This window comes from Dermabacter sp. Marseille-Q3180, assembly GCF_940792985.1.
Taxonomy (GTDB): Bacteria; Actinomycetota; Actinomycetes; order Actinomycetales; family Dermabacteraceae; genus Dermabacter; species Dermabacter vaginalis.
The window spans coordinates 115,344-173,014 of record NZ_CALNWU010000004.1; the positions used below are offsets into that span (position 1 = coordinate 115,344).

The window sequence follows — 57,671 nt, forward strand, 5'->3', positions numbered from 1 at the left end:
CCGGAAGCGGATCCTTCGGGGTCGTGCCCGAGGCGTTCACGGATGCCTGGCGCGAGGCGCGCGACCCGGGGCGCACGGCGGCGCGATCATCGAAGCCGCGGCCGAAGTAGCGCTCGATGTAGTACTGGCCCACCATGAGCACGCTCGTCACGGCGAGGTACCACAGCGCCGCAACGATGAGCATGGGCACGGGTTTGAACAGGAGGTTCGCGATCGAGTTCGAGGCGTAGGTGAGGTCGAGCGTGAACGGCACGGCGAGCACGAGCGAGGTCGTCTTGAGCATGCCGATCGTTTCGTTGCCGAGCGGCGGGATGATGACGCGCATAGCCTGAGGGATCACGATCCTGCGCAGAATGAGCGAGTTCTTCATGCCGAGAGATTTTGCGGCTTCGCTCTGGCCGCGCTCCACGCTCGTGAGCCCCGCACGCATGATCTCCGCGAGGTAGGCACCTTCGTTGAGGCCGAGCGCTACGGTTGCCGCCCAGAATGCCGTGAAGTACTCACGGGTCGAGAAGCTCACGAACTCGGGGCCGAAGGGCACGCCGATCACGATCTTGGGAACGATCACGGTGATGAGACCCCAGAACACGAGCTGCGTGTAGACGGGGACACCGCGGAACACGAAGATGTAGGCCCATGAGACACCGCGCAGAACGGGGTTGGAGCTGAGCCGCATGATCGCGGCAGTCAGGGCGATCACCGTGCCAATCACCATCGACACGAGCGTGAGAAGCAGAGTCCAGCCGACGCCCTTGATGACCTTGACGTCGAACAGATAGGTTCCCACGACACCCCATTCGAAAACCTCGTTGCCCGCGGCGAAGGCGATGAGCCACACGCTGAAAAGTGCGACGATGACCGCCGCGATCCACGTTCCTGGCCTCGGGGCCCGCTTCGCGCGGATCCGGTTGGGGATCGGGGTGTCGATACTCGTACTCATGCCTTTTTGACCTCTGCTTTCTCGATCAGCCCTGCGTCGTTACCCCACGCGCTCATGATGGTGCGCAGGGCGCCGGTGTCGATGAGATGCTGCACAGCGGCGCACAGCGCTTCGGCGAGTTGGTCCTCGCCTTTCTTGACCACGATCCCGTTGAGTGCCGATTCCTCGACGTCGCCGACCTGTTCGAGGCTTCCACGCGAACGCGCGATCGCGTAGCTCGTGACGGGCGAGTCGGCAATGAGCACGTCAGCCTTACCGCCTGCAACGTTCGTGACGGCATCGGAGTTGTTGGCGTAGGCGAGGACGTCTACGGAGCGCCTTCCTTCGGCGCGGCACTGTTCATTGGCGGCGAGGGCGATCTCTTCCTGGTAGGAGCCAACCTGCACCGCGGGGCGTTTGCCGCACAGGTCGTGCGGGTCGATCCCATAGGGATTGCCTTTCTTGACCGCATAAGAGATACCGGCCTCGAAGTAACTCACCATGGTCACGGTTTCTAGTCGCTCGTCGTTGATCGTGAAGCCTGAGATTCCCACGTCGTATTTGCTGCCCACGGCAGGGATGATTTGGGAAAACACGGCCGATTCGGTGCGAGTGTCGAGCCCGAGCACAATGCCGAGCGCGGTGAGGAGATCGATGTCGTAGCCCACCGCTTTACCGTTGTTGAGGAACTCGCCGGGCGCGTAGCTCAGCTCGGCCCCATTCACGAGTTCGCCTCGCGCGCGGATTTCTTCGGGCAGGAGTGCGGCAATGTCGTCCTGGTACTCGATCCCGCTGAAATCGACCTCGGGGATGAGACTCGCCTCGGCTGCGAGGGTTTCGGAGGCGCGGGTGCACGCCCCAAGGCTGGGGGCGAGAGCGCCTGCCGCGAGGGCGGCGGGGATCGCGCGGAGGAACGCGCGCCTGGGGGTTCCGACGGCTGCCTGGCGAGCGTCGGACCGACATTCACTAACGTGCATCATTTTGCAATCGTATGCATGATTATTCCTGCGGCGCAAGGCGCCGCACTGTGACCTGCCCCGAGGCCAAAAGACTTGGTGATGAGCATTACACTGGGATTACAGGCATTACCCGGCAAGGAGGCCACCATGAACGAGAGCACCCCCACAAGCCGCGCAACCATGGATGAGGCGAGCTACTCACACTTCCGCCGTCTTGGAACCTCGGGGCTCTTGCTCCCGCCAATTTCCCTTGGCTTTTGGCACAACTTCGGGCGTGAACGCTTCGAGGGTGGCTTCGAGCATGAGGTTCGTGAACGCCCCAAGGCCGATTTCTCGCGCCAGCGCGAAATCGTGCATTACGCCTTCGATCACGGCATCACCCACTTCGACCTCGCCAACAACTACGGCCCGCCAGCCGGCAGCGCCGAAGAGACCTTCGGGGAAATCTTCCGCAAGGACCTTGCTGGACACCGCGACGAGATCCTCGTGACCACGAAGGCGGGCTTTCGCATGTGGCCCGGGCCGTACGGCGACGGCGGCAGCAGGAAATACTTGCTCGCCTCGCTCGACCAGTCACTCACGCGCCTCGGCCTCGACTACGTCGACATCTTCTACCACCATCGCCAGGACGACTCGACTCCGCTCGAGGAGTCGATGGGGGCACTCGCGCACGCCGTCAAGAGCGGCAAGGCGCTCTACGCAGGCATCTCGAACTACTCCCCCGAGAAGACCCGCGAGGCCGCAACGATGCTGCGCACCATGGGTGTGCCGCTCGTCGTGAATCAGGCGAGCTATTCAATGCTGACGCGAACGCCCGAACAGAGCCCAAGCGGGCATGTGGAGGATTCGCTCCTTGGTGTGTGCGAGCGGCTCGGCATCGGTGTCGTCGCGTTCTCTCCGCTCTCGCAAGGGCTGCTCACGAACCGCTACCTCACGGGCATTCCCGAGAGATCACGCGCCGCCCAAAACGTGTTCCTCGGGGAGGACGTCGCGAAGGACCCTCGCTACCTCGAGAAGGTTCGCGCGCTCAGCCGCGTCGCCGAGGAGCGCGGGCAGAGCCTCGCGCAAATGGCCCTCGCATGGGTGCTGCGCAAGCCCGTCGTGACGTCCGCGATCGTGGGAGCGTCGAGCGTGCAGCAGCTGCGCGCGAACATTGCCGCCGCACGAACCATCGTGCGCGCGGGCGAGAGCGTTCCGGCCACACACTTCAGCGACGAGGAGATCTCGAGGATCGAGGCGATCCTCGCCGATCCCGTCCTTGAGGACTGAGCATCTAGCCGTCCTGGGCGGAAGCCTGCAGCTCCTGCCCGGGACTGCTCTCACACTCGCTGCTCGCCCCCTCGAACTGCGAGCGATACAGCCGCGCGTAGGCGCCGCCTGCCGCGAGAAGCTCGTCGTGGGTGCCCTGCTCGACGATGTCGCCGTGTTCCATCACGAGAATCAGATCGGCGTCGCGGATCGTCGAAAGCCTGTGGGCAATCACAAATGACGTGCGCCCCTCGCGCAGGGTATTCATCGCGTTCTGCACGAGCACCTCGGTGCGCGTATCCACGCTCGAGGTCGCCTCGTCGAGAATGAGCAGTTCGGGCCGCGCGAGGAAGGCACGCGCGATTGTGAGAAGCTGCTTTTCGCCCGCCGACACGCTCGAGCCTTCGTCGTCGATGATCGTGTCGTACCCCTCGGGAAGGTGCTGCACGAAGTCGTGCACGTGGGTCGCCTTCGCCGCCTCGAGAACCTCCTCGTCGCTCGCATCGAGGCGACCGTAGCGAATGTTCTCGCGGATCGTGCCTTTGAAAAGCCACGTATCCTGCAGCACCATCCCGGTGCGGCTGCGCAGCTCATCGCGCGTCATCTCGCGCGTATCCACGCCATCAATCGTGATCGTGCCACCGTCAATCTCGTAAAAGCGCATGATGAGGTTGACGAGCGTCGTTTTACCCGCCCCCGTGGGGCCCACGATCGCGACCGTCATCCCGGGGCTCGCCACGAGCGACAAATCCGAAATGAGAGGCTTCTCGGGCGAGTAGGAAAAGCGCACGTGGTCGAATCGCACCTCGCCACGACCGGGCGATGTGGCCTCGGCTTTGGTGCGGCAAGCGTCGGACCCCTGCCCCGAGCTCTCCCGGGCCTGCTCTTCGGCATCCAAAAACTCGAAAATGCGCTCCGCTGAAGCGACACCCGACTGAAGCTGCGTGACCATCGAGGCCAGGTGCGAAACAGGCTGCGTAAACTGGCGCGAATACTGAATAAAGGCCTGCACATCACCGAGCGTGAGCTGACCCGACACAACTTTGAGCCCACCCACGAGGGCCACCGCCGCATAGGAAATATTCCCCGCAAACATCATGAACGGCATGATGAGCGAGCTGACAAATTGCGCACCGAAGCTCGCGCGATACATCTCGGCATTCTTCTTCTCGAAATTCGCGCGCGCATCCTTCTCACGCCCGAAAACCGTCACGATCTCGTGTCCGGAGAATGCCTCCTCGACCTCGGAGTTCACCTCGCCCGTCGCGTCCCACTGCTCTCCAAAGAGCTTCTGGGCGCGCTTACCGATCACCGCGGTAATCACGAGCGCAAGCGGGATCACGATCAATGCGACGAGAGTGAGAATCGGCGAAATCACGAGCATCATGATGATCGTGCCGACAACGGTCAGGGCATCGCTGATGATGCCGCCGAGCGTGTTGTTGAGGGTGTTTTGCAGGTTATCCACGTCGTTTGTCACGCGCGAGAGGAGGTCGCCGCGCCGCCGAGAATCGAAGTAACTGAGAGGCACGCGGTGCAGTTTCTCCTCGACATCGCGGCGGAGCCGGTAGATGCTGCGGTACACCACGCGCAAGAGCATCCGGGTTTGCAGCCACGCGAAAAATGCCGCGACCACATACAGCACCGTGACGGTGAGCAGAACCGTGTTGAGCGCACCGAAGTCGATCCCGTGACCGGGATTCAGCTCCATGCCCGAGATCATATCCGCAAGCTGCTCTTGGCCACTCGCGCGCATTCCCGCAACAACCTGGTCCTTCGTGACGCCCGCGGGCATGCGTTTCGAGACGACACCGTTGAAGATGATGTCGGTCGCGCGACCGAGAATCTTCGGTCCGATCACGCTCAGAATGACCGAAATAATCCCGATTCCGAGGGCGCTGAAAAGCAGGGTGCGCTCAGCCATGAGGAAGCCCATGAGCCGTGTGAAGGACGGCCCGAAGTTTTGGGCTTTCTGCCCGGGACGCACGCCTCGCTCGCTATGCTTCTTTTCCTCGCTCATCGCGCCGCTCCTTCCTCATATTCTTCCGCCGTGCCTTGCGAAGCCACGATCTCCTGATACGTCTCATTCGACTGCAAGAGCTCCTCGTGGGTGCCGCGCCCGACGACTCGGCCGTGATCGAGCACGAGGATCAGATCGGCGCTCGTGATGGTCGAGATTCGCTGCGCGACGATCACCACGAGCGCGTCACGAGTTTCGGGAGCAAGAGCCGCGCGCAACCGCGCATCGGTCTGCAGGTCGAGCGCGCTAAAGGAGTCGTCGAAAAGGTAGATGTCGGGCTTCGCCAAAAGCGCCCGCGCGATCGAGAGGCGCTGGCGTTGACCGCCCGACACGTTCGTGCCGCCCTGAGCGATAGGCGACTCGAGCCCGTCGGGCATCTCGGCAACAAAATCGCGCGCCTGCGCAATCGTGAGGGCATGCCACGCCTCCGTTTCACTCGCCTCGGGCCTTCCGAACTTCACGTTCGAGGCAACCGTGCCGCTAAACAGATAGGGGCGCTGCGGCACGTAACCGAGGGTGCCGTGAAGCATCTCCGGGGCCGCCTCGCGTACGTCCACACCGTTGACCTTGACCGCGCCCTCCGTGACGTCGAACTGGCGCGAGATAAGCCCAAGGAGCGTAGTTTTGCCGGAACCCGTGCCGCCGATGATCGCGACTGTGTGGCCCGCGTGGGCCTTGAATGAAATGCCTTCGAGCACGGGGCGTTCCGCTCCCGGATACGCGAACGTGACGTCATCAAATTCGAGCTCGGCGCGCTCACTGACACGCGGATCCCCCGGCCGAACGGCGACCTCAGGAGAAGGAAGCACCACCGAACTGTGCGTATCGAGCACCTCCGTAATGCGCTCTGCGGAAACCATCGCGCGCGGAATCATCATCGTCATGAACGTCGCCATCATGACCGCGATGAGGATCTGGATGAGGTAGGCGATAAATGCCGTAATCGACCCCACTTGCATCTCGCCACGGTCAATCGGCCCCGCGGCTACGAGCAGCACGAGCACGGAACTGAACGAAAGAAGGAACATCACGATCGGATTGAGAAAAGCAATGAGGTGCCCAATGCTGCGGTTAATGCTCGTGAGACGCCTATTTGACGTATCAAAACGATCCCGCTCAAAGGGCTCGCGCACGAAAGCCCTGACCACGCGAATGCCCGTGATTTGTTCTCGAAGCACGAGGTTCAGATCATCGATCCGCTCCTGCATCTCGCGAAAAAGCGGGGACGCCTTCCATATGACGAGCGCGATCGCCACGAGCATGAGCGGCACCATGACCGCGATGAGCCATGCGAGCTGCGCCTCTTGCTTGAGCGCAAGCACCACTCCTCCGATGCCCGTAATTGGCGCTGACACAAGGAACATGAGCCCAAAGAACGAGAGGTTCTGAAGCTGCTGCACATCGTTCGTGTTGCGCGTGATAAGCGAGGCGGGCGTGAAGTGGCTGATCTCTTTCGCACTAAAGGACTGCACTCGATCGAACACATCGGAGCGCACGTCCCGCGCAAGCCTCATGGCAACGCGTCCCGAAAAATAATTCGCAGCCACAAGGGCGGCGATATTCGCGAGGCTCACAAGGAGCATCCAACCGGCAAGGCGCCAAATCGCGTCGATATCCCCCTGCGCGATGCCGTCGTCAATCATGTCGGCATTAAGCGTGGGGAGGTAAAGCGCGGCGAGCTGCGCCGCGACTTGGAACACCACGACGAGCACGAGCGAGAACCACGATGGTTTCGCGTAATTCCACAGGAGTCTCAGGAGGGTCACGGGAGAAAAGAGCCTTTCGTGCTCGTGTGCGCGAGGGGAGGCCGACGCCTGCCACGCCCGGGGGGACGACGACATCAGAATATCGCTGCTCGCCACCCCGCAAAAACGACCCAGGCACGATCGACACTGCCTCCCATCACGCGCTGTATTAGCCTTGAGCGGTGAGTAAAACGACCCAGCGCATCGTCGTCCTGATCTTCGCTCTTGCCCTCATCATTCCCGCGGGGCTCGTGGGGATCGGGCAATTCACGCAGAACAATCAGGGCGATCGGCAGGTGGCCGACTCCGCGCAAGATACCCGCAAGAAGGTCGATCCGGCGAGCCAGCCGAAGCCGACGAACACCACGGAACCTTCGCGCGCGGACTTCCCGGGTATCGACGAGGAGACCGAAACGGGAGCAAAGGCGAGCGCCCGGTATCTCTTCGCGGTCTACGCCTACATGATCGGCACGGGTGACACGAGCGCGTGGCGCGAGCTCATGGACCCGTCGTGCGAGGAATGCATGCGCTTCGCCGACAACGCCGAGCAGCTTCACGCCGCGGGAGGCTGGATCGTGGGCGGCGACATCACCCTTAGCGACGAGAAGGTGACGCTCACGAAGGGCAACGGCGCGAGTGATGGCGCCTCGACGACCTCGAAGGTCGAGGCAACGTTCCACGAGGCACCCGCGAAGCTCATCGACGACCCCACACGCGAACCCGCGACGCGCGGGGCCTCACAGGGGAAGTTTTCCGTAGGCCTCCGTTTCGTTGACGGCCACTGGCGCGTGACATCGATGGCGGTCGGTTAAGACAGCCGGCTAGGCGGGCCTGTACAGAAAGAGGTCCGTGCGATACGGCATCGAGATTCTGCTGCCGGGCGCGTGCCCGAGGTGCTCGTGGAGGTACCAGTCGAGATTGTCGAGGACCTTCGCGCGGGTTTTTTCCACAGCCGTGAGATAGTAGCTGCGGGTTGTCGCAAGGCGCACAAAATCCCAGGTGGAGCGCTCATCCTCCCAGTGCTCGACGTGCCGCGTCACAAGCTCGAGCCCCTCGCCTACATCGGGCTTAAATCCCTCGCGCTGCACGTCGCCCGCGTGGGCAATCCGCGAATACCTGTGCACCCACGGCACGCTCACATCGAGCGTGTTCCACACGAGAGCGAGCACACCGCCTGGCGCGAGAATCCTGCGAACTTCGGCGCTGACCGCATCCCGCTCGAACCAGTGCCACGCTTGCGCGGCAGTCACGAGATCCGCGCTTCCCGCCTCAAGAGTGGTGGCCTCTGCCGGCGCCACGCATGCCTCGAACCGCTGCGCCATGTGGCCCGCGACCGCTTGCGTGCGCGCCACTTCGAGCATCGACTCGCTCGTATCAAGCGCCGTCACGTGGCAACCGCAACCGGCAAGGGCAAGCGCGAGTTTCCCGGTTCCGGCGCCGAGGTCCACCACGCGGGGGGAGGTATCGGGTCCGACGGCCGCCAGTATCACGTCGAGCACTCCGTTTGGGTAACCAGGCCGCACTTCGTCATAGCCGGCGCCCTCGCCTAAAAATCCCTTCGCGAGTTCTTCTTTGCGCTCCCGCGAACCATAGCGCGGTTCATCGCGACCCGAAATATTGGGGATCGGGCCTGGGGCGCTGCGCCTATCGTTCATGGTCACGAAAGACCACCCTAGCGGCAGCTCTCGACGCTTCACGTTATGGTTTGCAGGTTTAGCAAAGCGAACGGAACCTCTTCCACGAGGCGACGAGCTTGTGCCCGCCGCCGAAGGGGCTTCCATTCGGGCTAGTCGACGGGGCTGACCCGCACGAGGTTATGGTCGGGGTCGGCTATCACGAAGGTGCGGCCAAATACGTCGTCGTGCGGTTCCTCGATCACGTGCACTCCTTTCGCGACCCATTCCTCGTAGACGTCGTCGATGGCAGAGGCGGGACCGGGAATCATGAGCCCGATTTCGTTCGTGCGCGGTGTTGCTGATGCGAGATTTTCGTCGTGACCGGTCCAGATTGCGAAAAGCACGCCGGGCGCGACCTCAAAAGCGACGTACCGCGGGCTAGTGAAGTTGGGTTCGATGTCGAACAGACGACTATAGAAATCAGTGGACCGCTCGACGTCGCTGACGTAGGTCAGAAACAGATTCGGGGCCGGCATGGGTCTCTCCTTAAGTCAGTGGATCAGGGAGCCTCATATAATCAGGCAAAGACGACACCTACTGTCATATTTTCTAAAAGGATTGGGAATGAAGTCGTCCCGCTTGTTGTCGATCCTGCTTCTACTGCAAACCCATGAACGAATGACCAGTCAAGAACTGGCTCGCCGCCTCGAGGTATCTTCACGCACGATCTTGCGTGATATCACGGCGTTGTCGGCTGCTGGGGTGCCGATTTACACCGAGCGGGGCCGGGGTGGAGCCATCGTGCTGGATCACCGGGCCCGGCTCGACGTCTCACGCCTCGATCCAAATGAACTGCAGCTGCTTTCCGTCGCAGGACTAGATGAGGGTCTTCTTGAGCAGATCGGGCTCCATGCTGTACATGTCAGAACCCAGCAGAAGCTGACCGCCGTTGCGGCGCGTAAGCAAACCTCTGCCGCTCTGCCCTTGCCCGAGGTGCTCCACGTCGACCCCTCTGGATGGTTTACGGCCGAGCAGGAACTCGACGTGGCCGACCTTCTCACCGCTGCTCGAAATAGACAACGCATCCGCCTCCGATATCGACGCAGCGGCGAGAGCAGCGGGCAGTGGGTTGTCGCGGACCCTTACGGTCTCGTGAACAAAGCCGGGTCCTGGTACCTCGTGGCTGACGTCGCCTCACAACCCCGCATGTTTAACACCAGCCGCATTGAGACCCGCGAGCTGCTTACGGATTCCGCAGTGCTACGACCGGGCTGCGATCTGCGCTCAGTGTGGCAAGAATTGCTGACCAGTTTTCAGTCGGCGCCTGGTATCGAGGTGCACGCACAGCTGCGCTCGACCCGCCTAGATCTGGCCCGACGAATCCTTAGAGGGCGAATGATCCGTATCGACCGCTCCGAGGACGAGTGGACTCATATCGTCGTCCACTATCCAGACGTTGAATCGGTTCGACAGCTCCTCCAATTCGGAGACCACATTCGGATCTTAAGACCAGCCGCAGCGGTGGTTCGATTCCGCGAGATCGCGGCCCAGATCGTGCAGTTTCACTCAGCACAAAGCACTGCCGATCATCGCCGCCGCGATCGCTAACCAGCCCTCGAGAAGAGGTGGATGCCAAGCGCAACGATGAACACTGTTCCGCTCGCCATAGCGAGCAGGAGTTCTACGAGAATGCCAATCCCGAGGGTTTTCAAGGTGGAGAGCGTCGAGTTGAGAGCGTCGTGGAACTCGCGCTTGCGGCTCAGCTCAACGAGGAAGAAGCCGAGAATAAACCCGATGAGGAGTCCCGGGCCGGGGATGAGGAACAGGCCGAGGACCGCGCAGCCGATCGCCACGAGGATCGCCCATGTGGGAACTTCGCTCTGTTTAAGCTTTCGCCCTGTGAGCACGTAGCTGCTCGCCATGCCCGCGATTGAAAACATCGCGACCAGCGCGAACGCAACCCAGCCCGTCCAGCCACCGATCCCTATGGCCCATACGAGCATTCCGATAAGGATGAGAAATGACCCGGGAAGCACGGGCAGCACGATGCCCGTGATACCTACCGCGAAGGCGAGCGCGGCGATGATGGTCACGATGATGTCCACGGGCACGGTGTTCTCCTTAATGCGTGGCGGGCAAGGGGCAGTTGGAACGCCGCTGGCGGAGGCAACAGTCTATAGAGATTCGCGCAGGCACCGCCCGCTATACACTCACGCTGATGCGCGAGGTGCCGTCGGACTTTCTTTCCACGTGCACCTTCTCCGCGATCTGTGTTTTGAGTTCGGCGACGTGGGAGATGATTCCCACCGTGCGACCGTGGGCGGCGAGTTGGCGGATCTCGGCGATCACACCCTCGAGTTTTTCCGGGTCGAGCGTGCCGAAGCCTTCGTCGATAAAGAGGGTGTTCATCTGCACCCCGCCGTTTTCTCCGCTCACGACGTCGGCGAGGCCGAGCGCGAGTGCGAGTGACACATAGAAGGCTTCGCCGCCCGAGAGGGTCGAGGGTGAGCGAGAGGAATCATTGCGCAAGTCGAGCATGTCGAGGTCGAGCCCAACGTGCTTGCGGCCCGTTTTCTCGGGTTGAGCAAGGCGGATCTCGTAGATCCCACCCGAGAGAGTCAATAGCCGCGCATTCGCGGCCTCGATGACCTTCTCGAAGCGGCGCATGACCGCGAACGTCGACAGGGTGAGACGTGCTTTCGCATCGCTCGAGTTTCCCGTCGCGATATTCGCGAGGTGAAGTATTTCGCTTTGGCGCGCCGAGCGTTTCTCGTGCGCGGCGGCAAGCGCCGTGAAGTCGATGCGTGCGCGTTTCACGCGCTCGAGCTCTTTCGCGCGAGTCGCGTGGGTTCCCGCGGCTTCCGTGTGCGCATCGCGGGTCTCGCGCACGCGCGCTGCCGCGGTCTCGAGAGCATCGGCTGCATCTCGCTGGGCCTGTTCGCTCGCATCAATGTTCTCGAGGCGGCCGTCCGCGCGGGCATCCTCGATGAGCGCGGTGAGCGAAGAATGCTCCTTCACTGTGTCCTCGAGCGATTGTCTACGGTCGGGGGCAAGGCGCGCCTGAACCACATTTTCTATGGCGTCAAAGCCGCTGCCCTCGAGTGCTTCGTTGAGGTGCGTTTGAGCCCGCTCATGCACGGAGCGAGCCTCCAGGGCTTTGTCGAGCAGTTTTGCGTGTGCACGTGCAGCCTCCCCCTCCGTCAGGAGCGAGAGGCGTAGCGCCGCGATGCTCCCGTGCGAGCCTTCGTGGGCCGAAAGCTCCTGAGAAATGGCCGCGCGGGTCTCGGTTAAAGCTTTCTCGAGGTGCTGGGCTTCGAGTGCGGCACGCTCGGCGGCGAGCGCCTCCTCGTGTGCTTCGCGTTCGAGCGCGGCCGTTCGCTCGTCGAACCGAGTGATCTCGGTTTTCACTCGCTCACGCTCGCCCTCGGCTTCGCGCGCACGCTCCTCCTCGCGGGCAAGCGCAACACCCTCGCTCCTCAAGCGTTTGATGAGTTCAGGAAGCTGCTCCTGGAACTTCGCGAGATCCCCCTCGACGCTCTCCCCCCACGCCCGCTCGAGAGCATCAATGTGGAGTGCCTTGGTGGCGGCAGCCGATGCTCGTGCCTCGCTCAAGTCCTGTTCGGCCTCTACTCGCGTGCGCTCTGCCTCCGCAATGCGTTCTTGGCTCACGAGCTCATCGTCGGTGTGCGCGGGGGCCGGATGCTCACACGCCCCGCACACGGGGCATGCCTGGCCGTCCTCGAGGTCCGCTGCGAGCTCGAAGGCGATCGCGTCGAGGCGTTTGCGCCGGAGGCGTGCCTCCTCCTCGCTCGCACGCTTGAGGGCCGCGAGCATGTCGCGTTCATGCTGCGCGCGCGAGAAGTAGGTTTCGAGGGTCGCGCTCGCCTCCTTCGCGGTACGCTCGCGCACGGCGTGGGACTCGCGCTTTTCTTTGAGGATCCCAAGGCTCGAGGCCCTCTCGGTCGCCTCGCGAAGTTTCTCGGCGAGCGCTTCGCGTTCCGACGGCCGCTCGTTCAGCAGCGTCGCCTTTTCTTTCGAGGCATTCGCCGCCCGGTCAGCTTCGCGTGCAGCCTGTTTCGCCTCGGTCATACGTCGAGGTAGAGCCGTTTCCTCCTTTTCGAGGGTCGCGAGCGCAGCGGCCGCGCGCAGTGCGTTTTCGCTTCGCTGATGGGCGCTCTCGCTGAGCGCTCCCCACTGGGCGACCTGCCCGCGTTCGACTTCGGGAAGCGCCGTCGCGGCGGCGTCCAGCGCTTCCGCAGCGCTCTTTTCGTTTGCGTGGGCGTAGAACGGTTTTTCGGCGCGTTCGTGGGCGGCAAGGCTTTCGCGAGCGTCGTGCGCTGCCTCTTCAATCGATGCTCGTTTCTTCTCGTGGGCATCGAGCTGGGCTCTGCGAGCAAGCAAATCGTGACGTTCGGCGACTTTTTTCGCGGCTTCCTGCGCCTCGTTCGAGGCCGCCTTCGCCATGTCCAGGATGCGCATGGCTTCGCGAGCGGCGGCTTCGGAGGAATTCTCGAGCTCCTCGCCAATAGCCCTGGCACGCTCGAGACCCGCCGGGGTGAAATCCCGGGTATCGGCGAGCGCCTGCATGCGTTGCGCATCGCTGACCGATGCCGCCTCGAGGACCCGCTGAAGGGCCGCGCCGAGTTCCGCTTTTGAGGCGTCGACGTCGCGCTGAGCCTCGCGCCTGAGTTCGCCGAATGATTGTTCGATCTGCTCGTACAGCTGGGTCTGGAAGATCCGTTCGAGTACGGTCTTGCGTTCGCTCGTGTCAGCTTTGAGGAAGCGGGCGAACTCCCCCTGAGGGAGCACGACCGTTTGGGTGAACTGCGCATGCGTGAGGCCGAGCAGTTCCTGAATCTCCCGGCCAACGTCGGCCGGTCGGTTGGCGATCGGCTCGATCTCTTCCGCGCGTTCGGTGCCGGCGATCGCCTCAACTAACGCTTCGGGCGAGGCGAGCCGCCAGAGCTTCGCGCTCTGATTCTCATGCACGGGAGCGCCTTTTCCGCGCAGGCGAGCGCGCTCGTAGGCGGGGGTACGCCGAACGCGGTAGATCCCTCGTGGGACCTCGAAAAAGAGGTCCACGACGCTCGGCCGCGTATTGGGCATGAAGTCGCTTCGCACTCGCGCATCGCTCGATCCGCCGCCCGCGACATTGCCGTAGAGGGCAAAGACGATCGCATCGATGACGGTGGACTTTCCCGAACCCGTGGCACCTTCGAGAAGAAAGAGGCCGCTCGCGCCGAGCGCATCGAAATCAAGTTCGACTTTCTCCCTGAACGGCCCGATGCCCTCAAAACTCAAATGGTGAAGTTTCATGGATTCAGGAGGCCTTTCGCTGTGCGTGCGACTCGGTGAGATCGGCACGTGCGCGCGCATCGGCAAGCACCTGCTCGATGATGTCTCGTTGCGCGGGGTTCGGTTCGGCACCCGTGACGTAGTCGAAGAATTCCGAGATGACCTCCGCCGGTGAAGCCTCGCGCGTCACAACCGGCGCGGCACTGGATTCCGTTTCGCGTGTGGAGCGGAACTCCGTAAAAAGGAGATGTGGAAGCGCCGCGCTCAGGACCTGCTGAAGGTGCGCGGGGCGAGTTTCCTCCCGCACGATCGCGTGGACCCAATCCTCCGAATAGTTCGGGGCACTATCGAGAATCTCTTTGAGAGAGCCGTCCAGTTCGATGAGCCGGCGGCGCACGGGAGTGGGAATACGTTCCACCTCGACCGACCCAGAGGAGTCCATCTCGACAAGAAGAACAGCTTTGGTGTGGTGACGCTCCGAGAACGAGAAGGCAAGAGGGCTTCCCGAGTACCACGCGATGGGCCGCTCGCCAGGGACGAGCGCACTCATGTTTTGGCAGCCGTGGAGGTGGCCGAGCGCGACGTAGTCGACTCCCGCAAACACGCTCCCGGGAACAGACGCCACACCACCCACGCTCAGGTCGCGTTCGGAATCCGAGCCGTCCCCGCCCGCAACGAAGGTGTGGGCGAGAACGACGCTTCGCGGATGCCCGAGAGTCTCGAGTTTTGCGCGGACTCGATCCATCGCCTGAACCGTGACATCTTCGTGCGTGCGAGGAAGCGGGTCGCCGCCCTTGGGGGCAAGGCTGTAACGTGCAAGATCCGGATCAAGGAAAGGCAGCCCGAAAAAGAGCACCTCACCGTACTCATCGGCGACCGAAACCGGATGCTCGATTCCTTCAACATCCGCGAGAATGTGGATGCCGGGCCGCATGAGTTTTGCGCCAAAACCGAGCCGCACCGCCGAATCGTGGTTGCCTGGCGTGAGGATCACCGTGGTTTCTTCCGCGAGCGCTGCGAGAGACTCGTGCAGCAGCTCAACCGCCTCGACGGGCGGCACCGAGCGATCGTAGATATCGCCGGCGATCACGAGGGCGTGCGCGCCGGTTTCACGGACTTTCGCCAGAAGGAAATCCTGGAACTCCCGCTGGTATTCGTGCAGGTTCTCACCGTGCAAGGTGCGCCCAAGGTGCCAATCCGACGTGTGAAGAATTTTCATGCTTTCACTCTAAAAGGAGGGTGGGACATTTAAACTCACCCCATGAAATCCGCACCTTTTCTCGCCCTCGTGGCCGCTCTCGCCAACGCCGTGTTCTTTCTGCCCAAAGTTCCCGAGGCAGCCGAGCCGGTCGCCTCCCTCCCCGGCGCGGATAAGCTGGGGCACGTCCTCGTGTTTGCTTTCACGACCTGGGCGTTTTCACGACTTCTCTCGCTCGAAGACTCGGGCGTTCTCTCGTGGTCACCTCGGGCTGAGAGTGGCGCTCACCAGCGTGGGAGCACGAGGCTCGGCACCGTTTTCGGGTTCGTGAAGGTCCGACACTTACTCGGTCTCATTGTCACCCTCCTCCTGTGGGGCGCCGCAATCGAAATCCTGCAGTCGTTCATGCCCGCACGCTCAGCAGATGTCACCGACGTGCTTGCCGACGCATGCGGCATCGCCCTCGGCGTCGGAGCCCTGTGGATCGAACTCGCGCTCGCCCAGCGTTCTCGCGCACGCCTCTCCACAAACTGAGGGGGCGCCCCGCACCCGGGCTCGATGGTCCGGTGCAAGGCGCCCCGCGCTCATGAAGTGCGCACATCTATGCGCGACGGCGATGCACAAGCACGCTCGCACCCGCAATCATGGCAACGGCGGAAAGGCCTACCAGGCTGGTGACTTCTGCACCTGTTCGCGGAAGGCTCGACACAGAAGGTGTGCGAGCGTCGTGCTCCGTCGAAGGCTGCGATTCTGGCGTGCCGGCGTCGGAATCCTCGCCATCGCCCCGGTCACTGCCCTCACCCGAGCCATCTTCGGTGCTGCCACCCTCATCGGTGCCACCCTCGTCAGTGCCACCCTCGGAACAGTTCGCGGGGACGTCACCCGTGCGGGTCACCTTCAGTGGAAGGGTGATGGCTGTGCCGGTCTCGGGAACAGCCGTGACGGTTGCGTCGTACTCGCCAGCCTCAAGACACTCATGCGGGAAGAGGTCCACGGTTGCGGCCCACTCGCCGAGCGTCTCGTCAAACGCGTAGTCGGCCTCGTACGTGTGACCACCGATCGTCACGATTGCTTTCGTAATCTTCGGTGCCCCGAGTGAAGTCGAGTGGAGCTTCGTGATCCGCACACGCAGCGGGTTGTCCTTCGTGCCGGCAGACGCAGGATCCTCGTTGAGGAACTCGATGCCCGCGCCGCGCTGGCTGTAATCGGGTGTGAGGGGGGAATTCTTCGCGATGTAATCCATCCACGTATCGCGATCGAGAAGACCCGTATCAACGTGGTTCTTGCCCTTCTTGAAGACGCTGAACTCGTCACCACCGTCGAGCAGGAAGCTCTGGCCGACAACCGTGTAGAGCTTCTCGGTATCGGCAAGGTCAATCTGCTTTCCATTGAGCCAGATGCCCGTGATGTGCTTGCCCTTTTCGGCGCTCGGATCGAACGTGTAGCTCACGTTCTTCGATAGTCCCAGCTGGAGGTAGGGGCGGTCAGCGTTATCGCGCCACTGCTGTTCAAGCATGGTTTTGAGCTGCGCGCCCGTCAGGTCGACCGTGTGCACGTTGTTAGCGAACGGCATGACGTCGTTTGCGTTCTTGACGCTCACCGTTCCATCCTCGTTGTAATAGAGCTCGGCGCGCATCGAACCGGGGCCCATGACGCCGAGATCGGGCTTCTTACCCGGGTAAGAATCGCGGTTCAGCGCCCACACCTGGGATTCAGCGGCGATATTGGAGATTGCCGAACTGGACGAACGGTCATCGCCCTTCTTGCTCTCATCACCGGCCTTGCGGCTCCACGTATCGTTCTTGTACTCGGCCTTTGAGCCGTCCCACGCGGTCGTAACGTCACCCGTGACCTCGCCGATCTTCTTCGAGCCGAGCTCGTCGCCCTTCGCAATCGCAGCGTCGGCGATCTTCGCAGCCTCGACGTACCGCGGGTAGTTCGCGCAGCCTTCCCCCTCAGACTTACCTTTGGTGGGCACGAGTGTCGGTTCCCCGGCGCTCCAATTGCCCTCGGCATCCTTCGTGAAGGAAACGGCGCCAAGATTCTGCCCGTACTCGCCGGTCTGGATGATCGAACGACCGTTGTGCACGTACAGATAGGACTTGTGGGTGTGGCCGGTGAAGATAGCGTTGACCTTTGGGGAGGTGTCCTCCGCGAGGCGCGCGAGAAGCGCGTCGTCGATCGTCGAACCAGCCTCGGCGCTCTTTGCACCGCCCGCGTGGTACTCAGCCACGAGGAAGTCGTACTCGACGCCCTCGGCCTCCATTTCCTGGACGACCTTATTAACCTCGTCTACGGCATCGGTGAACTCGACACCTTCGATTCCCGCGGGGGACACGAGGTCACGAGTTTGCTCGGTGACAACACCGATCACGGCAACCTTGAAACCGTCGTGCTCCTCAATCGAGTAGGCCGGCAGCGCCCGCTTTCCGTCCTTGTACACGTTCGCACCGAGGATCTCGAAATTCGAGTTCTTCGCAATGCGTCCAGTGAGATCATCAAATCCCTGATCGAACTCGTGGTTACCGACGGCGCTAGCCTCGAGGCCGAGTGCATTGAGGTAGTCGATCGTCGGCTGATCCTGCTGGATGAACGATTCGAACTCGCTCGCGCCGACGTTATCGCCAGCCGAAAGGAAGAACGAAGGGCCGTCGACCTTCGCGCGTTCTTCTTCGAGCGTGCAGGCGAGGTCCTTCGCCGAAGCGTTGATGCGGCCGTGGAAGTCGTTGATATTGAAAAGAGTAAGGGTGTCTTGCTGTTCCTCGGCGAAGGCCGGGGATGCGGCCACCAGCGGGGCCGTCACGAATGCCGCGGCGAGGAGTGCACCGGCGCGGCGCAGGGAGAGAGCCATGTTTTTCCTTGAGGAGTCGTGCGCGGGCACGGGGAAGACCGCGCGGGTCTAAAAGGGTCACCTTTATTGCACACGAGAGAGTTCGCGCGCGTGCGTGAATTTGACGCAACTGGGACGCAAAATTCACGGCGCGTTCATCTTGCGTCGTTCTCGTGCTCCCCCTCTGCGCTACCACAATGTGGAGCTTTCTTTCACGTCACCGTTTTACGGTTATGGACGGCCGTAGCCGAGTTGCATTACCGAAGGAACAGATCGTTCATGCCCTTGCTCCCCGCGTTCTACCGCAAAACCGTGCCCGCCAAAGACGGCGCAAGCTGGCCCCATGTCGTGATCGTTGGCGGCGGATTCGCCGGCGCCCACCTCGTACTCGCCCTTCGCGACGTGCGTGTGCGCGTGACCCTCATCGATCGGAACGTCTACAAGACCTTCCAGCCGCTTCTCTACCAGGTGGCCACCGCCGGCCTGAACTCCGGGGATGTCACGATGTTCCTGCGCGGGCTCTCCCTCCACGCCCCCAACATGCGCTTCCGCCAGGGTGAGGTCACCGGGATCAACACCGACGAGCAGGTCGTGAAACTTTCCGACGGCGGTTCGGTGCGCTATGACCACCTCGTTTTGGCAAGTGGCGCCACCACGAACTATTTCGGTACGCCGGGCGCGGAGGAATTCGCGATGCCGATGTACACCCGCTCGCAGGCCCTTGAGATCCGTGAGCGAATTTTCGCGGAGCTCGAGCGCGCAACTCAGCTCACGGAGATGAGCTTCACCGACCGTCTCGCGATTTCGATCGTGGGTGGCGGCCCCACGGGCGTGGAAATTGCGGGTGCGCTCGCCGATTTCCGCATCAGCGAGCTCGATGTGCTCTACCCGGAGGTGGACCCAGGCACCCTCGAGATCTCCCTCATTCAACGCGGCGATGAACTCCTCAAGGCTTTTGAGCCGCAACACCGTGAATATGCGGCGCGCGAGCTCGAAAAACGTGGCGTGAAGCTACGTCTCGGCCAAGGCGTCGAGGAGGTCGGCTACGACTTCGTGCGCCTCGCCGATGGCTCCTACGTCGAATCAGACATCACGATTTGGGCCGCGGGCGTGAGCGTGTCTACGTCGGTTAACGCGTGGGGCTTCCCGCAGGGGCGCGGGGGGCGAATCGATGTCGATCCCACGCTGCGCGTCAAGGGCTTCGACAACGTGTGGGCCGCGGGCGATATCGCCGGCGGCGATCACCCTCAGCCGCAGCTCGCCCAGCCGGCGGTCCAGATGGGCCAGCACGTCGCGCGCGCCATCAAGGCGCTCGTCGAAGGTGATGAAGCCGCAGCGGAGAAGCCGTTTAAGTACAACGACCTGGGGGCGATGGCCACAATCGGCCGACGTGCCGCTATCGCGGAACTCCCCGGTGGGGTCAATCTACAAGGGTCGATCGGTTGGCTCGCGTGGCTCGGCGTACACGTCTCGAAGCTTCTCGGCACACGCAACCGCCGCTCGGTCGCGGCGAATCTTCTTTACCTCTACAACGGCACGGGGATGTCGCGCGTACCGAACCCGGTCGTGGGCGATGTGGATTCGTTCGAGGCACGACGGGCCTTCCGTGAGAACGCTCCGATCCGACGCTTCGGCTACCAGGCGGGCAAGCGCTTCAAGGATCCGGGCAAGCCGCGCACGCGCCGCTAGGGCATGCCCCGGGTTTTACACGGGTTTTAAGCGCGTTAAACGCTTTACGGTTGTTCCGTCACCTATGGTGAATCGTGCGTGGCAACTTCGTCGCGCCGCTCACTACCGCTCGCCAACCCCGTGAGGACACCGCATGGCACCACACCGGAACACCGCGCTTCGGCGCCGCCTCGGCGGTGCCGTCGTGGGCGCGAGCGTTCTGGCCTCGAGCCTTGCGCTTTCGTCACCGGTCTCGTTTCACCCCGTGGCGGCGTTCGCTGCCGACACTACCTGTACGCCCGGCGCCGCTACCCTTTCCGCGAAGAAGGTGGAAAAGGCCAAGGAGTTCACCGCTCTCGTGTGCGGCCTCAAGGAAGGGCAGCGCGTGCGCGGCGAGTATCGACATGCTTCGCCGTCCGGCTCGGGTGATGCCGTGCCCGCTCCCGTCGAGGGAATTCCCGAGGGCACCGCACCGCTCGGTTATTCGCGCGAGATTGCTGCGGTAGGCGCTGATGGGCGCGCAACGGTGACCTTCGTGATCGCCGAACCCGGAACCTACGCGATTAGCGTGGCACCGCTCGACGAGGGAACCGCCTCGAAGGCGACGGTCGAGATCACCGATCAGGCTCCGCCCCCGACGACGCCGGCTGAACCGTCGGACCCGGCGCCGAGCCCCACGCCAACAAAGGAACCTCCCGAGGACCCCACGGCGAGCCCCTCCCCTACACCTGCGCCGACACCAAAGCCCACCACGGAGCCTTCCCCCGAGCCATCCCGGGAACCGACCACCGAGCCGACACCGAAGCCAACCTCGGAGCCGACACCGAAGCCAACCTCGGAGCCGACACCGAAGCCCACGGCGGAACCCACGGCGGAGCCCACGCCCTCCCCTTCCCCAACGCCAACAACACAGCCCAAGCCAAGCCCCACGGAGTCTCCCTCCGAGGAACCGGAACCCACGGAACACCCCACAGCGGCGCCTTCGGAACCGGCCGCGCCTTCACCATCGGCAGCTCCTTCGCCTCTCCCCAACTCAGGCGAGCCCTCGCACGCACATCCGAGTGAGGCTCCCGCTGACACCGACCAGGCCCCCGGGCTCGACACCGACGGCGAAAGTGGAAACTCCTCAACCGAGGCTGCTGGCTCCGACTTCGTTCGCCCTCGAGCCCCGCACATGTCACGTATCCCCGCGCGAAATGGTCACGGCCGTTCGGCCGATTTCGGCGCTGTAGGAAGCGACTATTCAAAACTCGCGGGCCATGGCAAGGGCAGTGATGGCGTTGACAGGCCCGGTCCCACGCCGGGCAGCTTTCCCGCAAAGCCTGACGACGAGTCGAACGAAGGCTCGACCCAGCTCATTACCGATCCCTCTCGCCAACCGCTCGGGCTCTCGGTCGCATGGCTCATCGGGGGCGTAATTGCGGGCCTTGGCCTTGCGGCAACGGGCGCAATCGTGCTCATGCGCCGCAACTTCGATCGCTAGGCGAGGTACGCCGCGAGAGCCTCGAACTGTTCACGCGGGCGAAAACCCGCTTCGGTGATCTTGCTCAGATCAAGCGCCGAATTGATGGGGCGCAGAGCGACGCCCTTGTGCGCATCGAGGTACTCCGCACTCGACACGCTTTGGACCATGTTGGGATCGTGCCCCGTGAGCTCGAAAACCTTTTGAGCGATGTCAAACCACGACGCGGGATCGCCGGAATTCGACACGTTGTAGGTGCCAAACGGCGCGTGTTCACGCAACACGAAGTCAATCGCACGGGCAATTTCCTCGGTGAAGGTCAAGCGCCCGAACTGGTCGTTCACAACGGAGGGCGATTCGCCGTTTCGTGCGTGCTCGCGCATCGTCGCCACAAAGTTCTTGCCCTCGCCTACAACCCAGCTCGTGCGGAGAATGTAATGCGCCGCGAGGGTCGAGACCGCCGCGTCTCCGGCGGCCTTTGTTTGACCGTAAACGCCAAGCGGCGCAAAGCCCTCTTCTTCGGTATGGAACGCTTCCGAGCCATCGAACACGTAGTCGCTTGAGATATGCACAAGAACGGCGCCCGCTTCGCGCGCGGCCGACACGAGTAGCGCGACGCCCTGGGCGTTCACGGCCCACGCCTCACGGCGGCCCTCGGCGCTCTCCGCGCCATCCTTGTCGGTATATCCCGCAGCGTTGACGATCACCGAGTAGGGCGAAAAATCAAAGGCCTCAATCGAGGCATGCGCGCCAATATCGAGAACCTCGCGCTCGAGGAAATCCACGTCGTCGCGGCCAAGCCACAAACCCTGGAGGGCGCGACCAAGCTGCCCGCCGGCACCCACCACAAGGGTCCGCTCGGGGGTCTCGGTGGCCTGCTGCCATGCACTCTCCACAGGCGAGGTTGCAAAATCGTGGGACACGGGCATTCCTTACTGTTCGTTTTTCGCGTATGTCGCCTCGGTCGCGGCCTTCGAGGCCCGCCACCACTGCTCGTTGTCGCGGTACCAGCGTACGGTCTCACGGATACCGGCTGTGAAGTCGCGGTGGCGCGGGCGCCACCCAAGTTCCTGCTCGAGTTTGCGGGCATCGAGTGCGTAGCGCACGTCGTGCCCGGGCCGGTCGGCCACGAAGTCGATCTCGCCGGCCTCGCGCCCACATACCTCAAGGATAATTTCGGCGACCTCGCGGTTGCTTTTCTCGCACCCGGCGCCAACCAGGTAGGTTTCACCGATGCGTCCGCGCTCGAGAATAGCAAGAACGGCCGACGAATGATCGTCAACGTGGATCCAATCGCGCACGTGCGCGCCATCGCCGAAGACGCGCGGGCGCACGCCGTCGATAAGGTTCGTAATTTGCCGGGGAATGAACTTCTCGACGTGCTGGCGGGGGCCGTAGTTATTCGAGCACGTCGAAATCGTGGCTCTCACGCCGAAGCTGCGCACCCACGCGCCCACGAGGAGATCACTCGACGCTTTCGATGCGCTATAGGGCGAACTGGGCCGGTAGGGAGACCCCTCCGTAAAGCGCTCTTCGGTATCGAGAGCGAGGTCCCCGTACACTTCGTCGGTCGAGACATGATGCAGGCGCACACCATACTCGCGCACCGCCTCCAAGAGCGCGAACGTCCCCACGATGTTGGAGTGCACGAACACGGAGGGATCGGCAAGGGCATTGTCGTTGTGGGATTCGGCGGCGAAGTGCACCACGGCATCACACTCGGGGTCGAGGCTCCCCACGAGCGTACGCGTCACCTCACGATCGGCAACGTCCCCGACAACGAGACGCACGCGGTGCTCGGGAAGATCCGCAAGGTTTTCTTCGCATCCGGCATACGTGAGCTTGTCGAGCACTGTCACCGAATAATCCGCGTGTGTAACGACGTGGCGCACGAAGTTCGAACCAATGAACCCCGCGCCACCCGTCACAATCAACTGAGCTGCACCCATAGCCGCTAGTGTGCCACGGCACGGCACTCGAGACAGCTAGGCGAGCCTCCCGGCCCGATCACCACGACCGAGCGCCATGATCTCGAATCCCGCCTTGCGCCAGCGAGCAAGGTCGAACACGCCACGGCCGTCGATCACCACCCGTTCCGCCACGAGCTCAGCAACGCGCTCGGGATCAAGATCGCGGTAGATCTGCCACTCCGTCGCGAGGATCAGCAGGCGCGCACCGCTCATCGCTTCTTCGAGGTCGTCCACGAGGGTCAGTTCTTCGTAGCGGCCCCGCACAACGTCGAGGGCTTGCGGATCGGTGATGCGCACATCGGCGCCGTGACGCGCGAGCGAGAGCGCAATGTCGATGGCCGGCGAATCGCGTACGTCGTCACTATAGGGCTTGAATGCCGCACCAAGAACGGTGATGGGCACGCCCGCGAGGTTGCCGCCGAAGTGTTCGAGAGCGAGCTGAACGGGGCGTGCACGGCGCTTTTGGTTAATCCGGTCGACGTTGCGGAGAAACTCGAAGGAATCCCCCACGCCGTGCTCCTCGGCGCTCGCGATGAACGCACGCACATCCTTCGGGAGGCACCCGCCGCCGAAACCGATACCGGCCTTGAGGAAGCGGCGTCCAATGCGTTCGTCGAGACCGATGGCCTCGGCGACTTCGACGACATCCGCACCCGTCGCTTCGCACATTTCCGCGACTGCATTGACGAAGCTGATCTTCGTCGCGAGGAACGCGTTTGCGCTCACCTTCACGAGTTCGGCGCTCTCATAGCCATACACGAGTCGGGGCGTACCGGCTTCGAGGATGGGGGCGTACACCGCGTCAAGGTGCGCGATGGAAAACTGCTGATCCTCGTGCACGCCGTATACCAGGCGATCGGGACCGAGCGTGTCCTTCACCGCGTATCCCTCGCGCAGGAATTCCGGATTCCAGGCGAGTTCAATATTTGGCAATTCGGCGAAGGCTTCGCTCAGGCCACGCGCCGTTCCCACTGGCACGGTCGATTTGCCCACCACGAGAACTTTCTCGCGAGTGGAATCAGCGAGGACCTTCTGAAGACCTTCGCGAACGGCGTGAAGCGCACCGAGGTCGGCGGAACCGTCGGACCCCTGCGGCGTGCCCACGCACACGAAGTGCACATCGCACTCGCGTACATCCGAAAGGTCTGCTGAAAACCGGAGTGTTCCGCGCTCAAGTGCAGCGGAGAGCTTTTCGGGGAAATCGGGCTCAAAAAAGGGCGCTTCGCCGCGCTCAAGTTTGGCGATCCTCTCGGTGTCAACATCGATCCCCACGACATCGTGCCCCAGTTCTGCCATGCAGACTGCATGAACCGCGCCAAGATATCCGAGCCCAATCACCGAGATTTTCATATATACCCTCGTGCCGAATCAGTAAACCATTATCCAGTGGCGAAAAAACGCCATTGATTCGACTCTATCGACCGCGCACGTGCGCGCCCGCCGGGGTCACCGAGAGTTCACCGGGTACTTTCGGGCGTTCACGCGCCCGTTAACAACGTCTGATTTTCCGACGGTGGCCGCGGCCCATCGAAGCCTCGGCGGATCAGAACTTCGGGGCGGAGTGCGGATCGACCACGACGGCCGACTCGTAGTAGGAACGCAGTTGTTCTTCTTGCGTGAACGTCAAATGACCAAGCCCGTTAGCGCGGGGGGCAGCCTCGAGTATTTCGCGACAGAGAGAGGTTTTGGGGCCTTCATTATCGAGGTCGATATATTCATAGGGAATATAGACTTCGCGCATCCCAAAAGGGCCGAGTGCGATGGTGACAAACGAGATTTTTTGCGTGCGATCATTGAGGAAAATTTCGCACACCTTTCCGAGGCGCGCGCCTGATGACTCCCGAACGGTAGCGTTGCGGAGCCGGTCGAGCTCAACCTCGGTCGCCATAGGCCCTACTTTCCATCCTTCGGGGGAAACGGGTCAGCTTCGCGCAGGGGGATCACGAACATACGCAGGAAGATCGAGAGGTCATGATCATAGAGGCCATCATCCATGAGTGCATCGCGCATGAACACTCCGGTCCACATCGCGACGATCGATCGGGCGATCCACTCTGGAGCCGCGCCTTCCTCAAGCCACCCTTTTTCCTCGTACATCTCGAAAAGTGCGGTGAGTTTTTCTTCGGCCATCGTTTGCATACCCACGATGGCTTCATGCCCCGGGTGGTCCTTTTCGACAGCCTCGGCCCGCACCACGGCGAACATCACCGACTGATACTGGCGCACGGCATCCCACTCACGGATGGCGGCCGGCTCCTGCGCGGTCGCCACGAAATCGTCAATAAGCTCTTCGAAGTGGCGCGCAACGCGTTCAAGAACGGCCTGAAGCAGGGCTTCCTTCCGGGAGAAATGATGAAGCATGCCGGGGTGGGAAATGCCCACCCGTTCGGAAATGTCGCGAAGCGACGTGCCGCGGTAGCCATACGAGGAGAACAGGAGCGTGGCCTCTTCAAGGATGACCTCGCGCGTGCGTTCACCTCGCGCGCGGGTGAGGTTGACTCGTGCGCCGGGCTCACGGGAGGGTTCGACCGTGAGACGAGAGGTGCGGCGATCGGGGGTCATGTGTCAACACTCCTAGGCTTTTTCAACGGTGCTTTCGAGTGACTGCCGCGTACGTGCGATTCGAACCACACCTTCGAGGCTCGACCTGCGCGTACGGTAAGTTACCGTGATGCTGGTGGGGGAAAATTCACGGACGAATACCAATATTTACAGCAGTTACCACCAGTATTGCACAGCTTGAGAGTTTTCACCTCACGAGGCGCTCACAGATTTGCACCGCGTTGAGGGCCGCGCCTTTGCGCAGGTTATCCGAGGACACGAAGAAGATGAGTCCACGACCGTCAGGGACCGCCTGATCACGGCGGAAGCGCCCCACGAACGTGCCGTCGCGCCCGGCCGCAAGCCGCGACGTGGGCAGATCAACGAGGTTGACGCCTGCCTGGGCTCGCACTGCTTCCTGTGCTTCTTCCACGCTGATTGGCCGCTCGAACTCAGCGTGAATGCTGAGCGAGTGCCCCGTGAACGCACCGATGCGCACGCACGTTCCGGAGACGCGCAGCTCCGGAAGCTCAAGAATGCGCCGTGACTCGTGACGAAGCTTTTGCTCCTCATCTGTCTCAAGAGAGCCATCCTCCACAAGAGCGCCCGCAAACGGCACGGCGTTGAAGGCAATCGGTGCGGGATACACACTCGGGGCCGGCTCGGCCTCGAGGCTACCGTCAAGGGAAAGCTCTTCGAGGGTGGCCGACAGTGCCCGGGCCTGGCTCGCAAGTTCCTCGACGCCCTTGACGCCGCTTCCCGAGACGGCCTGATAGGTCGCCACCGTGAGCCGCTCAAGTCCCGCGCGCTCGTGGAGCGCCTTGAGCGCCGGCATCGCCGCCATGGTCGTACAGTTAGGGTTCGCGATGATCCCCTTCGGGGTGTTCTCCGCGCACTGGCCGTTGACCTCGGCAACGACGAGGGGAACCTCCGGATCTTTGCGCCACGCGGAGCTGTTATCGATCACGGTCGCCCCCGCGGCCGCGAACACGGGCGCGAGTTTCTTGGACGTCGCACCGCCCGCGCTCATCAACGCGATGTCCACACGGTTACCCTCGCCCTCGAGCTCCGCTTTCTCGGCATTCTCCACCACGAGGTCCTCACCGTTCACGCGAAGGCGCGAACCCGCAGAACGCTCGGAGGCGAACACACGAATCCTCGAGTGGCGAACGCGCCGTTCCTCGAGGAGCGCGAGCATCACGCGGCCGACCTGACCCGTGGCTCCCACGACTGCAATGACGGGCCCCGAAGGGTCCTTGTCCATAACCTTCTCGCCCATGGCCTTCTCCTTCCGCCCGCTCTCAGCGGCCCGTTCCGGCGTAAACCTTAGCTTCGCCCTCACCGTCGAGGCCGAAAGCCGTGTGCAATTCGCGTACGGCCTGATCGAGTTGATCGGCGCGCGTCACGATACTGATGCGAATCTCCGAGGTGGAGATCATCGAAATGTTGATTCCTGCGTTGGCGAGCGCACGAAATGCCATCGCTGAAACCCCAGGGTTAGACTTCATGCCCGCACCGATCACCGACACTTTCCCGATCTGGTCCGTGTAGCGAAGCTCGCGGTAGCCAATGTCCTTTTTTGCCGCCTCGAGGGCGCGCGTGGCCGCTTCGGCGTGGGCCTCCGGGATCGTGAACGAGATGGCGACCGTCCCGTCAACAGTCGACACATTTTGCACAATCATGTCGACGTGAGCCCCGACTGAGGCAACGAGCTCGAACACCGCAGCGGCCTTACCAGGGGTATCCGGGACCTCAACGAGGGTCACCTTCCCCTCGCTTCGATCATGGGCAATACCCGTAATCAGCGGAGCCTCGTGGCCCCCCTCTATCTGGAACGCCACGGGGGCCTCCTCATTCGTGGGTGAAACGGCATGGGCGGCCTTGAGGGCGCCGTGCCTCGTCATATCGGGGTCGATGGGAAAATCACGCTCGGAATTCTCGCAAATCACGGTGCCGATCCGGCCGCTGTAGCTCGAGCGCACGTGGAGCGGCACCTCAAAGCGCCGAGCGTACTCCACGCACCGCAGCGCGAGGATCTTGGCACCTCCCGCGGCCATTTCGAGCATTTCCTCCGAGCTGATTTCGGGAATGCGACACGCGCTCGGCACGATGCGCGGATCCGCTGTGAAAACACCGTCCACATCGCTGTAAATCTCGCACACGTCCGACTCAAGCGCTGCCGCGAGGGCAACCGCGGTCGTGTCACTTCCGCCTCGCCCAAGAGTCGTGATCTCCTTCGTGGTTCGCGAAACGCCCTGGAACCCCGCAACGATGGCGACATGGCCGTTATCGAGTGCAGTGCGAATTCGCCCCGGTGTCACATCGATGATGTGGGCGCCGCCGTGAAGCTCATCGGTGATCATCCCGGCCTGCGATCCGGTGTAGGCGCGGGCACTCACGCCATTCGCATTGAGCGCCATCGACAACACGGCCATAGAGATGCGCTCGCCGGCCGTGAGCAGCATGTCGAGTTCGCGGGCAGGCGGCTGAGCCGTGACCTCATGGGCGAGGTCGATGAGCTCGTCGGTCATGTCCCCCATCGCTGAGACGACGACAACGACCTCGTGCCCCGCTTTGGCGTACATCGAGATGCGTGAGGCGACGCGCTTGATCGCAGCGGCATCCTCGACGGACGATCCGCCAAACTTTTGAACGACAAGCGCCATGGGCGAGTTTCCCTTTCATGCGCGGTTTCCCGCGAAGGTGGCATGAATATTAATGCTCATGTCATTGTGGCAGCCCGGCGCGCAGGTGCGAGCGCAGCACGCCCGGCGAGGCTCACAGTGTGAGGCGTCCCGCGTGGAGTTCCTCGAGAGTTTCCGGAATATCGTGTTCGCCTTTCACTTTTGGCGGCTCGATGGTCGCAGGGGCCATCTGTTGCTCACCGAGCCCGAAATCGGGGAGGACCCCAGTGCGCGAGGCAATTTTCGCGATCTGCTCGAGGCTCGCATTTTTTGGTAGGCCAAGGGCCATCGCTTGGCGCTCTCGCAGGGCCGCCCTCACGCGCGGGTCGTCGGCCATGTCTGCTCTGGTTCCTCGCTTTGGAGCGATCGCCGCAAAGGGAACTTCGCGGCGCGCGTACCAGCCCGCGGGGCCGTACACGATCGTGCGCAGGTCAATCGCGATCGCGCGATACGTGGCGATCATGCCGAGCGCACTCGCGCTGAACCCGGCAAACACAAGGGCCATGATGTGCACGCTGCCCGCCCCGCCCGCATCACCGGAAGCGTTCAACACGATCAGGAACACGAGGAGACACGTGGCCTCGATCGCCGCGAGGCCAAGGGTCGTCACCCACACGACTCCGCGTTCCCAGCGGTTCACGGCGAGTCGCTCGGTGATCGTGGGGTACGTGCGCTGATCGCGAACTCCTCGCTTTGACGAGGGAATGAGGTGGAAGAGCGAGAGCACGAGAGGCGGAAGCCACGCGAAGGCACTCCCCCACGCGATCACGAGAAGAACAAAGGCGAGACGCGTCACGAGGGAGAAATCGGTCGCGTCGCTCACCTGCTTCAGATCGTCAATGTTGCTGAAAAGCTGGGCGATATCGGAGAGGAAGTAGAACGGGGCGAGGAGAGCGGCAAAAAGCACGATCTGCCACACGCGATAGCGAAGAATCGTCCAGAACGATTCGAGAAACATGCGCGAGTTCACTACAAGTTTGTTGCGCGGCAAATGCCGGCGATCCTGCGCAAACATCACGCGCGTGTACTGGGCAAACTTGGGTGTGCCCACAGCCGCTTGCCGCTTTCCCTCAAGTGCGTTGTACCCCGGGAGCCCGAGAGGGTTCGCCGCGCGGGCACACCCGCCCGCGACCGGCACACTCACGATCGCTACGGCGAGCATCGAAAGATAGCCCGCGACAACGATGTAGGAGAAATCGGCGAGCATAAAACTATTGCCAGGAAGGGCCGTGAGCAGCATCGAGAGCCCGAGCACCGCGAGCTGCGGCCATAAAAGCCACTTCGCAAACGACCAACCAATCGCCCGCCGAAACAGCTGCTCCGTGAGGTACTCACGGGGGCGAAGCCTCGCTGCGGAACGCAAACCAAGTGCCGCTGCGCCGAGGCCCGCGAGCGCGCCAAAAGGCGCCGATCCCAAAGCCACGACCAGCACTTCCCACAGGGAGACCCCGAGGCCGCTCAAAAGCGAGGTGACGAAGCCAGGCTCCGCAAGAGCGAAAAGAGGAAGGAACATGAACAGGGGCGTGAGCGAGCCAAGAAAAACCATGCCGAGGGTTCCCCACGACGCGGCCCCGACGAGGGCCATCCACACCCAGATCTTCCAGCGAGCCTTCGTGCGCATCACTTGCGCTGATTCGAAAAGAACCTCTTCCGGAAGATCGACCACTTGATCCCCCGTGGGCAACTTTTCCGGCTCAGGCAAGCCGAGCAGTGGAGGAAGTGGCTGCGCGGTGAGCCCAGGAGGCGTCGGACCCCCGACTCCCCCCTGTGGCGCCGCACCCGGTTGAACGACCTGCACCATCGATCCCCCTAAAACGCCCGGCGCCCCGCGAACGCGCGCCCGAGTGTCATTTCGTCCGCATAATCAAGATCCCCGCCAACCGGCAACCCCGAGGCGAGGCGAGTGACCTCGACTCCGGAATCAGCAAGCGTGCGCGCGATGTACGTGCTCGTGGCCTCGCCCTGAACGTTCGGGTCCAACGCAAGGATGACTTCGGTGATGCCTCCCTGTGAGACGCGATCCTGAAGCTCCTGAATGCGCAGATCCGCCGGGCCAACCCCGCCGATGGGGTCGATCGCCCCACCGAGCACGTGGTAGCGGCCCCGATACTCGCGAAGACGCTCGATCGCGAATACATCGCGCGGCTCTTCCACAACGCACAGCAGTGCACCGTTGCGGCGCTCGTCGAGGCAGATCGCGCAACGCTCTTCTTCCGCGATGTTGCCGCACACCTCGCAAAAGCGGATGCGCCTTTTTACCTCGGTGAGGGTCGAGGCCAGCCGCTCGATCGACGCGCTTTCCGCACCGAGCACGTAAAACGCGATGCGCTGCGCCGACTTGGGGCCCACCCCGGGAAGCATCCCGAGTTCGTCGATCAGATCCTGCACGATTCCCTGAAACACACCTAAACTCTATGGCACGGGTGAGACAAATAAACTCGTAAACTCGCCCCACGCCTATTCTCAACGCGAAAGCACACCATGACCATCCACACGACTCCCGGCGGAAGCGATGTTGAAAACGGCCGCGGCTACTCGACACTGACCGTGCTCGACCAGCCCTCCGTGCCTCTCGCCGCCGTCCGCGTCAACGATCTCGCGATGGACACTCTCGCAGAATGTGCACGCGTGGTTGCCGAGGCCCTTCCCCCGGCCCTCGAACGCGAAGGGGCCGCGATCACGGGGCATCTCGTCGTCGTGTTCTACCGCGTGGGCGGCATCGATAGCGCGCACGCCAAAAGCGATGTGGCGATCGGCTTCCCGATCGAAACGCCGCTCGAAGAGGAAATCGCGGTGAAGTCCGACGCCACCTCAGCCTTCACCGACCTTGCGGCGCGCACCGTTACCCTGCCCGAGGGGCGCATCGCGGCCCTTTCCCACAACGGCCCCTACAGCACGCGCGACGACTCGTGGAATGCCCTGCTGACAACACTGACCGACCGTGGGCTCGAGCCCACGCCTCCGTTTTGGGAAGTGTCGGTCCCGGTGGGCGAGAACGATACGGTCGTGACGACCTCGCGCACCGACCTTTTCGCGCCTCTCGCACCGCTGAACTAAGAGGCTGATGATGGTGGGCGCCGGAACTCAAGAAGATCCGCTCGATTTCAGCGCGCTGCGCCTCGCGCGCGCCTATCGCGACGGGGAGCTCACGCCGAGCGTCCACATTGAGCGTGTGCTTGAGCGCGCCCACGAACGAGGAGAGAAGCTCGGAGCTTTTTCGTGCTTTGCCGATGATCTCTCGAGGAGGCAGGCCGCGCGCGCCGAGGAGATGCTCCGTGCGGGAAACGACGTCAAGGCGCCGCTTCTCGCGGGCATTCCCGTACCGATCAAGGACCTCGTCGAGGTCGAGGGTCTCCCCTTCGAGGCCGGTTCTCCAGCTCTCGCCGGGAACGTCTCGACACATACCGATGGCGTGGCCCAGGACATCATGGGTGCCGGGACACTCACGATCGGGAAAACGACCACGAGCGAATTCGGCATGAGCGTGTTTAGCGAATCGCCGCTTGGGGCAGCGCGCACCCCGTGGGATACGCGGCGCACCGCCGGTGGCTCGAGCGGCGGTGCCGGAGCAGCCGTCGCGAGCGGTATCGCGCCGCTCGCCCACGGCAACGATGCCGGCGGAAGCGTGCGGGTGCCCGCGGCGTGCAATGGCGTGCTCGGCATGGTGACCTCGCGCGGCACGGTGAGCTCCGGCCCGCATGGGCTGGATGGGCCGGGTCTTGCGCGTCACGGGATGCTCGCGCGAACGGTCGCTGATGTTGCGCTCGGAATTGACCTCATTTCGAGGACACGGCCCGGCGATGCGTATGCCGGCGCTCGAGCATTGGACACTCGCGGTTGCGGCGCCCTCTCGGCGGTCGACCATACTCTCGTCGCGCTTGAGGCCCGCGAGGTGCCGCCGCTCCGGATCGGGCTCATCACTGAGCCGATGGTCGCGAACGTGGAGCTCGCAGCCTCCTCTCTCGAAGCCGTCGAGCGTGCCCGCTCGCTTCTCGAAGCCCTCGGACACACGATCATCGAGATCCCCGCCCCCATGACGCCCGAGGATTGGCAAACGTTTATGCCCGTGTGGGCGGTGGGCGCCGCCTCGTTGCCGTTGCCCTTCGGGCCGGCCGGAAGTGCCGAGGCTCGTGTCGGCGAGGAAGCCGCGGGGGTGGGTGCGCTGACACGCTGGTTACGCCGCATCGGCGCCGGCGTGAGCGGGGTCGAATACGCCGCTGCCCTCGCACGGATTCAAGAGCTGACGAGGCGCATGGCCGAGGCGTGGCAGGGCTTCGAGGCGATCCTCACGCCGATGCTCTCCGAGCCTCCCGTGCTCGCCAACCGGATTCCCTCCGATCCGCACGAGGACTTCGACTTCCAGTCGCGCTTCACGCCGTTTACGAGTGTGTGGAACATGAACGGCTTTGCCGCGATGAGTGTGCCGATTCACCGCACCGTGGTGGAGGGAGTCACGCTCCCCGTGGGCGTCCACCTCGGGGGAACGCGCCCCGGAGCCGAGGGAGTGTTGCTGAGCATCGCCGCCCAGCTCGAGGCCCTCGACCCCTGGCCCACGCTGATCACCCCCTGAGGCTCACAGTCTCTTCATGATGTGAAATGGGGCCTTGCCTCAGGGCTGCTCGTCGATGACTTCGAGCACCTCGCCGCCGAGGAATTCTTCAACGATTTCGCGCCCGGGGCGGCGCTGCGAACCGGTCGAGGACGCGTCCTCGTCATCGAGCGAAGCGCCTTGGAACGGGTCATCGTCCCCCTGAGGCGCGGCTGGCGCTTGTGTCTCCTGAGCGTGTGGCGCATGCTGGCCGCGGCCCTCGTGCCCGTAGCCGCCACCACCCGCGTGGCGGTGAGCCTGCGCCTCGTGAAGCGCTTGACGCGCGAGGGCGGCGCCCGTGAGTCGGGGCGCCCCGGCGGGGCCTAGTCCCGGGCCGCGCGTGAGTTCACGTTTTTCGGTCGCCGGCTCGGGCCTTTCCCCCGGTGCTTCACCTAATCCCCAGCTGTCGTCGCGGTTCGATGCAGCGCTCCCCGATCCGGACCACGCATCTGCGTTCTGCGCATCGACCTCTGCCTGGGCTTTCTCGATCGCCGGATCTTTTTCATGGCTCGTCGGGACGTGCGCATCGGGCACGTTCACGAGAGTCGCTGCTGGCTCAAAGCCACTGCCAAAGGCTCGCCGCATCGCACTTTCGAGCGCGTGCTGACCATGCGTGCGCGGCTCCCCCTCACCCGGCTGTGCCGGTATGCGCACGGGCTCTGTCACGCCTCGCGGTTTCTCTGAGGCGCTGCGCTCACTTCGCGGAACAGGCGCCCAATCCTCAGGTGGCGCTTCCACGTCACTTGGCGCATCGTCATCACTCAATGGCGGTGCGTCATCGACGGTGTTTCGGCCCCCGTGACTGCTGTCCTCGCCATGCCCGGAGTGAACCCTCGTGTCCGAGCTCTGCACCCCGCGGGGCCCCTCGGCTGGCATCTCATGCGAAGAATCGCCGCTCGCCCCGCCGCCGGTGGAGGGTTCACGGGTTGGGCCAGCACCCCCCGCGCTATTTCCACCGCTCGGCGGCGCCTCACCGGAAGTAGCTTCGACCGTTACGTCCACACGCATGATGCGGCGCACAGCTTCGGCCATATTCGGCGCGTGCTGGCCTCGATAGAACGCGTTCACGAGCCCCTGGCTGCGGAAACTCAACACGAGGGTTGACCCATCAAACGAGTGAAGGCCCGCGTTTTGGGCGATGAGCGCCCACGACGCACGCTTGAGCGTCTGAAGCGTATCCATAAGCGCCGACCAGTGCCCCTCGACATCGCTCACGCTCGCTCCCGACTTCGCCGGCGCGACCTGCGGGGTTGGCGCGCTCTGCGCGGAAGGTGCCGGTGGCGCGGTGGAAGGGGCAGGCTTGAGGGAGTCCGACGGTTGCGGCGCCACGAGGTCGCCCCATGAATCGTCGCTGCTGCTCGCTGCCTGAGGCCGTGCCGACGCCTGAGGCTGTGCCTGCTGCTGAGGTTGTTCTTGTGGCTGAGGCTGTTCTTGTGACTGAGGCTGCGCCTGCCGCTGAGTCTGCTCCGGCGTCGATCGAGAGGTCTCGGGCGCAGTCTCCTCAGTTTCGCGCACGTGCGAAGCCTGACCGTTGTCGCGCCCTGCGGCCGCTGCCGCTTGTTCACGTGCGACCTGCACAGCGCGCTGACGTGGCGAGAGTGTTTGCCGGGAAGCGTCGGACTGAGAAGCCCCACCCGGCGCACCACCGCGAGCCGAGCCGCCGGTGCCGCTCGCGTTCGTGTGCGCCCCGCCCATTGCGGCGCCGGTGCCTGCAGATGAGCCAAGGATGAGGCGGGCGGCGAGAAGCTCGAGGTGCAGACGCGGCGACGTGGCGCCCACCATGGAGTTGAGGGCCTCGCTCACGATCTGCGCCAAGTCCGTAAGAGTGCGCGGTTCGAAGCGCTCGGCCTGGGTGCTCAACCGGTCGAGCTGATCGAGCGGCACATCGGGAAGAAGGTCGCGGGCACGCTCCGGAGCGGCAACCAGAACGATCAAGTCGCGGAAGCGTTCGAGCAGATCCTCAACGAAACGTCGAGGCTCGTGGCCTGAACCGATCACCTCGTCAAGCACACCGAACAGGGTCGCGGCATCGTGCTCAGCGATCGCCTCAACCGCGCGATTGAGCAGCTCCACATCGGTGAATCCCAGCAGGTTGGTCGCAACCTCCAGTTCAACGCCGCGTTCATCGGAACCCGCGATCAACTGGTCGAGCACGCTCAAGGTGTCTCGGGCAGAGCCGCCGCCAGCGCGCACGGCGAGAGAGAGGACTCCATCCTCCACGGCGACGCCCTCCTGCGCACAGATCTCTTCGAGATAGGGAAGGAGCACCTGCGGCGGGATGAGGCGGAACGGATAGTGGTGTGTACGCGACCGGATCGTGCCGATCACCTTGTCCGGTTCGGTCGTCGCAAACACAAACTTGACGTGCTCGGGCGGTTCCTCGACGAGTTTCAGGAGCGCGTTGAAGCCGGCCGAGGTGACCATGTGGGCCTCGTCGATGATGAAGACCTTGAAGCGGTCGCGGACCGGAGCGAAAGCTGCACGTTCACGCAGGTCACGAGCATCGTCAACGCCACCGTGGCTCGCCGCGTCAATCTCGACGACATCGAGGCTGCCCGCCCCATCTCGCGCGAGATCGCGGCACGAATCGCACGTGCCGCACGGCGTATCGGTGGGGCCTTCAGCGCAGTTAAGACAACGGGCGAGGATGCGCGCCGAGGTGGTCTTGCCGCAGCCGCGGGGGCCGGAGAACAAATAGGCGTGACCGATGCGGCCCGACTTCAATGCGCGCCGGATCGGCTCGGTGACGTGGTCCTGGCCGATCACTTCGGCGAAGGACTCGGGGCGATAACGACGGTAAAGAGCTGTAGCCACGACACCAGCCTAATGGAGGCGAGCACCGCGGCTCTCGTTGGTTGCCCTAGGCTTAAGGCATGACGTTTGAGGAGTGGACCGCGGCATTGATCTCAGCGATCGGTATCGAATGGTGGCGGATTCCCATCGTGGTCCTCTCCGCCGTCGTGATTTACCTCGTCTTCTATCTCCTCATCCACATTTTCGGGCCGCGCATCCTCACGGGCTCCACGAGCTTCGACGCGGCGGTCATCATCATGCTCGGCGCGGTCGCGGGGCGAGTCGTGATCGGGCATCCACCGACACTCGCGGCAGGTGTCATCGGGCTCGTCACCCTCGTTCTCATGGAAGTGGTCTTCGGCGCGCTCAACACGGCGCTATCGCGATCAACGAGATATCCCGCTCTTGGCCTCAACAAACGGCCCGTCGTCGTCTTCGCGCACGGTAAGAAAATCGAGCACTATGCGCGGCGGGCCCGCGTCACGGACCAGGACCTCGCATTCGCGTTCCGTCGCTCCGGCATCGCTACCCGGAGCCAAGTTCAGTGCGCGATTATGGAGCCGAACGGCTTCATTAGCGTCATCCGCGAGGGAGAAACTATTGACCCCCTCCTCATCACGGGAGTCGTGGGCCAGGAATTTGTTCTTCCCGAAGACGATTCGCTCGACTAGCCCCCGCACACTGACGGCATAAAACGACTCCCCGCGCACCTGCCAGAGCCTTCGTACCCTTGCTGCCGTCAAGCCCTGGGGGATTCCGATGGATGACACCACACGGGGAGTCGCCCACAACGATACAGCCTCACCGGATTTTTCGCACAGTCACCGTCGGCCTCTGTGACATAGCCGAGCCTCACCGACCGACCCGACCATAATGCGGACGACGGTGGACAGGGGCGCTCCCTTTCTCCAGACTGTGAAGTCTGATCTCGCCACGCGAGCGAAAACCGAGGAAAGAACACCATGACCGAGCATTCCCACCATTTGGGAGCGGAACCGTCGGCCCCGAGCACGAGCCGGCCCGCGGGCGTGCAGTCGACCGCCCACGCTGCGCCCGAGCAGCAGCAACGAGCAAACCGCGGCGCATTCTCAGGCAGGAGCGCCTTCATTTTCGCGGCAATCGGTTCAGCGGTGGGGCTTGGCAACATTTGGCGCTTCCCCTACACCGCCTACGAAAACGGCGGCGGCGCGTTCATGATCCCCTACCTGATCGCGCTGCTCACAGCCGGGGTCCCCCTTCTTTTTATCGACTATGCGATTGGGCACCGCTGGCGCAGCTCCGCGCCGCTCGCGTGGCGCCGCATGAACCGCAAAGTTGAGGCCATCGGCTGGTGGCAGGTCATGATCTGCGTCGTCATCGCGGCGTACTATGCGGCGATTCTCGCGTGGTCCGCGTGGTACTTCATCTTCAGCTTCACGAAGGCCTGGGGTGAGGATCCAGGCTCATTCTTCGGGTCCTTCACCGCATCCGTCCCGGCGGAAACCACCGGCATCGGCTTCGACTTCGTACCGAAAATCCTGATCGCCATGATCATCGTGTGGGTCGCGAGCGTCGCCGTCCTCGCGCTCGGCGTGCAAGGAGGCATCGCCCGCTCAAGCACGATCTTCATCCCGCTGCTCATCGTGATGTTCCTGATTCTCGTGCTCCGTGCCGTGACACTCCCCAACGCAGGCTTCGGCCTCGATGCACTCTTCACGCCCGACTGGGGCGCCCTCACGAACGGATCGGTGTGGATCGCCGCGTACGGGCAGATCTTCTATTCGCTCTCGGTGGCGTTCGGCATCATGCTCACCTACTCCTCCTACCTCAAGAAGAAGACCGACCTCACGGGCTCGGGGCTCGTCGTCGCCTTTTCCAATTCGGGCTTTGAACTCCTCGCGGGCATCGGCGTCTTTGCGGCACTTGGCTTCATGGCGGCCTCCACGGGCCAGCAGGTCACCGACGTTGCCACCGACGGCATCGGGCTCGCCTTCATCGCCTTCCCGGCGATCATCAACGAGGCACCGCTCGGCGTGCTCATCGGGGTACTGTTCTTCGGCTCGCTTCTACTCGCGGGCTTCACGTCGCTCATCTCGATCCTCGAGGTCATCATCGCGGCTGTGCAAGACAAACTCGGCCTGAGCCGCACCAAGGGCACGCTCGCCGTGGGTATTCCCATGGCGGTTCTCTCGACCCTCGCTTTTTCCACGGCGACGGGCCTGAATCTGCTCGATGTTTCCGATAAATTCGTCAACTCGTTCGGCATCGTGGTCGCGGCCCTCGCTGGCACACTCATCCTCGCCTACGTCGTTCGAGGTATCCCCGCGCTGCGCGACCACCTCAACATGTACGGCTCGTTCAAGGTCGGCGATTTCTGGTACGTCATGGTGTCGGTCATCATTCCCGTGATCCTCGCTGTCACTCTCGTGCTGGATGCTCGCGAAATCCTCACGAACGGCTATGGCGGCATGCCCTCGTGGTTCGTCAACACATTCGGGTGGGGCATGGCGGCCGCGCTCGTTGCTCTCGCCCTCATCATGAGCCGGATCCCCTGGCCGAAAGCCTCCAATGTCGGCAAGCTCGATTCCGATGGCGACCCGATCGCCCAAGGGGTCGTGCGCGGCAAGCCTCTCGAGGTCCCCGCGCCCGACACCCAGTTCCCGCACGAGCTGCGCGCGGATGACGACCCCGCGCGCGCCGGCCTCTTCACGCGCCTCTTCACGAAGGGAAAGAACCGATGAATGCCTCTGCGATCGCTCTGCTCATCGTCTCGATGCTCATGCTGTGGGGCGGGCTTGGCGCCGCGATCATCAACCTCGTTCGCCACCCCGACCTCTCCGCCGAAGACGACTAAGCCGTGTGACCTTCGCCCCGTCTATGCCGACTGCCGCCGATCTTCGCATACACCACCCAGGGCTTTTTGGGTACACTGGAGCGCGTTGCCTTTTCCGGCGGGTCCGCCCGCTCCGCGGCAACAACCTGGAGGATTCGCCTAGCGGCCTATGGCGCACGCCTGGAACGCGTGTTGGGTTCACGCCCTCAGGGGTTCAAATCCCCTATCCTCCGCGGATTGAACGGGCACCGTTTCCCGCCATCACGGTGGAGGCGGTGCCCGTTTTTCACGCCCTCGCGTCTTTCGCAGTTCCACCAGAACCGGTACGTAAACTCGGTGCGCGCCCCTTTCAATCACGACGAAGCGACGACCGGCGCCTGGAGTCCCGCATGTGGCACATTACCCCGCTCGACAAGATTCAACAGTGCACCGCACAGAGCGCAGAGGCGTGCTCGCAGGAGCCGCCCGAACACCACTTCCCCACGAAGATTGCTGCAAGCCTCTATCTCGATGAGTTGCGCTCCGAGAGTGTCATCGACCCCATTTCGGGTTTCCACATTCGTGAGCTGAGGCGTGTGCGGCCGAGGAGCGGGGCTCCCGATCGCTTCCTTCGGTCCCTCAAAGATGACCTCGACGAGAAATTTGAGGGGAGCGAGCCGGGCGAAATTAAGGGTGTAAACATGGTGACCACGGCGACGAGTCGGGTTTTACCGGTTTCGTATGGGATCTTTCGTAACGTAAGGAGCGACGGAAGCGGTACGTGGAAGCTCGTGTTCGCCGATCGCGCGGATAAGCACGTTAGGCATCGGTTTTCGACGAAAGATTCCGGTGAAGGGGATCCACGCGTGACGGGCGAAATCGACGAAGCCGTTGATGCTTTCCGCGACCTGATTTACAAGGAATACGGAAGTGCAACGTGGGAGTTCCGCCCCGAAAGTACGCAAGAGTTCGATCGGGCCATTGCCGCCGACATGGCCGCCATCCTTTCGTGCGTGTACTACGTCGAGGAGTACCTCTCTCCGTTATCCTCCGGCAGCGACCGCCTGTACATCGGGAGCGCGAGTTACCTCTTCAATCACCTGATTCAGTCCGACGGTTCCCTTGCAGGGCAGGTTCCCTACTTTTCCGGATTCGACGCGCGGGACATTAGCCGTCTCTTCCGCTGCTCGCCCGCCGTGCGCGATCGGTATGCGCGTATCGACATCACCGTGGCCGAGGAACCCGATGCGTACCTGCGCAGGGAGATTGGCGACCGAGCCCCCGCGTGGGCGCTTCGGAACGCTCAGGGACGCTGGCTGTACGACGAAATCGAGAACGGCGAGAGCATCACGCACGCTCTCGCCTCCCCCGACGATGCCTTCGCGAAGGTCATGGAACACTTTGAGAGGCTCGAGAACGTGCAGGGGTTTGCTACTTCCGGGGACAAGGTTCAGCGCAGTCAGTACCGACGTGCAGCCACGAGACGAGCGGAGTGGGCACGAGATTTCATGCGCAACACCGATGCCTTTGCACTCGCACATGATGTGGCACATGCACAGGCCGCGAAGAACGCGCAAGGCTAACTGTTGGGCTGGCGTAGCCGGGAAGCTAGGCCCGGCGGCATCAGCTTTTGATGTGGAGTCCGACGGTTGCCTGGCTACCGTCGGAATCGCAAACCCCGAGGTGCTTCGCTCCCCCGCCGGGGATTTCACCCCGTTTGCCCGGATCGCGAGGAAACTCTCTGGCGCCTAAGTGTAGTTCCTCGGGAGGTTGTGAACGGGATTTGAGGTCAGAGAAGACCCCCGGTATCGAGGTGGGTAACGACACGCACCCTGACCCGGAGGTCTTCCATGACACACCGTAACGCCCCGATGACCATCGAGGGTAGGCGCCGGCTCGTCTGTCTTGTTGTCGATCACGGCTGGCCCCAGCGACGCGTTGCTGAACGCTTCCAGGTGTCCCCGGCAACGGTGTCTCGCTGGGTGAGCCGGCATCGGGCAGGGACCGGTTTGGCTGACCGCTCGAGCCGTCCGCACTACAGCCCGAACAGGCTCAGCGCACGTACCGAGCGACGGATCATCGCGCTGCGGTTCAACCGCCGATGGGGGCCGCACCGGATCGGCTATCACCTGCGCGTGCCACGCTCGACCGTCGGGCGGGTCCTGGCCCGCTACCGGATGCCGAAGCTGGACTGTATCGATCAGGCCACCGGCCTGCCGGTCCGCCGGCCGGCACCTCACCGGTATGAGGTCGATCAGCCTGGCAAGCTGGTCCACGTCGACATCAAGAAGCTTGGCCGCATCCCTGACGGTGGCGGCTGGCGGGCTCATGGCCGCGGATCGGGCCAGGACCGGAAGGTCCAGTCCTCACGGGGCAAAGCCCGGGTGTAATCTGACCGTGACGGAAATTGCAGGTATCGCCCGGTTCGGGCATGTGATCCCGGCAGGCATGTACCGCTCCCCTCGCTCGAAAGGTTCGACCATGGCCAAGAGTCCCTACTCCACGAAGAACGCAGCATGGATCGTCGTTCTCATCGTCATCGGCATCGCCGTCGTCAGCATGTTCTTCGGCATCGCCGGTGAAGAGCTTTGGCGGAAGCTCCTCGGTGCCGGCATCCTCATCATCGTCGCACTCGTCGTCATCTACTTCTGGCGCCGCGACACCGGAAAGCGCTCGCGCACCGACGACACCACCGTGTGAGTTCCATCCTGCTCTGTCAGGTGCTGCGGAGGCTCGGGGGTCTAGCTGTGAATGACGGCCCGCAGTGACGTCCGCGATCGTCGTCGGCAGCGGTCCGAACGGACTCTCCGCCGCTCTCACCCTTGCCCGCAGCGGCATCGAGGTCACCGTGCTCGAGGCCGCTGCGCAACCGGGCGGGGGTGCCCGATCGGCGGAGGCAACGCTCCCCGGACTTCTCCACGATGAGTGCTCCGGCTTCCATCCGCTGGCCGTCGACAACGCCTTCAGCCGCTCCGTCGACCTCGCGGCCCACGGTCTAGCCTGGGAGTGGCCGGAGATCCAGTACGCCCACCCGCTCGACCACGGCGGGGCGTCGGCGGTGCGCGATGTCTTCGCGACCAGCCGGACCCTGTTCGATGACGGCAGCGCGTGGGCCCGGGTGTTCGGAACCGCAGCCGGCGATTTCCGCGGCCTCACCGACGACCTACTCCGCCCGATGCTCCGCATGCCGGAGCCCGGCAGGGAAGCACCGGGTTCGTCTTCCTCACCGCAGACGGCCGGGATGTCGGCAAGTTCGAAACCCATCTGCTCCTGGCGTCCCCAGGACACACGCAGGTCACCATCGACTGGACACCGCTGGAGCACCCGCCCGATGACCTCGACGAGGTCACCGAGGTCATGTCAGAGCCGCTGAATCTCACGGCCTGCCCGTTCGAGCAGCTCTACGGGCCTGATCGCATCAGCACCTTCGGCGGCGGTTACGGCTTCAATCTCGCAGAGTGCGTCTCCTGGATCTTCGACGTGGAGAAACCACAGGATGACCTCGGCTTAGCCGCCTAGTCAGGATGCTCTCCCACCGCGCCTGCTCTAGGTGTAGTTCCTCGGGAGGTTGTGAACGGGATTTGAGGTCAGAGAAGACCCCCGGTATCGAGGTGGGTAACGACACGCACCCTGACCCGGAGGTCTTCCATGACACACCGTAACGCCCCGATGACCATCGAGGGTAGGCGCCGGCTCGTCTGTCTTGTTGTCGATCACGGCTGGCCCCAGCGACGCGTTGCTGAACGCTTCCAGGTGTCCCCGGCAACGGTGTCTCGCTGGGTGAGCCGGCATCGGGCAGGGACCGGTTTGGCTGACCGCTCGAGCCGTCCGCACTACAGCCCGAACAGGCTCAGCGCACGTACCGAGCGACGGATCATCGCGCTGCGGTTCAACCGCCGATGGGGGCCGCACCGGATCGGCTATCACCTGCGCGTGCCACGCTCGACCGTCGGGCGGGTCCTGGCCCGCTACCGGATGCCGAAGCTGGACTGTATCGATCAGGCCACCGGCCTGCCGGTCCGCCGGCCGGCACCTCACCGGTATGAGGTCGATCAGCCTGGCAAGCTGGTCCACGTCGACATCAAGAAGCTTGGCCGCATCCCTGACGGTGGCGGCTGGCGGGCTCATGGCCGCGGATCGGGCCAGGACCGGAAGGTCCAGTCCTCACGGGGCAAAGCCGCGCGTGCCGGGCAGCCTTCGTCGCGGGGGTATCGGTACCTGCATCACGCCGTCGATGACTACTCCCGGCTGGTGTACTCCGAGATCCTCAATGACGAGAAGAAACACACCGCAGCAGGCTTCTGGAAGCGGGCGAACAGGTTCTTCACCAGTATCGGTGTCGCGATCGAAGCAGTCATGACCGATAACGGGGCTTGTTACCGGTCCGGAGACTTCCAGCAAGCCCTCGGAGATGGGGTCAGGCACAAGCGGACGAGGCCTCGCCGTCCGCAGACGAATGGGAAAGTCGAGCGGTTCAACCGGACGCTGATGAACGAATGGGCCTACGCGAGACCGTATGCCAGTGAGAGTGCTCGCGAGGATTCGTACGCAGCGTTCTTACATGACTACAATCACCACCGAGCCCACACCGCCATCGGGGGACTCTCACCAGCCGACCGCGTTCACAACCTCACGGGGAAGTACACCTAAGCCGCAACGCGGCTATTCAGCCATGCGGCACCCGCTCGGCATTCCACGTGAGAGGATCACCGCACCCCGTGCCGATAGGCACCCAATCCTCAAGCTCCGCCTCCTGTAAACGGACTATCCCACGAAGCTCCCCTCGGGAACTATGTCAGCGTCGAACACGAAGCGGACACCCTTCGATGCTCCATACGTAGCGCTCCAGGACACCCGGCTGATCGAGAGAAATCGACCCACGGTTAAATCGAGGCGCGAGGGAGCATAACGATGCATCTTCCTTGCTCGACCGCGCTCTCGTGACACACAACACTCACGGTTTTAGGTTGCCCTAACTTCGTTGTTAGGGCATCCTGGTTTTCTCGCGTCATAGGGCGCGAGAGACGGGTCGACGCCCGATGTGCACGGATGCACGCCTGCTCGGCACGTCTTCACTCCAGCATCAAAGGGATAACGTGAACCTTCGAAAGTCAGCACGCGCTGCCGTCGTTGCCTTCGCTGCCATGGCGCTCGCACTCACAGGCTGCTCAGGCCAAACCGCACGCCAAGACGACGGCAAGAAACTCTCCGTGTACGCGACGACGGGCTACCTCGCCGATGCCGTCGCGAACATCGCCCCAGACGCCGAGATCACGACGATGGTGGGCCCCGGAGGGGATCCCCACACCTACCAGCCCTCCACCCAAGACATCGAAAAGATGCGAAGCGCCGACCTCGTTTTCTGGAACGGCTTGAACCTCGAGGCCCACATGACCTCTCAGCTCGAAAGCTTCGGCGATCGTCAACTCGCTGTCGGCTCGAAGATCCCCGAGAAGCTTCTCCTGCCGTGGCCAGAAAAGGACGACAAAGGACGCCCGCTCCATGACCCTCACATCTGGAACAGCCCTGAAGCATGGCTCATCGCCGTCGACTCGGTTGCCGACAAGATCGCCGAGGCCGACCCCAAAAACGAAAAGACCTATCGCGCGAACGCCGAGAAATACAAGGAAAAAATTCGCGCAGCAGTGAGTAAGGCCGACGCAAAACTCGCAAAGATCGATGCGCCCCGCATCCTCGTGACGGGGCACGACGCCTTCAACTATTTCGGAAAGCATTTCGATCTCGAGGTCCACGCGACTGATTTCATCTCGACAGAAGCCAAGCGCAGCGCAAAGGAAATCGACGAGCTTGCAACCCTCATCGCCTCGAAGAAGGTTCCTACGATCTTCCTCGACAACCAGGCCAACCCGCAGGCCATCAAGAGCCTCCAAGAAGCAGTGCACGCGAAAGGATGGGACGTCAAGATCTCGGATGCCGAGCTCTACGCGGATTCCCTTGGAGCGGAACCCGGGGTCGACACGTACCTGGGAGCTTTCACCCACAACGTTGACGCTGTCGCGGAGGCGCTTGCGAAGTGACGGCGCAACCCCCTGCTAAGAGTGTCGCCGCGCCCGCGTGTCGCGTCACCGACATGACAGTCGCCTACCGCGAAAATATCGTCCTCAAAGGTGTCACGCTCGAAGTGGCACGCGGCGCCTGCATGGCGATCGTCGGGCCCAACGGCGCGGGAAAATCCACTCTGCTCAAAGCCATGCTTGGGCTCGTTCCACCCCTCACGGGCACGGCCGAGTTTTTCGGACAAAGCCTCCGCGTGGCGCGTTCGCGAGTGGGGTACATGCCGCAATCTCTGAGCGTCGATTGGGACTTTCCCGCGACCACGCTCACCGTTGTGACAATGGGGACCTACGGCACTCTCGGGTGGTTTCGCCGGCCGGGGCGCCGCGAGCGTGAGCGTGCGCTCGCGGCGCTTCGCCAGGTCGGCCTCGAGGATCTGAGCACACGCCACATTAATGAGCTCTCGGGTGGTCAGCGCCAACGCGTCTTTCTCGCCCGCGCCCTCGTACAAGAGCCAGACCTCCTCATCCTCGACGAAGCATTTCAAGGGGTCGATGCGCGAAGCGAGCGTGCAATCTTTGATGTTCTTGCCGACTTCCGCTCGAAAGGGCGCACCGTTGTGCTCGTTCATCACAATCTTGCGACTGTTCGGGAGTTTTGCTCTGACGTTGCGATTCTCAATACTGAACTCATCGCATCGGGCCCCGTGGAACGCACCCTCACAGACGTGGCTATTCGGCGCGCGTATGACCTCGATGGATGTCTCTCGCGCGCCCTCGTCTCTCGCGAAGAAGGTCACTCGTGAGCATCGTCGATTTTCTTTCGGTCTACACCTACCGCAGCGTCCTTGTGGGGACGAGCCTCATCGGGGCTATCGCTGGGGCGCTCGGCTGCTTCGCCTATGTGCGCCACCAGTCGCTTGCGAGCGACGTCATCTCGCATTCAGCCCTCCCCGGGGTTCTCCTCGCCTTCCTTTTTTCAACGCTTGGTCCGGGCGCCTTCATACATTCGCCACTTCTACTCGTCATAGGAGCGGCGGTCACCGGAACGGCAGCGCATCTCGTCGCGAACATCGTCGCGTCTCGCACACCACTCACGATCGATGCCGCGATGGCCACGACGCTCTCGCTCTTTTTCGGAACCGGTATGCTGCTCCTTCAGTTCATCAGTAAAAGTTCCCTCCCCGGTAAGGGTGGGATCGGTGCGTTTCTTTTCGGTAACGCCTCAACGCTCACGAAAGCCGACATCACCTCGAGCGCGGTAGTCGGCGGGTGCGCAATCCTCGTGACGCTCGCCCTGTGGAAAGAGTTTTCGCTGCGCGCGTTCGATCCGGAGTTTTGCACGGTACTCGGACTGAACGGCAAGGCGATCGATGCGGCCATGTTCGCCATGCTCGCGATCGCCACGGTCGCGGGAGTAAAAGCCGTCGGGCTCGTGCTCATGGTGGCTTTCGTTGTGACCCCTCCGGCGGTCGCACGCCAGTGGACCCGCGAGCTTTCCTCCATGACACTTTGCTCCGCTCTCGTTGGTGCGGGCGCAAGCAGCCTCGGCGCCTATGCATCTGTCGCGCTCGGGGAACTGCCGAGCGGACCCGTGACCGTTCTCGTGCTCGTCGGGGCTCTCGTCGTGTCACTCCTGTGCGCCCCTCGACGTGGAATCCTTGCGCGCATGGTCGCGTCTTCGACGACGCGCCGCACTTTTCGATCGTCACCCGGGCAAGGGAGGAAACCGTGAACTTCATCCTTGGTACGTGTGCCCTAGCCGTCACGACGGCACTCGCTACTGCCCTTCCCGGAGTTTTCGTCGTACTTCGCAAGAGTTCGATGATGGTCGATGGTATGAGCCATGCGGTTCTTCCGGGAGTCGTGATCGGCTATGCGCTGACGCACTCTCTTACCTCTCCCCTGCTCATTGTCGGCGCCGCAGGCGCGGGGCTCCTCGTCGTGCTCGGAAGCGAAGCACTCTCACGCACGCGTTTGCTCGCGGGAGATGCGTCGCAGGGCCTTGTGTTTCCCGCTCTTTTCAGCGCCGGCGTTCTTCTCATCTCGATCGATTTCGGCAATGTCCACCTCGATGAACACGCGGTCTTGGTGGGCGATGTCAATCTCGCCGCATGGACACCTCTCACCATCGGCGGCATCGACGTTGGACCGCAATACCTCTACGTCATGCTCGCGGTTCTCGCCCTTAACATCGGCGTAATCGCCGCGCTGTTCCCACGTTTGACCGTCACGACCTACGATCCAGCATTCGCCCAATCAATCGGCGTGCGCACGGGAGCCATCAATGTGGTGTTCATGTTTCTCACATCGCTCACCGTGACGGCCGCTTTTCACGCAGCTGGAGCCGTCCTCGTGCTTGCCCTCGTCGTGGTTCCCGCGGCGACCGCGAGGCTGTGGTGCAGAAGCATTCGAGAAATGATCATCGGAAGCGCTCTCGTCGCAACGCTCGGAACGCTCGCTGGGTTTTGGCTCGCCTACGTGCTCGGCGCGGCGACGAGTGCGGGCATGGCAGTGGTCTATGGCCTCATCTTTTTCTGCGTACTCGCCGCCCGCACGGCGCTCTCTCGGGTTCGCCCCTCTATTCGAGAACAGTGACCCACACAGCGTCGGTCGCAGTCTTGCCGAGCGCCGCTATCCCCTTCACGCCGTCGACCTCAAGGTCGAGCGTCTCGGAGAAAGGCTCCGATTCGCGCGCACGCACAATCGCCCCAAAGGTGAGCCCTTTCCCCGCGAGGAACTGCAAAAGCGCTGGATCAGCATCCGACACTCGCTCCACCCGTGCCGACTCCCCAGCCGCAAGATCCGTGAGCTGGAATGCGGGGATCGTTTCGAATGTTCCGTCGGGCCCTGGAATCGGGTCACCGTGCGGGTCTCGCGTGGGGTGCGCCAGAGCGGCGTCGATTCTCTCCACCATAAGATCGGAGACCGCATGCTCAAGCACTTCTGCTTCGGCATGCACCTCCTCCCACCCGTAGCCGAGCTTTTCAACAAGGAAGGTCTCGATGAGTCTATGTCGGCGCACCATAGCGAGGGCGAGGCAGCGGCCTTCCTCCGAGAGCGTGATCGCCCCGTAAGGCGAATGCTCCACGAGCGCCTGCTTAGCCAGTTTCTTAATCGTCTCGGATGCCGTTGCCGGTCGAACTCCCACGCGCGCGGCAATCTTCGAGGTCGTCACGGGTTCGTTCGACCATTCGCCTAGAACCCACACAGCCTTGAGGTAATCCTGCACGCTACCGGAGAGCTTCTCTACTGACACGCCACCACAGTAGCAACACAGCACTCTCATGAGCGGCTCACGGCTGAGCCGATCAAAGGCTATTCAGCCGTGCGGCACCAGTTGAGGCCGCGTGCCGTGAGGCGCGAAAGATGCTCCTCCATGGTCGCGAGCTCGCGAGCGTTGCCGGCCGAGCCGGACCACAGCTGCTGCGCAACGGAACACCCGCGCGGCCACAGCAGGTATTCGGCCTTCGCCCAATCGTGCACGTATTCGCTCCACAGCTGGAACTGTGCGCCGAGCAAGGCCCCCTCACCCTCGCCACCCACGGCATCGAGGAGGTCGCTGAGGCCCGCGACCTTGCTGAGCGGGAGGTTCCCACCGATCGTGAGCGGATGGTCCTCGCCCGCATGCTGGCGGTAGTCGAAATAGGTGAATTCGGTCGGGGCGGCGATCGCATCGTGACCCGCGCGCAGTGCCTCTTCGACCGCCTCGGACTTCCGCCACACCATGACGGTCGTTCCCTGCGGGACGCCACCCTCAAGAACTTCGTCCCACGCGATCACGCGGCGGTCCATGTCGAGAACGTGAGTACAAATTTCATTCTCGAACCAGGCCTGCGCCTCGGCGGGGGTCGTAGCGCCAATGCGCTCCATTGTTGCGCGCGAAGCCTCATGTTCGCCCCATTCCTTGCCCGGGCATTCGTCGCCACCGACGTGGATCGGCGAGCCCGGGAAAAGGGTGGCGACATCCGTGAGCACGGCGCGGCAGAACTCGACGGCTTCGTCAGTGAGAGCGAGGACGTGCTCGGAGATGCCCCAGCACGTGCGCGGATGCTCGATCGGCACGCAGCCGAGCTCGGGGTAGGCAGCGACGACCGATTCCATGTGACCGGGCATGTCGATCTCGGGGACCACCTGGATGCCGAGCATCCCCGCGCGTTCCACCAGAGCGGTGATCTCCTCGCGCGTGTAGTAACCGCCGCATTCGATGCCGTCATGCTCGGCAACATCGTCGCAGTCGTTTTCGTCGGGAGGCGGCTGATGCCCCGCGAGGGTCCCGGGGCGCGTGGATCCCTTCTCGATGAGCTTCGGGAAGCCCTCGATGGGAATGCGCCAGCCCTGATCGTCGGTGAGGTGAAGGTGCAGCACGTTGAGCTTGTGCATCGCCATGACCTCGAGGTGCCTGTAGAGCCCTTCGAGGGGAAGGAAGTTGCGGGCCACGTCGATGTGGGAGCCACGCCAGTGGTAGCGCGGGGCGTCCTCGATCTCGACACACGGCACGACGAGGGAGGAGGGCTCCAAGGGGCCGGCGGAGTAGATTGCGGGCGGGAGGAGCTGGAGGAGCGTCTGCACGGCCCAGCCGGCGCCGCGGTCGTCGGCACTTTCGATGCGGATGCCCTCGGTGCTCACACGCATGCGGTAAGCCTCCTCGCCGAGCGAGGGATCGTGGGCAAACTCGATTCCGCCAGCACCGTCGCTCGTGCGCACGCCCGCGGCACGACCGAGCCGTTCCTCAAGATACGCGGCAGCGTTCCCACCACCCACGATCGGGAGGGGTGAAGGAAGAGCGTACTCGCCGCCTGTTTCGCGCACGATTGTCGGTTCGGGGATGAGGGTTCTCATGTCAGCTTCTCCGGTGTCCACGAGGTCACAATGTCATCGTTGAGAGTATCGACCGCGGCTGAGCCGATTCCTCGCGCAGCGTCGCCGATCGTCACGACGAACGCACCGGCAGCGACCGCGGCACGGGCACCCGTGGGCGAGTCCTCAAAGATGACGCAGTCGCGTGGATCGACGCCGAGACGCCTTGCAGCTTCGACGTAGAGGTCGGGGGCCGGCTTCGGGTTCATGCCCTCATTGACACCGAGAGCAGCTTTGAAACGGTCTTGCCAGCCAATCGCGCTCACACATTGCTCAACGATCACCTGCGGCGAGTTGGAGCCGATCGCGAGCGGCACGACATTCGCGAGGCGCGACGTGAGGGCGTCGGCTCCGGGCATGGGCTCGAGGTCGACGTCGAGCCGCTCGCGAATCGAGGCCTCGAGCCGTGCACAGACCTCTTTCATCCGGTCCTCGCGCGCGCCCTCGAACCCGAATTCGTCGAGGTAGTCATTGGCGACATCCTCGACGGTGCCGCCGCGATCATCGTGGCCGCGGAAAACCCCACCGGCCTCGCGCCAGAGAGCCGCGGCCGCCTCGTGCCACGCTTTTTCGGAATCGAAAAGCGTGTCGTCCATATCAAAAATGACGCCGGCAACCTTGCCCGGAAGTGCCTCCACCACGGTCGCTTTCACCACTCGAAGGCGAGGTTGCGCGTGGGGCCCACCTGCTCGATGTCGCGGAGCACCCCCACGTTTTCGGCGTCGTAGTTGCCCTGGCTCACGCCCATGGCATCGAGGAGATCCCACATGACCTGTTCGCTATGGAGCACGTCTCGCGAGGTCAGCACCTCGGGCAGAGGCGCACCAAAACGGTGCGTGATGAGGAAGCTGCGACGCACCTCGACCTCATCCTCGCCGTGTCCGCCCTCGGGTTTGTGGCCGTGATCGGTCGTGACGGCGACGAGCCAGTCCTCGCCGAGCTGTTCATAACGCTCGGCGACAGCCTTGACGAGATGGCGCGTGAGCTCGTCAACGTGCCGAATCGCCTCGCGATACTGATCCGATTCCGCGCCATGCGCGTGACCCGCACCGTCGACACCTTCGAAGTACACGACGGCCGCATCGGGACCTTCGTGCAGGAGCTTCCACGTCGCCCAGTGCGCAACGTCATCGTCTGCGCTGTCCAGACCGTCCTTGAGGTCGGGATGGAAAGCCTGGTGCTGGCCCGTGCGCTGCTGGTCCATGCGGTGCTGAAGAAGCGGCCCAAGCCCGTGAGGGGCGCAAAATGCCTCCCACGTAGCCGCAGCGAGTGTGCGCGCGGCAGGGTTCGCAAAGTACACGCGCGAGAGGATGTCGGGGTGGCGCGCGAGATCGTGCCCCACGAACTCGTTCCACCACACGTTGCATTCCTCGTGAGTGGAACCCGTGAGGATCGACGACCACCCGGGCGCGGAATCCGTGGGCGGGGTCATCCACATGGGGGTGATACGCCCGCCCGAGTGGTCGTCCCCGCGTGCAAGCCGGGCGAGCGTGGGCGCGAGGTTCTTCGGGGCCTCTTCGAGCGGGAGGGTGCGGTCGAGCGGGGGGTCGTGGGGTCCGACGGCAGGCTCACCCGCATCGTTCACGGCACGGAATCGGGGATCCGCGTCATGATCGGGCTTCGCGAAGTGCGGATCGGCCGCCACGAATTCGGGAAGGGCCACATCGGCCCTCACACCATCGAGGCAAATAAGCAGGAGTTTCATGCGTGTGCCACCCTCAAGGTCACAATCTGGAATTCGTGCATCGATACTTCGTAGAGCGAGGAATCCTCGCTGCATGCTGTGAGGCCGGGCGCGGCCTCAGGTGTGTCAGTTTCGCGGAGGTTCGTTGCATGAACCTCGCGTGGCGCGGTGGCGAAGCGCACGTGGGCTGTGCCCGCGCGTCCCTCGGCTTCGTGCAGGCGCACGATGAGGTCCCCCGAGCCATCGTCGGCGGGCTTCACGGCGTCAATGAAGGCGAGCGTGTCGCCCTCGTGGAGGTCAATGCTTGCGACGGGGGAGACTTCGAAACCGGGCGTTGCTTCGCGAAGCGGCTGCGTGAGACGAAGCCCGGTCGCATGTGCTTCTTCGAGGCCCGCGTCGCACACAAGGCTGTAGCGAAGCGTATGTTCACCGAGATCGACCTCGGGATCGGGCGCCGTAGCAGAGCGCAAGAGCGTGTAGCCGAACGCCACGCCGCCGCGCCTCTCAGCGCCGGGCGCATCGAGTACGCGCACGTCATGACCGTAGGTCTGCGAGTTCGCGAATGCGACCGCGTAGCCGGGCTCCTCGAGGAGCGCCCAGCGGTGGCCGCTTACCTCGAACTGCGCCTCCTGCCACGACGTGTTCTTCGCAATTGCACGATCGATATGCCCGAACTGGATCTCCGAACGATCCGTGCGGGCATTGAGCGCAAGCGGGAAGCCCACGCGGAGAACGCGATGCTTCTCGCGCCAATCGACGTGCACCTCGAAATCGACCGCGCGCGAATCGGCCTCGAGAGTGATCCGCTGCGTGAACGTAGAATCACCGTGCGCGCGGCGCACCTCGACGCATGACGTGCAAGGCGTGTCGCGTACGACCTTCACCTCGAGTGCCTCGCTCAGCACGGTCTCGCTTCGCTTGTACTGGTGCTGGAGCTCCCACGCATCGAAGCAGCTCGGGAAGTCCGGGTGGATGCTGAGCGCGTTCGCCTTCGCTTCCGGAGCAAGCAACTCCCGGCCGCCTACCTCGAGGTCGCGAAGGGACGACACGAGACCGTTTGCGTCAATCACAACCTCCACGAGGCCGTTGTTGAGCACGGTGCCACCTTCGCGCTTTTCACAGGTCACGGGGTTCTCCGGCTCCACCTCAACCGAGGAGAGAGGTGCAGCGGAAAATGGAGCAACCTCGATAAGCGAGCAGCCGTCGGAATGCTCCCACACCTCGCGGCGAACCACGGGCGAGGGATTGAGAACGGTGGGTTCGGAGCCCGCGAGCGCCGCGGCCTGACCGTGGCCGCCCTCGCGCACCTCGACCTGACTCTTGTGCTCACCTGCGAGGGAGGTGAAGAGCGAGTCGATGAGGGTTTCGATGTCGGTGCGCAGCGCCTCATACTCGGCGCGAGCCTCGCGGTTGACCCAGTGGATCGATGATCCGGGAAGGATGTCGTGGAACTGGAGAAGGAGGGCACGCTGCCACAGCTCCTCAACCTCGCCGAGGGGGTAGTCGATCCCGCGCTCGGTCGCGAGGGCTCCGAGCCATTCGAAAACGGCGAGCTTCGCCTCGACCTCCCGGTTGCCGCGCTTGAGTTCAGCGCTGCTCGTGTACACACCGCGATGGAACTCGAGGTACATTTCGCCACTCCACACGGGAGCGTTCGGGTACTCTTCGCGCGCCTTGTCGAAGAAGCCGTCGGGCGAATCGAACTCAACGCGGGCCGCACCTTCCATATCGGCGAATCGCCGCGCGCGCTCCACCATTTCCGCGACGGGGCCGCCGCCGCCATCACCGTAGCCGTACGGAAGAAGCGAACGCTTCGCTCGACCCTTTTCCTTGAAGTTGCGTTCGGCTTTGTAGACCTCTTCTGGGCTCACGATCGAGTCGTAGCAGTCCACGGGCGGGAAGTGGGTGAAGATGCGGGTGCCGTCGATCCCCTCCCACCAGAAGGTGTGGTGCGGGAGCGTGTTTGTTTGGCTCCAATTGAGCTTTTGCGTAAAGAACGTGGTCATACCACTCAAACGCGCAATCTGCGGAAGTGCCCCCGTGTAGCCGAAGGAATCGGGCAGCCACGTGCACGTGGGGGCAACGCCGAGTTCGCGCTCCATCCAGTTGAGGCCCACGGTGAACTGACGCACGAGAGCCTCGCCGCCGGGGAGGTTGGTGTCGGATTCGACCCACATGCCACCTGCCGGGTGCCACTGGCCGTTCGCGATCGAGTCCTTCACGCGTTCGAACAGCGCCGGTGCGCCGCTCTTGAGCCATGCGTAGTGTTGCGCCGACGTGCACGCAAAGGTGAACTCGGGGTAGTCCTCGGCAAGGGCAAGGACGTTCGAGAAGGTGCGTGCGACCTTGCGGCGCGTTTCACGCAAGGGCCACAGCCACGCGGAATCAATATGCGCGTGTCCCACGGCGCTCATCACCTGGGCGGAGGCTCCGGCACCACTCGCGATCACGGGCGCGAGGTGGGCGCGGGCGGCGTCGGCACCCTCGTGGATACCCTCGGCATCGACGATGTCGGCCACCTCTTCGAGCGTGCGCAGGAGGGTCGCGCGAAGAGTCGAGTCTTTGGGCTGCTCTTTGAGGGTGCCCCAGAGTACCTCGATGTCGAGCCACAGGTGCCACACGCTCTCGTTGCGCACCACGAGATCGGCACCGCCGAACGTCCACACGGGTTTATCGGGGCGAGTCGAGAGATCACCGAGATCGGTGGGGTTGTTCATGTAGTCACCCATGTTGGGATTGGCGCCGGCCTCGATGAAGAGGTCCACATTCCCGTTCTCGTCGAGAAGACTCTCGCCCGCCTTCGCGATCGTTTCGGGAAGGCCCTTGCCCGTGAGTGGGATGAGGCGATTCATGGGGTTGACGCCCTTGAGCGGCGTTCCAGAGGTGGTGTAGGCGAGGCCTTCGGACTGATTGCCAGCCCAATCCCCCTCGAAGCCGAGGTCCACGCGCAGCTGCACGCGCTCAGATTTCACCTCGGTGGGAACCGTGCCCGAAAGCTTGAACCACCACGTGCTCCACGCCGGCCCCCAGCGATCCCCCGAGGCAATCGGGGTATAGCTCGCGCCCGCCGCCGTTGCAAAGTCAACGGGCTCACCCGGCGCCTTCCACGCGGTGACGTGAACGGGCGCGAGAACCCTGAAGAGCTCCTTGCCCAGCCTCTCGTGGAGATGCTCGATGCGGTCCTCCACAAGTGTTGAATCGTCAAACATTCCACCCTCCAGAACATCGCCCTCGTTTCACGGCCAGCACCATAGCTAAACCGCGCACGCAGCGAGCCTATCAGCCACAAAAACACCTCGTGTAACTAAACGCACACCTAATGACCTTTTACCCCTGGGAAGAAACCACGCTTTCGATGAGGCACGACCGGGCATCTCACGCACCGACCCAGAAAAACCCCCATGACAGGGGAAAACACGCCGGAGGCCTAGCTCGAAGAAAGTGCACTCTTCGGTCGGCGCAAACCGCATCGATAAAAGTTTACTTACGTCATCATTTTCCATTTACTTGACGTTAACCGCACGGGTATTGACTGGCACGGCAACGCGGCCGTACAGGAATCATCCACGGCGCATCCCACCGAGGCTTACTTGGAGTTTTCAATGAATATTTCCCGTCGTTCATTCCTCGGAGCCAGCGCGCTCACGCTTGGCCCACTGGCTCTCGTCGGTTGCTCGACGAGCAACTCCGGTTCAAGCGCCGGCGACGGCGACGACTTCATCCTGTGGATGTGGCCCGAGGGCTACGGTGACGACGTTCTCAACGCCGTCAAAGAAAAATTTTCTGACATTTCGCTCCGCCAGGACGTGATCGGCGGCGACTTCAAGCAGAAGCTCACGACGACCTTCAGCGCGGGCTCCGGGCTTCCCGACCTCACCGGCGTCAAAGGCGAAGACATCTCCTTCTTCCTCTCGAAGGCCGACTACTTCGAGGACCTCAACGACCTCGGCGCGAAGGACATCAAAGGCGACTACCTCGACTGGAAGTGGGAGCAAGCCACCACGAAGGACGGCAAGCAGCTCGGCATCCCCACGGACATCGGCCCGACCGCACTCTTCTACCGCTTCGATGTGTTTGAAGAGGCGGGCCTTCCCTCCGATCCCACGGAGCTCGAGAACGCGATCCGCTCGTGGGATGAGTACTTCGAACTCGGCAAGGAACTCATTGCGAAGAAGCCCGGCACCTTCCTCGTTCGAAACACGGCCAGCGTGTTCGGCACGTCTTGGCGTCAGGCCGGTAAGGGCTTCATCGACGAAAACGGCGCGTTCATCGGCGACCAGGAGCACATCCGTGCCGCGTGGGATCTCGCGGTCAAGGCCAACGCTGCCGGCATCAACGGCGCGCTCGCCGCACAGACCACCGACTCGGCGGCAGCAGTGAGCGAGGGACGCCTTCCGGCCGACTTCGGAGCTTCATGGCATCTCGCCGATCTCATGTCGGACGCTCCCGAGACCTCCGGCAAGTGGCACGTGTGCAAGCACCCGGGTGAGGCCGTGAACAAGGGCGGCTCGTTCCTCACCATCCCGAAGGGCGCCAAGGATCCGAAGAAATCGTTCGAGATCCTCTCCTTCATGCTCAACGCCAAGAACCAGGCGCTCGAGTACAAGCACAGCGGAAACTTCCCCGCAGCCCCCGAGGCTCACGCCATGCCTGAAGTTGACGGTGAGGTCGAATTCCTCGGTGGTCAGAAGGCCGCTGAGGTATTTAGCGCTGCCGCCGAAACCGTGCGCCCGCTCTACGAGGATCCGAACTCGGAAGCAGTGAACGCCCCCTTCTACGCGGAACTCGAGCAGGTGGAATCGACAAAGAAGGACCCCGAAAAGGCGTGGAGCGATGCAGTCACGGCTGCCAAGCGCATTGCTGAACAATCCGGCATCAAGGTGAACTGACCACAATGATCGAACCGAAGGCCCGACCACTCGGGACGCGCATCAAACAGGCACTGCCGCAATACCTCGCCATCTCGCCGTACTTTTTCTTCTTCTTCGTGTTCGGCGCGATGCCCGTGGTGTTTACGATGGGGCTCGCGTTCACGAACTGGTCGGGCCTCGGCGATTTCGACGTGATCGGCCTGACGAACTTCAAATACCTCGTCACCGATCCGCTCTTCTATAAATCCCTCGTCAACACCTTGATCTTGTGGGTGATGGGCACGGTTCCTACCCTCGTGTTGGCAACAATCCTGGCGCTTATGCTCAACTCAACGCTCAGGTTCTCGACGACCTACAAGGTCATCTACCTCATCCCGAACATCACCTCGATGGTCGCGATGGGCATGCTCTTCAGCTCGATCTTTTCCAGTCAGTTCGGCGTAGCCAACGTTCTCATCAACCTGGTGGGGTTCGATAACATCGCCTGGCTGCAAAACGAGTGGGGCATAAAAATCGCCATCTCGTGCCTCACCACCTGGGCATTCGTGGGCTACAACGCCCTGCTGATTTTGGCTGGGCTTCAAGCGATCGATAAGTCCCTCTACGAAGCCGCGGCACTCGACGGGGCGAACTCGTGGCAAATCTTCTTCCGCATCACGCTCCCGCAGTTGCGGCCCATCGTGCTGTTCGTGACTCTCATGTCCACGATCGGCTCCCTTCAAAGCTTCACCGAGTCACAAGTTCTTACGTCCTCCAATAATTCAGGGGCAGCTAACTCCGGCGGCGTCAATAACTCGGGCCTCACGATGGTCATGTACTTCTACTCGGTGGCATTCCAAGAAAACCGCTACGGCTACGGCGCCGCAATCGCGTGGGGAGTGTTCATCGTGGTCATGTTCTTCTCGATCATCAACTGGCTCGTCACGCGCGAGAAAAAGGACTAGGGGAGCAACGTCATGAGTTCGACTACGCAAGCAAAGCCCCTCGCGAACGCGGTTCCACGCAGGCGAAAGCCCATTCGCCTTTCAACCGTGCTGAAATACGTCGCCCTCACGCTCGGCGCGCTCATTTCGCTGTTCCCGTTCTACTGGATGTTCATCCTCGCGACACACCCTTCATCTGCGATCTTCAAGTTTCCGCCAGATGTTCTCCCCGGCGATCGACTCGGCCAAAACATCGGAACGATCACCTCGAAGATCAACATCTGGGCAGCGATGGGCAACACGCTTGTCGTAGCAGTGTCCGTGACGGTCCTCGCCCTCATCATCGCGTCCCTCACCGCGTTTACGTTTGCGAAGTTTGATTTTCCGGGTAAGCGCGGTCTGTTCCTCATCGTCATGGCGACGTTCCTCTTGCCGAGCCAGCTCGCGAGCATCCCGCAGTTTCTCTTTATGAGCAAACTCGGCTGGACCGGCGATCTCAAAGCCCTCGTGTTCCCCTCACTCGCGAGTGCCTTCGGCGTGTTCTGGCTTCGGCAATACGCCACTAATTCCATCCCCACCGAGCTGCTCGAAGCAGCCCGCATGGATGGCTGCGGGTTCTTCCGCCAGTACCTTCACGTGTGCCTGCCGATCATCAAGCCGGCACTCGCGTTCCTTGGAATGTTCACCTTCATCGGCGCGTGGAACGACTTCATGTGGCCCCTCATCGTGCTCACCGACCCCAGCAAGCTGACACTTCAGGTCGCGCTGAGTCAGCTCAAGACTGCCCACGGCAGCGATTACGGCATGCTCATGGCCTCGGCCCTCATCGCGGTGGTGCCGCTCATCCTCGTGTTCATCATCGGAGCGAAACAGTTCATCGCCGGCATCGCAGAGGGAGCCCTCAAGTAGCCCTCCCTCGTGCGTACGCATGACAGCCATATAACGCCGTCAATCCGCGATGGGTAGATCACGCGATGGGTGGAGCATGTGTG

At 63.0% G+C, this 57,671-nt stretch carries 48 protein-coding genes, 1 tRNA gene, 1 other RNA gene and 1 pseudogene (1 of these 51 only partly in view); 25 read left to right on the forward strand and 26 right to left on the reverse strand.

What is annotated here, in order from left to right:
* Together NBW56_RS09670 and NBW56_RS09675 are read right to left on the reverse strand one after the other, a co-directional pair.
* A protein-coding gene (locus NBW56_RS09670) for an amino acid ABC transporter permease (protein WP_250259054.1) crosses the window boundary here: on the reverse strand, nucleotides 1-940 show its 5' portion. The gene continues 14 nt to the left of window position 1, outside the view; only the first 940 of its 954 coding nucleotides appear in the window; its start codon is at nucleotides 938-940; its stop codon lies off the left edge, out of view.
* Nucleotides 937-1,899: an ABC transporter substrate-binding protein gene (locus tag NBW56_RS09675; protein WP_250259055.1), complete on the reverse strand. Its 963-nt coding sequence runs from the start codon at nucleotides 1,897-1,899 to the stop codon at nucleotides 937-939. Before NBW56_RS09675 ends, NBW56_RS09670 begins: the two co-directional genes overlap by 4 nt.
* A 126-nt stretch (nucleotides 1,900-2,025) precedes the next feature.
* On the opposite strand from NBW56_RS09675, the gene NBW56_RS09680 reads away from it, so the two are divergent.
* Nucleotides 2,026-3,147, forward strand: a complete 1,122-nt coding sequence (locus NBW56_RS09680; protein ID WP_250259057.1) for an aldo/keto reductase — start codon at nucleotides 2,026-2,028, stop codon at nucleotides 3,145-3,147.
* Between the two features lie 4 nt (nucleotides 3,148-3,151).
* Here the strand turns inward: NBW56_RS09680 and NBW56_RS09685 are convergent, their stop codons facing one another.
* Nucleotides 3,152-5,146 carry an ABC transporter ATP-binding protein gene (locus NBW56_RS09685; protein ID WP_250259058.1) on the reverse strand — a complete coding sequence of 665 codons (1,995 nt, stop codon included), beginning with the start codon at nucleotides 5,144-5,146 and terminating at the stop codon, nucleotides 3,152-3,154.
* The gene (locus NBW56_RS09690; RefSeq protein WP_250259059.1) at nucleotides 5,143-6,912 is read right to left on the reverse strand and encodes an ABC transporter ATP-binding protein; all 1,770 of its coding nucleotides are present in this window, start codon (nucleotides 6,910-6,912) and stop codon (nucleotides 5,143-5,145) included. Before NBW56_RS09690 ends, NBW56_RS09685 begins: the two co-directional genes overlap by 4 nt.
* A 161-nt stretch (nucleotides 6,913-7,073) precedes the next feature.
* Here NBW56_RS09690 and NBW56_RS09695 point away from each other — a divergent pair, with 161 nt between their 5' ends.
* Nucleotides 7,074-7,703 (forward strand): DUF6318 family protein, encoded by a 630-nt coding sequence (locus NBW56_RS09695; RefSeq protein ID WP_250259060.1) that lies wholly within the window; start codon nucleotides 7,074-7,076, stop codon nucleotides 7,701-7,703.
* A 9-nt stretch (nucleotides 7,704-7,712) separates the two neighbouring features.
* Here the strand turns inward: NBW56_RS09695 and NBW56_RS09700 are convergent, their stop codons facing one another.
* Both NBW56_RS09700 and NBW56_RS09705 read right to left on the reverse strand, forming a co-directional pair.
* On the reverse strand, nucleotides 7,713-8,546 hold the full coding sequence (locus tag NBW56_RS09700; RefSeq protein WP_250259208.1) for a class I SAM-dependent methyltransferase: 834 nt from the start codon (nucleotides 8,544-8,546) through the stop codon (nucleotides 7,713-7,715).
* Between the two features lie 131 nt (nucleotides 8,547-8,677).
* Nucleotides 8,678-9,043 carry a VOC family protein gene (locus NBW56_RS09705; RefSeq protein WP_250259061.1) on the reverse strand — a complete coding sequence of 122 codons (366 nt, stop codon included), beginning with the start codon at nucleotides 9,041-9,043 and terminating at the stop codon, nucleotides 8,678-8,680.
* Nucleotides 9,044-9,131: 88 nt separating this feature from the next.
* On the opposite strand from NBW56_RS09705, the gene NBW56_RS09710 reads away from it, so the two are divergent.
* A complete protein-coding gene (locus NBW56_RS09710; RefSeq protein ID WP_284346111.1) occupies nucleotides 9,132-10,115 on the forward strand; it encodes a helix-turn-helix transcriptional regulator in 984 nt (327 codons plus the stop codon).
* Here NBW56_RS09710 and NBW56_RS09715 read toward each other — a convergent pair.
* From NBW56_RS09715 to NBW56_RS09725, 3 genes are all read right to left on the reverse strand, one after another.
* On the reverse strand, nucleotides 10,112-10,618 hold the full coding sequence (locus NBW56_RS09715) for a DUF456 domain-containing protein (protein ID WP_250259064.1): 507 nt from the start codon (nucleotides 10,616-10,618) through the stop codon (nucleotides 10,112-10,114). The two genes, NBW56_RS09710 and NBW56_RS09715, sit on opposite strands and share 4 nt — an antisense overlap.
* Nucleotides 10,619-10,709: 91 nt before the next feature.
* Nucleotides 10,710-13,823, reverse strand: a complete 3,114-nt coding sequence (locus NBW56_RS09720; protein WP_250259065.1) for an AAA family ATPase — start codon at nucleotides 13,821-13,823, stop codon at nucleotides 10,710-10,712.
* Nucleotides 13,824-13,827: 4 nt separating this feature from the next.
* The gene (locus NBW56_RS09725) at nucleotides 13,828-15,021 is read right to left on the reverse strand and encodes an exonuclease SbcCD subunit D (RefSeq protein WP_250259066.1); all 1,194 of its coding nucleotides are present in this window, start codon (nucleotides 15,019-15,021) and stop codon (nucleotides 13,828-13,830) included.
* A gap of 42 nt (nucleotides 15,022-15,063) precedes the next feature.
* On the opposite strand from NBW56_RS09725, the gene NBW56_RS09730 reads away from it, so the two are divergent.
* Nucleotides 15,064-15,534, forward strand: coding sequence for a VanZ family protein (locus NBW56_RS09730; protein ID WP_250259068.1), 471 nt, complete (start codon nucleotides 15,064-15,066; stop codon nucleotides 15,532-15,534).
* 67 nt (nucleotides 15,535-15,601) lie between these two features.
* On the opposite strand, the gene NBW56_RS09735 is transcribed toward NBW56_RS09730, so the two are convergent.
* On the reverse strand, nucleotides 15,602-17,851 hold the full coding sequence (locus NBW56_RS09735) for a bifunctional metallophosphatase/5'-nucleotidase (RefSeq protein WP_250259070.1): 2,250 nt from the start codon (nucleotides 17,849-17,851) through the stop codon (nucleotides 15,602-15,604).
* Between the two features lie 258 nt (nucleotides 17,852-18,109).
* Here NBW56_RS09735 and NBW56_RS09740 point away from each other — a divergent pair, with 258 nt between their 5' ends.
* Together NBW56_RS09740 and NBW56_RS09745 are read left to right on the forward strand one after the other, a co-directional pair.
* Complete coding sequence (locus tag NBW56_RS09740) at nucleotides 18,110-19,519, forward strand: NAD(P)/FAD-dependent oxidoreductase (protein ID WP_250259072.1); 1,410 nt, start codon at nucleotides 18,110-18,112, stop codon at nucleotides 19,517-19,519.
* A gap of 133 nt (nucleotides 19,520-19,652) precedes the next feature.
* The gene (locus tag NBW56_RS09745; protein WP_250259074.1) at nucleotides 19,653-20,981 is read left to right on the forward strand and encodes a hypothetical protein; all 1,329 of its coding nucleotides are present in this window, start codon (nucleotides 19,653-19,655) and stop codon (nucleotides 20,979-20,981) included.
* Here NBW56_RS09745 and NBW56_RS09750 read toward each other — a convergent pair.
* The 9 genes from NBW56_RS09750 to recR form a co-directional block, all read right to left on the reverse strand.
* A complete protein-coding gene (locus NBW56_RS09750) occupies nucleotides 20,978-21,883 on the reverse strand; it encodes an SDR family oxidoreductase (protein WP_250259081.1) in 906 nt (301 codons plus the stop codon). The two genes, NBW56_RS09745 and NBW56_RS09750, sit on opposite strands and share 4 nt — an antisense overlap.
* A gap of 9 nt (nucleotides 21,884-21,892) precedes the next feature.
* Nucleotides 21,893-22,909, reverse strand: a complete 1,017-nt coding sequence (rfbB, locus tag NBW56_RS09755) for a dTDP-glucose 4,6-dehydratase (protein ID WP_250259082.1) — start codon at nucleotides 22,907-22,909, stop codon at nucleotides 21,893-21,895.
* Between the two features lie 36 nt (nucleotides 22,910-22,945).
* A complete protein-coding gene (locus NBW56_RS09760; protein ID WP_150333745.1) occupies nucleotides 22,946-24,280 on the reverse strand; it encodes a UDP-glucose dehydrogenase family protein in 1,335 nt (444 codons plus the stop codon).
* Between the two features lie 193 nt (nucleotides 24,281-24,473).
* Nucleotides 24,474-24,818, reverse strand: coding sequence for a PRC-barrel domain-containing protein (locus tag NBW56_RS09765; protein ID WP_055088921.1), 345 nt, complete (start codon nucleotides 24,816-24,818; stop codon nucleotides 24,474-24,476).
* Nucleotides 24,819-24,823: 5 nt separating this feature from the next.
* Nucleotides 24,824-25,492: a TetR/AcrR family transcriptional regulator gene (locus NBW56_RS09770; RefSeq protein ID WP_250259083.1), complete on the reverse strand. Its 669-nt coding sequence runs from the start codon at nucleotides 25,490-25,492 to the stop codon at nucleotides 24,824-24,826.
* A gap of 187 nt (nucleotides 25,493-25,679) precedes the next feature.
* Entirely contained in the window at nucleotides 25,680-26,750 is a 1,071-nt protein-coding gene (locus NBW56_RS09775) for an aspartate-semialdehyde dehydrogenase (RefSeq protein WP_250259084.1), read from the reverse strand.
* Between the two features lie 22 nt (nucleotides 26,751-26,772).
* Nucleotides 26,773-28,137: an aspartate kinase gene (locus NBW56_RS09780; RefSeq protein WP_250259085.1), complete on the reverse strand. Its 1,365-nt coding sequence runs from the start codon at nucleotides 28,135-28,137 to the stop codon at nucleotides 26,773-26,775.
* Between the two features lie 112 nt (nucleotides 28,138-28,249).
* Complete coding sequence (locus tag NBW56_RS09785) at nucleotides 28,250-29,857, reverse strand: hypothetical protein (protein ID WP_250259087.1); 1,608 nt, start codon at nucleotides 29,855-29,857, stop codon at nucleotides 28,250-28,252.
* Nucleotides 29,858-29,964: 107 nt separating this feature from the next.
* On the reverse strand, nucleotides 29,965-30,558 hold the full coding sequence (gene recR / locus NBW56_RS09790; protein WP_284346112.1) for a recombination mediator RecR: 594 nt from the start codon (nucleotides 30,556-30,558) through the stop codon (nucleotides 29,965-29,967).
* 78 nt (nucleotides 30,559-30,636) lie between these two features.
* Here recR and NBW56_RS09795 point away from each other — a divergent pair, with 78 nt between their 5' ends.
* A complete protein-coding gene (locus NBW56_RS09795; protein ID WP_250259096.1) occupies nucleotides 30,637-31,212 on the forward strand; it encodes a GyrI-like domain-containing protein in 576 nt (191 codons plus the stop codon).
* 7 nt (nucleotides 31,213-31,219) lie between these two features.
* The gene (locus NBW56_RS09800) at nucleotides 31,220-32,725 is read left to right on the forward strand and encodes an amidase (RefSeq protein ID WP_250259098.1); all 1,506 of its coding nucleotides are present in this window, start codon (nucleotides 31,220-31,222) and stop codon (nucleotides 32,723-32,725) included.
* A gap of 39 nt (nucleotides 32,726-32,764) precedes the next feature.
* Here NBW56_RS09800 and NBW56_RS09805 read toward each other — a convergent pair whose 3' ends face one another.
* On the reverse strand, nucleotides 32,765-35,557 hold the full coding sequence (locus NBW56_RS09805; protein ID WP_250259100.1) for a DNA polymerase III subunit gamma and tau: 2,793 nt from the start codon (nucleotides 35,555-35,557) through the stop codon (nucleotides 32,765-32,767).
* Between the two features lie 59 nt (nucleotides 35,558-35,616).
* On the opposite strand from NBW56_RS09805, the gene NBW56_RS09810 reads away from it, so the two are divergent.
* Nucleotides 35,617-36,207, forward strand: a complete 591-nt coding sequence (locus NBW56_RS09810) for a DUF421 domain-containing protein (protein WP_250259101.1) — start codon at nucleotides 35,617-35,619, stop codon at nucleotides 36,205-36,207.
* Between the two features lie 19 nt (nucleotides 36,208-36,226).
* On the opposite strand, the gene ffs is transcribed toward NBW56_RS09810, so the two are convergent.
* Nucleotides 36,227-36,322, reverse strand: an RNA gene (ffs, locus tag NBW56_RS09815) — signal recognition particle sRNA small type.
* 176 nt (nucleotides 36,323-36,498) lie between these two features.
* On the opposite strand from ffs, the gene NBW56_RS09820 reads away from it, so the two are divergent.
* From NBW56_RS09820 to NBW56_RS09880, 13 genes and pseudogenes are all read left to right on the forward strand, one after another.
* Nucleotides 36,499-38,256: a sodium-dependent transporter gene (locus NBW56_RS09820; RefSeq protein ID WP_250259103.1), complete on the forward strand. Its 1,758-nt coding sequence runs from the start codon at nucleotides 36,499-36,501 to the stop codon at nucleotides 38,254-38,256.
* The gene (locus NBW56_RS09825) at nucleotides 38,253-38,369 is read left to right on the forward strand and encodes a methionine/alanine import family NSS transporter small subunit (protein WP_250259105.1); all 117 of its coding nucleotides are present in this window, start codon (nucleotides 38,253-38,255) and stop codon (nucleotides 38,367-38,369) included. The genes NBW56_RS09820 and NBW56_RS09825 overlap by 4 nt, the downstream gene beginning before the upstream one ends.
* A 127-nt stretch (nucleotides 38,370-38,496) precedes the next feature.
* A tRNA-Ser gene (locus tag NBW56_RS09830) sits at nucleotides 38,497-38,581 on the forward strand.
* 156 nt (nucleotides 38,582-38,737) lie between these two features.
* Nucleotides 38,738-39,910 (forward strand): hypothetical protein, encoded by a 1,173-nt coding sequence (locus tag NBW56_RS09835; RefSeq protein ID WP_250259107.1) that lies wholly within the window; start codon nucleotides 38,738-38,740, stop codon nucleotides 39,908-39,910.
* Nucleotides 39,911-40,177: 267 nt separating this feature from the next.
* Nucleotides 40,178-40,708, forward strand: a pseudogene (locus NBW56_RS09840) (helix-turn-helix domain-containing protein); the annotation flags it as partial.
* A gap of 100 nt (nucleotides 40,709-40,808) precedes the next feature.
* Nucleotides 40,809-41,027: a hypothetical protein gene (locus NBW56_RS09845; RefSeq protein ID WP_250259109.1), complete on the forward strand. Its 219-nt coding sequence runs from the start codon at nucleotides 40,809-40,811 to the stop codon at nucleotides 41,025-41,027.
* 64 nt (nucleotides 41,028-41,091) lie between these two features.
* Nucleotides 41,092-41,700 carry a phytoene desaturase family protein gene (locus NBW56_RS09850; RefSeq protein ID WP_108871149.1) on the forward strand — a complete coding sequence of 203 codons (609 nt, stop codon included), beginning with the start codon at nucleotides 41,092-41,094 and terminating at the stop codon, nucleotides 41,698-41,700.
* Nucleotides 41,685-41,846 (forward strand): hypothetical protein, encoded by a 162-nt coding sequence (locus NBW56_RS09855; RefSeq protein WP_159087418.1) that lies wholly within the window; start codon nucleotides 41,685-41,687, stop codon nucleotides 41,844-41,846. The genes NBW56_RS09850 and NBW56_RS09855 overlap by 16 nt, the downstream gene beginning before the upstream one ends.
* Before the next feature lie 129 nt (nucleotides 41,847-41,975).
* Nucleotides 41,976-42,977 (forward strand): IS481 family transposase, encoded by a 1,002-nt coding sequence (locus NBW56_RS09860; protein ID WP_070777553.1) that lies wholly within the window; start codon nucleotides 41,976-41,978, stop codon nucleotides 42,975-42,977.
* 446 nt (nucleotides 42,978-43,423) lie between these two features.
* The gene (locus tag NBW56_RS09865; protein ID WP_250259111.1) at nucleotides 43,424-44,365 is read left to right on the forward strand and encodes a metal ABC transporter substrate-binding protein; all 942 of its coding nucleotides are present in this window, start codon (nucleotides 43,424-43,426) and stop codon (nucleotides 44,363-44,365) included.
* 53 nt (nucleotides 44,366-44,418) lie between these two features.
* Nucleotides 44,419-45,147, forward strand: coding sequence for a metal ABC transporter ATP-binding protein (locus NBW56_RS09870; protein ID WP_051120618.1), 729 nt, complete (start codon nucleotides 44,419-44,421; stop codon nucleotides 45,145-45,147).
* Entirely contained in the window at nucleotides 45,144-46,076 is a 933-nt protein-coding gene (locus NBW56_RS09875; protein ID WP_250259113.1) for a metal ABC transporter permease, read from the forward strand. The genes NBW56_RS09870 and NBW56_RS09875 overlap by 4 nt, the downstream gene beginning before the upstream one ends.
* Nucleotides 46,073-46,939, forward strand: coding sequence for a metal ABC transporter permease (locus NBW56_RS09880; RefSeq protein ID WP_250259115.1), 867 nt, complete (start codon nucleotides 46,073-46,075; stop codon nucleotides 46,937-46,939). The genes NBW56_RS09875 and NBW56_RS09880 overlap by 4 nt, the downstream gene beginning before the upstream one ends.
* On the opposite strand, the gene NBW56_RS09885 is transcribed toward NBW56_RS09880, so the two are convergent.
* From NBW56_RS09885 to NBW56_RS09905, 5 genes are read right to left on the reverse strand one after another with little or no spacing between them, the layout of a single operon-like run.
* A complete protein-coding gene (locus tag NBW56_RS09885; RefSeq protein WP_250259116.1) occupies nucleotides 46,923-47,600 on the reverse strand; it encodes a metal-dependent transcriptional regulator in 678 nt (225 codons plus the stop codon). The genes NBW56_RS09880 and NBW56_RS09885 overlap by 17 nt on opposite strands.
* Nucleotides 47,601-47,659: 59 nt before the next feature.
* A complete protein-coding gene (locus NBW56_RS09890; protein WP_250259117.1) occupies nucleotides 47,660-49,183 on the reverse strand; it encodes a beta-N-acetylhexosaminidase in 1,524 nt (507 codons plus the stop codon).
* Nucleotides 49,180-49,854: an HAD family hydrolase gene (locus NBW56_RS09895; protein WP_250259118.1), complete on the reverse strand. Its 675-nt coding sequence runs from the start codon at nucleotides 49,852-49,854 to the stop codon at nucleotides 49,180-49,182. Before NBW56_RS09895 ends, NBW56_RS09890 begins: the two co-directional genes overlap by 4 nt.
* Complete coding sequence (locus NBW56_RS09900) at nucleotides 49,851-50,906, reverse strand: alkaline phosphatase family protein (protein WP_250259119.1); 1,056 nt, start codon at nucleotides 50,904-50,906, stop codon at nucleotides 49,851-49,853. Before NBW56_RS09900 ends, NBW56_RS09895 begins: the two co-directional genes overlap by 4 nt.
* Entirely contained in the window at nucleotides 50,903-54,094 is a 3,192-nt protein-coding gene (locus NBW56_RS09905) for an alpha-mannosidase (protein WP_250259125.1), read from the reverse strand. The genes NBW56_RS09900 and NBW56_RS09905 overlap by 4 nt, the downstream gene beginning before the upstream one ends.
* Before the next feature lie 393 nt (nucleotides 54,095-54,487).
* Here NBW56_RS09905 and NBW56_RS09910 point away from each other — a divergent pair, with 393 nt between their 5' ends.
* From NBW56_RS09910 to NBW56_RS09920, 3 genes are read left to right on the forward strand one after another with little or no spacing between them, the layout of a single operon-like run.
* The gene (locus NBW56_RS09910) at nucleotides 54,488-55,774 is read left to right on the forward strand and encodes an ABC transporter substrate-binding protein (RefSeq protein ID WP_250259127.1); all 1,287 of its coding nucleotides are present in this window, start codon (nucleotides 54,488-54,490) and stop codon (nucleotides 55,772-55,774) included.
* Nucleotides 55,775-55,779: 5 nt separating this feature from the next.
* Nucleotides 55,780-56,700: a carbohydrate ABC transporter permease gene (locus tag NBW56_RS09915; protein ID WP_250259137.1), complete on the forward strand. Its 921-nt coding sequence runs from the start codon at nucleotides 55,780-55,782 to the stop codon at nucleotides 56,698-56,700.
* 12 nt (nucleotides 56,701-56,712) lie between these two features.
* On the forward strand, nucleotides 56,713-57,588 hold the full coding sequence (locus NBW56_RS09920) for a carbohydrate ABC transporter permease (RefSeq protein ID WP_250259139.1): 876 nt from the start codon (nucleotides 56,713-56,715) through the stop codon (nucleotides 57,586-57,588).
* Nucleotides 57,589-57,671: the final 83 nt, after the last annotated feature.

What these genes read in the sequence shown, in the direction of transcription:
- NBW56_RS09780 (WP_250259085.1), bottom strand. Translation starts at nt 28,137, where the DNA reads ATGGCGCTTGTCGTTCAAAAGTTTGGCGGATCGTCCGTCGAGGATGCC.
- NBW56_RS09905 (WP_250259125.1), bottom strand. Translation starts at nt 54,094, where the DNA reads ATGTTTGACGATTCAACACTTGTGGAGGACCGCATCGAGCATCTCCAC.
- NBW56_RS09800 (WP_250259098.1), top strand. Translation starts at nt 31,220, where the DNA reads ATGATGGTGGGCGCCGGAACTCAAGAAGATCCGCTCGATTTCAGCGCG.
- NBW56_RS09855 (WP_159087418.1), top strand. Translation starts at nt 41,685, where the DNA reads ATGTCAGAGCCGCTGAATCTCACGGCCTGCCCGTTCGAGCAGCTCTAC.
- rfbB (WP_250259082.1), bottom strand. Translation starts at nt 22,909, where the DNA reads ATGGGTGCAGCTCAGTTGATTGTGACGGGTGGCGCGGGGTTCATTGGT.
- NBW56_RS09825 (WP_250259105.1), top strand. Translation starts at nt 38,253, where the DNA reads ATGAATGCCTCTGCGATCGCTCTGCTCATCGTCTCGATGCTCATGCTG.
- NBW56_RS09795 (WP_250259096.1), top strand. Translation starts at nt 30,637, where the DNA reads ATGACCATCCACACGACTCCCGGCGGAAGCGATGTTGAAAACGGCCGC.
- NBW56_RS09735 (WP_250259070.1), bottom strand. Translation starts at nt 17,851, where the DNA reads ATGGCTCTCTCCCTGCGCCGCGCCGGTGCACTCCTCGCCGCGGCATTC.
- NBW56_RS09705 (WP_250259061.1), bottom strand. Translation starts at nt 9,043, where the DNA reads ATGCCGGCCCCGAATCTGTTTCTGACCTACGTCAGCGACGTCGAGCGG.
- NBW56_RS09710 (WP_284346111.1), top strand. Translation starts at nt 9,132, where the DNA reads ATGAAGTCGTCCCGCTTGTTGTCGATCCTGCTTCTACTGCAAACCCAT.
- NBW56_RS09675 (WP_250259055.1), bottom strand. Translation starts at nt 1,899, where the DNA reads ATGATGCACGTTAGTGAATGTCGGTCCGACGCTCGCCAGGCAGCCGTC.
- NBW56_RS09820 (WP_250259103.1), top strand. Translation starts at nt 36,499, where the DNA reads ATGACCGAGCATTCCCACCATTTGGGAGCGGAACCGTCGGCCCCGAGC.
- NBW56_RS09910 (WP_250259127.1), top strand. Translation starts at nt 54,488, where the DNA reads ATGAATATTTCCCGTCGTTCATTCCTCGGAGCCAGCGCGCTCACGCTT.
- NBW56_RS09900 (WP_250259119.1), bottom strand. Translation starts at nt 50,906, where the DNA reads ATGAAACTCCTGCTTATTTGCCTCGATGGTGTGAGGGCCGATGTGGCC.
- NBW56_RS09725 (WP_250259066.1), bottom strand. Translation starts at nt 15,021, where the DNA reads ATGAAAATTCTTCACACGTCGGATTGGCACCTTGGGCGCACCTTGCAC.
- NBW56_RS09870 (WP_051120618.1), top strand. Translation starts at nt 44,419, where the DNA reads ATGACAGTCGCCTACCGCGAAAATATCGTCCTCAAAGGTGTCACGCTC.
- NBW56_RS09775 (WP_250259084.1), bottom strand. Translation starts at nt 26,750, where the DNA reads ATGGGCGAGAAGGTTATGGACAAGGACCCTTCGGGGCCCGTCATTGCA.
- NBW56_RS09915 (WP_250259137.1), top strand. Translation starts at nt 55,780, where the DNA reads ATGATCGAACCGAAGGCCCGACCACTCGGGACGCGCATCAAACAGGCA.
- NBW56_RS09835 (WP_250259107.1), top strand. Translation starts at nt 38,738, where the DNA reads ATGTGGCACATTACCCCGCTCGACAAGATTCAACAGTGCACCGCACAG.
- NBW56_RS09680 (WP_250259057.1), top strand. Translation starts at nt 2,026, where the DNA reads ATGAACGAGAGCACCCCCACAAGCCGCGCAACCATGGATGAGGCGAGC.
- NBW56_RS09700 (WP_250259208.1), bottom strand. Translation starts at nt 8,546, where the DNA reads ATGAACGATAGGCGCAGCGCCCCAGGCCCGATCCCCAATATTTCGGGT.
- NBW56_RS09770 (WP_250259083.1), bottom strand. Translation starts at nt 25,492, where the DNA reads ATGACCCCCGATCGCCGCACCTCTCGTCTCACGGTCGAACCCTCCCGT.
- NBW56_RS09920 (WP_250259139.1), top strand. Translation starts at nt 56,713, where the DNA reads ATGAGTTCGACTACGCAAGCAAAGCCCCTCGCGAACGCGGTTCCACGC.
- NBW56_RS09730 (WP_250259068.1), top strand. Translation starts at nt 15,064, where the DNA reads ATGAAATCCGCACCTTTTCTCGCCCTCGTGGCCGCTCTCGCCAACGCC.
- NBW56_RS09745 (WP_250259074.1), top strand. Translation starts at nt 19,653, where the DNA reads ATGGCACCACACCGGAACACCGCGCTTCGGCGCCGCCTCGGCGGTGCC.
- NBW56_RS09765 (WP_055088921.1), bottom strand. Translation starts at nt 24,818, where the DNA reads ATGGCGACCGAGGTTGAGCTCGACCGGCTCCGCAACGCTACCGTTCGG.
- NBW56_RS09685 (WP_250259058.1), bottom strand. Translation starts at nt 5,146, where the DNA reads ATGAGCGAGGAAAAGAAGCATAGCGAGCGAGGCGTGCGTCCCGGGCAG.
- NBW56_RS09845 (WP_250259109.1), top strand. Translation starts at nt 40,809, where the DNA reads ATGGCCAAGAGTCCCTACTCCACGAAGAACGCAGCATGGATCGTCGTT.
- NBW56_RS09760 (WP_150333745.1), bottom strand. Translation starts at nt 24,280, where the DNA reads ATGAAAATCTCGGTGATTGGGCTCGGATATCTTGGCGCGGTTCATGCA.
- NBW56_RS09860 (WP_070777553.1), top strand. Translation starts at nt 41,976, where the DNA reads ATGACACACCGTAACGCCCCGATGACCATCGAGGGTAGGCGCCGGCTC.
- NBW56_RS09720 (WP_250259065.1), bottom strand. Translation starts at nt 13,823, where the DNA reads ATGAAACTTCACCATTTGAGTTTTGAGGGCATCGGGCCGTTCAGGGAG.
- NBW56_RS09890 (WP_250259117.1), bottom strand. Translation starts at nt 49,183, where the DNA reads ATGAGAACCCTCATCCCCGAACCGACAATCGTGCGCGAAACAGGCGGC.
- NBW56_RS09810 (WP_250259101.1), top strand. Translation starts at nt 35,617, where the DNA reads ATGACGTTTGAGGAGTGGACCGCGGCATTGATCTCAGCGATCGGTATC.
- NBW56_RS09740 (WP_250259072.1), top strand. Translation starts at nt 18,110, where the DNA reads ATGCCCTTGCTCCCCGCGTTCTACCGCAAAACCGTGCCCGCCAAAGAC.